Origin of the sequence: Microbispora sp. NPDC049633 (genome assembly GCF_040675265.1) — a bacterium.
Lineage (GTDB): Bacteria > Actinomycetota > Actinomycetes > Streptosporangiales > Streptosporangiaceae > Microbispora > Microbispora maris.
This window is the reverse complement of record NZ_JBFAOO010000045.1, coordinates 1-47,771: the sequence shown is the minus strand read 5'-3', so window position 1 is coordinate 47,771 and position 47,771 is coordinate 1. Positions and strand designations below refer to the sequence as shown.

Annotated in this window: 56 protein-coding genes and 1 tRNA gene; 23 read left to right on the top strand and 34 right to left on the bottom strand. The window is 71.2% G+C overall.

Features of this window, described 5'->3' with window-relative positions; translation table 11 throughout:
• Positions 1–1,431: DUF4118 domain-containing protein (locus AB0J39_RS14760; protein WP_363464364.1), on the top strand; the 1,431-nt coding region annotated here is incomplete at its 5' end.
• Positions 1,428–2,096 (top strand): response regulator, encoded by a 669-nt coding sequence (locus AB0J39_RS14755; RefSeq protein ID WP_363464362.1) that lies wholly within the window; start codon positions 1,428–1,430, stop codon positions 2,094–2,096. The genes AB0J39_RS14760 and AB0J39_RS14755, both read left to right, overlap by 4 nt.
• A gap of 15 nt (positions 2,097–2,111) precedes the next feature.
• On the opposite strand, the gene AB0J39_RS14750 is transcribed toward AB0J39_RS14755, so the two are convergent.
• The gene (locus tag AB0J39_RS14750; RefSeq protein WP_363464360.1) at positions 2,112–2,726 is read right to left on the bottom strand and encodes a DUF6461 domain-containing protein; all 615 of its coding nucleotides are present in this window, start codon (positions 2,724–2,726) and stop codon (positions 2,112–2,114) included.
• A 117-nt stretch (positions 2,727–2,843) separates the two neighbouring features.
• Between AB0J39_RS14750 and AB0J39_RS14745 the strand changes: the two genes are divergently transcribed.
• The 4 genes from AB0J39_RS14745 (at position 2,844) to AB0J39_RS14730 (ending at position 5,814) form a co-directional block, all read left to right on the top strand.
• Entirely contained in the window at positions 2,844–3,059 is a 216-nt protein-coding gene (locus tag AB0J39_RS14745; protein ID WP_363464358.1) for a hypothetical protein, read from the top strand.
• Complete coding sequence (locus AB0J39_RS14740) at positions 3,056–3,577, top strand: AAA family ATPase (RefSeq protein ID WP_363464356.1); 522 nt, start codon at positions 3,056–3,058, stop codon at positions 3,575–3,577. The genes AB0J39_RS14745 and AB0J39_RS14740 overlap by 4 nt, the downstream gene beginning before the upstream one ends.
• Before the next feature lie 117 nt (positions 3,578–3,694).
• Positions 3,695–4,900: an FAD-dependent oxidoreductase gene (locus AB0J39_RS14735; RefSeq protein WP_363464354.1), complete on the top strand. Its 1,206-nt coding sequence runs from the start codon at positions 3,695–3,697 to the stop codon at positions 4,898–4,900.
• Positions 4,897–5,814 carry an RNA polymerase sigma-70 factor gene (locus tag AB0J39_RS14730; protein ID WP_363464352.1) on the top strand — a complete coding sequence of 306 codons (918 nt, stop codon included), beginning with the start codon at positions 4,897–4,899 and terminating at the stop codon, positions 5,812–5,814. The genes AB0J39_RS14735 and AB0J39_RS14730 overlap by 4 nt, the downstream gene beginning before the upstream one ends.
• A gap of 8 nt (positions 5,815–5,822) precedes the next feature.
• Here AB0J39_RS14730 and AB0J39_RS14725 read toward each other — a convergent pair whose 3' ends face one another.
• Genes AB0J39_RS14725 through AB0J39_RS14700 form a run of 6 tightly spaced genes read right to left on the bottom strand, consistent with a single transcriptional unit; the run spans position 5,823 to position 12,343 of the window.
• The gene (locus AB0J39_RS14725; protein WP_363464351.1) at positions 5,823–6,530 is read right to left on the bottom strand and encodes a (2Fe-2S)-binding protein; all 708 of its coding nucleotides are present in this window, start codon (positions 6,528–6,530) and stop codon (positions 5,823–5,825) included.
• Between the two features lie 14 nt (positions 6,531–6,544).
• A complete protein-coding gene (locus AB0J39_RS14720; protein ID WP_363464349.1) occupies positions 6,545–7,171 on the bottom strand; it encodes a GNAT family N-acetyltransferase in 627 nt (208 codons plus the stop codon).
• Complete coding sequence (locus tag AB0J39_RS14715; RefSeq protein ID WP_363464347.1) at positions 7,161–9,365, bottom strand: penicillin acylase family protein; 2,205 nt, start codon at positions 9,363–9,365, stop codon at positions 7,161–7,163. Before AB0J39_RS14715 ends, AB0J39_RS14720 begins: the two co-directional genes overlap by 11 nt.
• Before the next feature lie 43 nt (positions 9,366–9,408).
• Entirely contained in the window at positions 9,409–10,233 is an 825-nt protein-coding gene (locus AB0J39_RS14710; protein ID WP_363464367.1) for an ABC transporter ATP-binding protein, read from the bottom strand.
• A gap of 35 nt (positions 10,234–10,268) precedes the next feature.
• A complete protein-coding gene (locus AB0J39_RS14705; protein ID WP_363464345.1) occupies positions 10,269–11,291 on the bottom strand; it encodes an iron chelate uptake ABC transporter family permease subunit in 1,023 nt (340 codons plus the stop codon).
• 11 nt (positions 11,292–11,302) lie between these two features.
• A complete protein-coding gene (locus AB0J39_RS14700) occupies positions 11,303–12,343 on the bottom strand; it encodes an iron chelate uptake ABC transporter family permease subunit (protein ID WP_363464343.1) in 1,041 nt (346 codons plus the stop codon).
• Positions 12,344–12,480: 137 nt separating this feature from the next.
• On the opposite strand from AB0J39_RS14700, the gene AB0J39_RS14695 reads away from it, so the two are divergent.
• The 5 genes from AB0J39_RS14695 (at position 12,481) to AB0J39_RS14675 (ending at position 18,850) form a co-directional block, all read left to right on the top strand.
• Positions 12,481–13,524: an ABC transporter substrate-binding protein gene (locus AB0J39_RS14695; protein ID WP_363464341.1), complete on the top strand. Its 1,044-nt coding sequence runs from the start codon at positions 12,481–12,483 to the stop codon at positions 13,522–13,524.
• A gap of 87 nt (positions 13,525–13,611) precedes the next feature.
• Positions 13,612–15,108, top strand: coding sequence for an aspartate aminotransferase family protein (locus AB0J39_RS14690; RefSeq protein ID WP_363464339.1), 1,497 nt, complete (start codon positions 13,612–13,614; stop codon positions 15,106–15,108).
• The gene (locus AB0J39_RS14685) at positions 15,095–16,390 is read left to right on the top strand and encodes a SidA/IucD/PvdA family monooxygenase (RefSeq protein WP_363464337.1); all 1,296 of its coding nucleotides are present in this window, start codon (positions 15,095–15,097) and stop codon (positions 16,388–16,390) included. The genes AB0J39_RS14690 and AB0J39_RS14685 overlap by 14 nt, the downstream gene beginning before the upstream one ends.
• Before the next feature lie 76 nt (positions 16,391–16,466).
• Complete coding sequence (locus AB0J39_RS14680) at positions 16,467–17,039, top strand: GNAT family N-acetyltransferase (RefSeq protein WP_363464335.1); 573 nt, start codon at positions 16,467–16,469, stop codon at positions 17,037–17,039.
• Entirely contained in the window at positions 17,036–18,850 is a 1,815-nt protein-coding gene (locus AB0J39_RS14675) for an IucA/IucC family siderophore biosynthesis protein (protein ID WP_363464334.1), read from the top strand. The genes AB0J39_RS14680 and AB0J39_RS14675 overlap by 4 nt, the downstream gene beginning before the upstream one ends.
• Here AB0J39_RS14675 and AB0J39_RS14670 read toward each other — a convergent pair.
• Positions 18,831–19,115, bottom strand: coding sequence for a DUF1540 domain-containing protein (locus tag AB0J39_RS14670; protein WP_363464333.1), 285 nt, complete (start codon positions 19,113–19,115; stop codon positions 18,831–18,833). The two genes, AB0J39_RS14675 and AB0J39_RS14670, sit on opposite strands and share 20 nt — an antisense overlap.
• A 159-nt stretch (positions 19,116–19,274) precedes the next feature.
• Between AB0J39_RS14670 and crcB (AB0J39_RS14665) the strand changes: the two genes are divergently transcribed.
• The 3 genes from crcB (AB0J39_RS14665) to crcB (AB0J39_RS14655) are packed head-to-tail and all read left to right on the top strand — an operon-like array spanning position 19,275 to position 20,526.
• Positions 19,275–19,820, top strand: coding sequence for a fluoride efflux transporter CrcB (gene crcB / locus AB0J39_RS14665; RefSeq protein WP_363464331.1), 546 nt, complete (start codon positions 19,275–19,277; stop codon positions 19,818–19,820).
• The gene (locus tag AB0J39_RS14660) at positions 19,817–20,158 is read left to right on the top strand and encodes a DUF190 domain-containing protein (RefSeq protein ID WP_363464330.1); all 342 of its coding nucleotides are present in this window, start codon (positions 19,817–19,819) and stop codon (positions 20,156–20,158) included. Before crcB (AB0J39_RS14665) ends, AB0J39_RS14660 begins: the two co-directional genes overlap by 4 nt.
• Positions 20,155–20,526: a fluoride efflux transporter CrcB gene (gene crcB, locus AB0J39_RS14655; RefSeq protein WP_363464329.1), complete on the top strand. Its 372-nt coding sequence runs from the start codon at positions 20,155–20,157 to the stop codon at positions 20,524–20,526. The genes AB0J39_RS14660 and crcB (AB0J39_RS14655) overlap by 4 nt, the downstream gene beginning before the upstream one ends.
• Before the next feature lie 12 nt (positions 20,527–20,538).
• Here crcB (AB0J39_RS14655) and AB0J39_RS14650 read toward each other — a convergent pair whose 3' ends face one another.
• From AB0J39_RS14650 to AB0J39_RS14635, 4 genes are all read right to left on the bottom strand, one after another.
• On the bottom strand, positions 20,539–21,972 hold the full coding sequence (locus AB0J39_RS14650) for an alkaline phosphatase PhoX (RefSeq protein ID WP_363464328.1): 1,434 nt from the start codon (positions 21,970–21,972) through the stop codon (positions 20,539–20,541).
• Positions 21,973–22,102: 130 nt separating this feature from the next.
• Positions 22,103–22,936: an alpha/beta hydrolase gene (locus tag AB0J39_RS14645; RefSeq protein WP_363464327.1), complete on the bottom strand. Its 834-nt coding sequence runs from the start codon at positions 22,934–22,936 to the stop codon at positions 22,103–22,105.
• A gap of 128 nt (positions 22,937–23,064) precedes the next feature.
• Positions 23,065–23,538, bottom strand: a complete 474-nt coding sequence (locus tag AB0J39_RS14640; RefSeq protein ID WP_363464325.1) for a MarR family winged helix-turn-helix transcriptional regulator — start codon at positions 23,536–23,538, stop codon at positions 23,065–23,067.
• Positions 23,539–23,645: 107 nt separating this feature from the next.
• Positions 23,646–23,912 carry a hypothetical protein gene (locus AB0J39_RS14635; RefSeq protein ID WP_363464323.1) on the bottom strand — a complete coding sequence of 89 codons (267 nt, stop codon included), beginning with the start codon at positions 23,910–23,912 and terminating at the stop codon, positions 23,646–23,648.
• Positions 23,913–24,069: 157 nt separating this feature from the next.
• On the opposite strand from AB0J39_RS14635, the gene AB0J39_RS14630 reads away from it, so the two are divergent.
• Positions 24,070–24,393, top strand: coding sequence for a hypothetical protein (locus AB0J39_RS14630; RefSeq protein WP_363464321.1), 324 nt, complete (start codon positions 24,070–24,072; stop codon positions 24,391–24,393).
• Between the two features lie 109 nt (positions 24,394–24,502).
• On the opposite strand, the gene AB0J39_RS14625 is transcribed toward AB0J39_RS14630, so the two are convergent.
• From AB0J39_RS14625 to AB0J39_RS14600, 6 genes are all read right to left on the bottom strand, one after another.
• On the bottom strand, positions 24,503–26,740 hold the full coding sequence (locus AB0J39_RS14625; protein ID WP_363464319.1) for a heavy metal translocating P-type ATPase: 2,238 nt from the start codon (positions 26,738–26,740) through the stop codon (positions 24,503–24,505).
• A 26-nt stretch (positions 26,741–26,766) separates the two neighbouring features.
• Positions 26,767–27,708, bottom strand: coding sequence for a hypothetical protein (locus tag AB0J39_RS14620; protein WP_363464318.1), 942 nt, complete (start codon positions 27,706–27,708; stop codon positions 26,767–26,769).
• On the bottom strand, positions 27,705–27,920 hold the full coding sequence (locus tag AB0J39_RS14615) for a heavy-metal-associated domain-containing protein (RefSeq protein ID WP_363464317.1): 216 nt from the start codon (positions 27,918–27,920) through the stop codon (positions 27,705–27,707). The genes AB0J39_RS14620 and AB0J39_RS14615 overlap by 4 nt, the downstream gene beginning before the upstream one ends.
• Positions 27,921–28,015: 95 nt before the next feature.
• Positions 28,016–29,302, bottom strand: a complete 1,287-nt coding sequence (locus AB0J39_RS14610; protein WP_363464315.1) for an ArsB/NhaD family transporter — start codon at positions 29,300–29,302, stop codon at positions 28,016–28,018.
• Positions 29,299–29,736, bottom strand: coding sequence for a CBS domain-containing protein (locus AB0J39_RS14605; RefSeq protein WP_363464313.1), 438 nt, complete (start codon positions 29,734–29,736; stop codon positions 29,299–29,301). Before AB0J39_RS14605 ends, AB0J39_RS14610 begins: the two co-directional genes overlap by 4 nt.
• 118 nt (positions 29,737–29,854) lie before the next feature.
• Positions 29,855–31,150, bottom strand: coding sequence for an NUDIX domain-containing protein (locus AB0J39_RS14600; protein ID WP_363464312.1), 1,296 nt, complete (start codon positions 31,148–31,150; stop codon positions 29,855–29,857).
• Positions 31,151–31,257: 107 nt separating this feature from the next.
• On the opposite strand from AB0J39_RS14600, the gene AB0J39_RS14595 reads away from it, so the two are divergent.
• Positions 31,258–32,193, top strand: coding sequence for an aldo/keto reductase (locus tag AB0J39_RS14595; RefSeq protein WP_363464310.1), 936 nt, complete (start codon positions 31,258–31,260; stop codon positions 32,191–32,193).
• A gap of 90 nt (positions 32,194–32,283) precedes the next feature.
• On the opposite strand, the gene AB0J39_RS14590 is transcribed toward AB0J39_RS14595, so the two are convergent.
• The 3 genes from AB0J39_RS14590 to AB0J39_RS14580 form a co-directional block, all read right to left on the bottom strand.
• On the bottom strand, positions 32,284–32,613 hold the full coding sequence (locus AB0J39_RS14590; protein ID WP_363464308.1) for an STAS domain-containing protein: 330 nt from the start codon (positions 32,611–32,613) through the stop codon (positions 32,284–32,286).
• Positions 32,614–32,792: 179 nt separating this feature from the next.
• A complete protein-coding gene (locus tag AB0J39_RS14585) occupies positions 32,793–33,614 on the bottom strand; it encodes an SAM-dependent methyltransferase (RefSeq protein ID WP_363464307.1) in 822 nt (273 codons plus the stop codon).
• Between the two features lie 106 nt (positions 33,615–33,720).
• Positions 33,721–34,302 carry an ATP-binding protein gene (locus AB0J39_RS14580; protein ID WP_363464305.1) on the bottom strand — a complete coding sequence of 194 codons (582 nt, stop codon included), beginning with the start codon at positions 34,300–34,302 and terminating at the stop codon, positions 33,721–33,723.
• Positions 34,303–34,418: 116 nt separating this feature from the next.
• Between AB0J39_RS14580 and AB0J39_RS14575 the strand changes: the two genes are divergently transcribed.
• The 6 genes from AB0J39_RS14575 (at position 34,419) to AB0J39_RS14550 (ending at position 37,589) form a co-directional block, all read left to right on the top strand.
• Entirely contained in the window at positions 34,419–34,655 is a 237-nt protein-coding gene (locus tag AB0J39_RS14575; RefSeq protein ID WP_363464303.1) for a DUF397 domain-containing protein, read from the top strand.
• Positions 34,656–34,744: 89 nt separating this feature from the next.
• A complete protein-coding gene (locus AB0J39_RS14570; RefSeq protein ID WP_363464301.1) occupies positions 34,745–35,650 on the top strand; it encodes a helix-turn-helix transcriptional regulator in 906 nt (301 codons plus the stop codon).
• Positions 35,651–35,792: 142 nt separating this feature from the next.
• Positions 35,793–36,188 carry an ATP-binding protein gene (locus tag AB0J39_RS14565; protein ID WP_363464299.1) on the top strand — a complete coding sequence of 132 codons (396 nt, stop codon included), beginning with the start codon at positions 35,793–35,795 and terminating at the stop codon, positions 36,186–36,188.
• 304 nt (positions 36,189–36,492) lie between these two features.
• Entirely contained in the window at positions 36,493–36,612 is a 120-nt protein-coding gene (locus tag AB0J39_RS14560) for a DLW-39 family protein (protein WP_208802288.1), read from the top strand.
• 39 nt (positions 36,613–36,651) lie between these two features.
• On the top strand, positions 36,652–37,371 hold the full coding sequence (locus AB0J39_RS14555) for an HAD family hydrolase (RefSeq protein WP_363464298.1): 720 nt from the start codon (positions 36,652–36,654) through the stop codon (positions 37,369–37,371).
• A 142-nt stretch (positions 37,372–37,513) separates the two neighbouring features.
• Positions 37,514–37,589: transfer RNA gene (locus AB0J39_RS14550), tRNA-Ala, on the top strand.
• 56 nt (positions 37,590–37,645) lie between these two features.
• On the opposite strand, the gene AB0J39_RS14545 is transcribed toward AB0J39_RS14550, so the two are convergent.
• The 8 genes from AB0J39_RS14545 to AB0J39_RS14510 form a co-directional block, all read right to left on the bottom strand.
• Positions 37,646–38,617 carry a tyrosine-type recombinase/integrase gene (locus tag AB0J39_RS14545; protein WP_363464297.1) on the bottom strand — a complete coding sequence of 324 codons (972 nt, stop codon included), beginning with the start codon at positions 38,615–38,617 and terminating at the stop codon, positions 37,646–37,648.
• A 164-nt stretch (positions 38,618–38,781) separates the two neighbouring features.
• Positions 38,782–39,027 (bottom strand): helix-turn-helix domain-containing protein, encoded by a 246-nt coding sequence (locus AB0J39_RS14540; RefSeq protein ID WP_363464295.1) that lies wholly within the window; start codon positions 39,025–39,027, stop codon positions 38,782–38,784.
• Positions 39,024–40,598 (bottom strand): replication initiator, encoded by a 1,575-nt coding sequence (locus AB0J39_RS14535; protein WP_363464365.1) that lies wholly within the window; start codon positions 40,596–40,598, stop codon positions 39,024–39,026. Before AB0J39_RS14535 ends, AB0J39_RS14540 begins: the two co-directional genes overlap by 4 nt.
• 89 nt (positions 40,599–40,687) lie before the next feature.
• Positions 40,688–40,843: a hypothetical protein gene (locus AB0J39_RS14530; protein ID WP_185949807.1), complete on the bottom strand. Its 156-nt coding sequence runs from the start codon at positions 40,841–40,843 to the stop codon at positions 40,688–40,690.
• Positions 40,840–42,267, bottom strand: a complete 1,428-nt coding sequence (locus AB0J39_RS14525; RefSeq protein WP_363464294.1) for an FtsK/SpoIIIE domain-containing protein — start codon at positions 42,265–42,267, stop codon at positions 40,840–40,842. The genes AB0J39_RS14530 and AB0J39_RS14525 overlap by 4 nt, the downstream gene beginning before the upstream one ends.
• An 86-nt stretch (positions 42,268–42,353) precedes the next feature.
• Complete coding sequence (locus AB0J39_RS14520; protein WP_363464292.1) at positions 42,354–42,656, bottom strand: hypothetical protein; 303 nt, start codon at positions 42,654–42,656, stop codon at positions 42,354–42,356.
• Complete coding sequence (locus AB0J39_RS14515) at positions 42,656–42,925, bottom strand: hypothetical protein (RefSeq protein WP_363464291.1); 270 nt, start codon at positions 42,923–42,925, stop codon at positions 42,656–42,658. Before AB0J39_RS14515 ends, AB0J39_RS14520 begins: the two co-directional genes overlap by 1 nt.
• Positions 42,925–43,335 (bottom strand): plasmid replication, integration and excision activator, encoded by a 411-nt coding sequence (locus tag AB0J39_RS14510; protein ID WP_363464290.1) that lies wholly within the window; start codon positions 43,333–43,335, stop codon positions 42,925–42,927. Before AB0J39_RS14510 ends, AB0J39_RS14515 begins: the two co-directional genes overlap by 1 nt.
• A 230-nt stretch (positions 43,336–43,565) precedes the next feature.
• On the opposite strand from AB0J39_RS14510, the gene AB0J39_RS14505 reads away from it, so the two are divergent.
• Positions 43,566–44,150, top strand: coding sequence for a hypothetical protein (locus AB0J39_RS14505; protein WP_363464288.1), 585 nt, complete (start codon positions 43,566–43,568; stop codon positions 44,148–44,150).
• Here the strand turns inward: AB0J39_RS14505 and AB0J39_RS14500 are convergent, their stop codons facing one another.
• The 5 genes from AB0J39_RS14500 to AB0J39_RS14480 form a co-directional block, all read right to left on the bottom strand.
• Positions 44,151–44,969, bottom strand: coding sequence for an integrase (locus AB0J39_RS14500; RefSeq protein WP_363464287.1), 819 nt, complete (start codon positions 44,967–44,969; stop codon positions 44,151–44,153).
• On the bottom strand, positions 44,969–45,811 hold the full coding sequence (locus tag AB0J39_RS14495; RefSeq protein WP_363464285.1) for a sigma factor-like helix-turn-helix DNA-binding protein: 843 nt from the start codon (positions 45,809–45,811) through the stop codon (positions 44,969–44,971). Before AB0J39_RS14495 ends, AB0J39_RS14500 begins: the two co-directional genes overlap by 1 nt.
• Positions 45,812–45,957: 146 nt before the next feature.
• Complete coding sequence (locus AB0J39_RS14490; protein ID WP_363464284.1) at positions 45,958–46,233, bottom strand: hypothetical protein; 276 nt, start codon at positions 46,231–46,233, stop codon at positions 45,958–45,960.
• Positions 46,230–46,649: an ATP-binding protein gene (locus AB0J39_RS14485; protein WP_363464283.1), complete on the bottom strand. Its 420-nt coding sequence runs from the start codon at positions 46,647–46,649 to the stop codon at positions 46,230–46,232. Before AB0J39_RS14485 ends, AB0J39_RS14490 begins: the two co-directional genes overlap by 4 nt.
• Before the next feature lie 96 nt (positions 46,650–46,745).
• The gene (locus AB0J39_RS14480) at positions 46,746–47,588 is read right to left on the bottom strand and encodes a Scr1 family TA system antitoxin-like transcriptional regulator (protein ID WP_363464282.1); all 843 of its coding nucleotides are present in this window, start codon (positions 47,586–47,588) and stop codon (positions 46,746–46,748) included.
• Positions 47,589–47,771 lie beyond the last annotated feature (183 nt).

The following is a 47,771-nucleotide window of genomic DNA, read 5'->3' as shown; positions in this document are numbered from 1 at the left end:
GCCGCCGGCGGCCTGCCGCTGCTCACCGCCGCGCTGCTCCCCTTCCGGGGCACGCTGGCCCTGCCGAGCGTCATCCTGCTGTTCCTGACCACCGTCGTGGGCGTGGCGTTGATCGGCGGGATGTGGCCGGCGATCACGGCGGCGGTCGCCGGCTCCCTGCTGCTGAACTTCTTCTTCACCCCGCCGCTGCACACCCTGACGATCGCGAATCCCGAGAACCTCTTCGCCCTGGTCGTCTTCGTGTTCGTCGCGGCGGCGGTCAGCATGATCGTGGACGTGGCGGCCCGCCGTACGCGGGAGGCCGCCCGCGCGGGGGCGGACGCCGAGATCCTGTCCGCGCTGGCCGGGCACGTGCTGCGCGGCGAGGCCGCCGTGCCCTCCCTGCTCGCGCGTACGCGGGAGACGTTCGGCCTGGCCGCGGTCACGCTGCTGGAACGGCGCCCCGAGGTGGGGCAGGGACCGGACGACCGGTCGGACCCGGGCTCCTGGCGGATCGTGGCCACCGCGGGGGGAGAGCCGTGCGCCTGCCCCGGCGCCGCCGACGCCGACGTGGACATCGACGACGACCTCGTGCTCGCCGCGCGCGGCCGGCTGCTCGACGCCTCGGAACGCCGCGTGATCGAGGCGTTCGCCGCGCAGGTCGCCGTGGCTCTGCGGCAGGAACGGCTGCAGGAGGAGGCCGAGCAGGCCAGGCCGCTCGCGGAGGCCGACAGGATGCGCACCGCGCTGCTCGCGGCGGTGAGCCACGACCTGCGCACCCCGCTCGCCGCAGCCAAGGCCGCCGTGGAGAGCCTGCGCGCCACCGACGTCGAGTGGTCCGCGCAGGACCGTGCCGAACTGCTGGAGACCGCGGACGAGTCGCTGGCCAGACTCGACCGTCTGGTGGCGAACCTGCTCGACATGAGCCGCCTGCAGGCCGGGGTGCTCGGCGTGGCCGCCCAGCCGGTCGCCGTCGAGGAGGTCGTGCCCCGGGCGGTCGACGACCTCGGGCCGCTCGCCGCCGAGGTGAGGCTCGACATCCCGCCCGACCTGCCCGAGGTCGTCGCCGACCCGGCGCTGCTGGAGCGGGTGCTCGCCAACGTCGTCGCCAACGCCGTCCGCTACACCCCCGCCGGGGAGAGCGTGCTCGTCACCGCCAGCAGGTACGGCGAGCGGGCCGAGATCCGGATAATCGACCGTGGGCCCGGTGTGCCGCGCGACGCCTACGACCGGATCTTCCTGCCCTTCCAGCGGCTGGGGGACCGGGACAACCACACCGGGGTCGGGCTGGGCCTGGCCCTGGCGCGCGGACTGGCCGAGGCGATGGGAGGAAAGTTGACACCCGACGAGACTCCCGGGGGAGGGCTCACCATGGTCCTCACCCTGCCCGTGGCCGTACACGCCGGCGACGTGCCCGGGCTTCCGCTGGAGCTCGGCGGCGGAGCGCCGTGAGCCGCATCCTCGTCGTCGACGACGAGCCGCAGATCCTGCGCGCGCTGCGGATCAACCTGGTCGCGCGCGGATACGAGGTCGCCGTCGCGGCGGACGGCGGCTCGGCGCTGCGCGAGGCCGCCGACCGGCGTCCCGACCTGATCGTGCTGGACCTCGGGTTGCCCGACATGGACGGAGTCGAGGTGATCCACGGCGTACGCGGCTGGAGCAGCGTGCCGATCATCGTGCTGTCGGGGCGCAGCGGCAACCAGGACAAGATCGACGCGCTGGACGCCGGGGCGGACGACTACGTCACCAAGCCCTTCGGGGTGGACGAGCTGCTGGCCCGCGTGCGGGCGGTCACCCGGCGCACCGGCCCCCGGGAGAGCGAGCCGGCCCGCGTACGGATCGGCGACCACGAGGTCGACCTGGCCGGCAAGACCGTCTCCGGCGACGTGCGGCTGACCCCGACCGAGTGGCGCATCCTCGAACTCCTCGTCCGCAACCCCGGCAAGCTGATCGGCCAGCGGCAGCTGCTGAGCGAGGTGTGGGGCGTGCGGTACGTGAAGGAGACGCACTACCTGCGCCAGTACATGGCCCAGCTCAGGCGCAAGCTGGAGCGGGATCCCGCCCATCCCGTCCACCTGATCACCGAGCCCGGCATGGGCTACCGCTTCGTCCCCTGACGCCCCCGCCCGGGCTCAGTCGTCGGGGTTCGTCGTGCCGGCGAGGAACGTCATCTCCAGCAGGGCGGGGGACAGGTCCACCCCGGTGACGACGCCCGCCAGGGCGAACGCGGCGGCGATCGGATCCCGCGGCATGGGGTCGTCGAAGCCGTCGCGGCCGAGCCCCACGTCGCGCATCTCGCCGAGCCACCGGTCGGGGTCGTCGCCGGACCGCAGGTGCGGCGCCAGGGGTTCGAACTGCGTGATCACCCGGCCGTCGATCGCGTGGGCGAAGTCGTCGGAGGCGTAGTCGTGCCTGCTGACCGCCACGACCTCGGTCCCCCGCGACACGCGCTCGAGCACGCCGGTCTCGGCGGCGACCCGCCAGCCGCCGGGCTCGACGAGGACGGTCCAGTCGCCCAGCCGCACGGCGCCGGCCCAGGCGGCGTCCATGCCGTCCGAGCTCTCCAGGCACTCCTCCGCGTTCTCGTCCAGCTCCTCGAACGTCATCTCGTCGATGGTGCTCTCGTCCACGCCCAGGCGGACGAGCACCTCCCGGGGCGCGAGCCCGCGGACGAAGGACACCCCGAAGATGGAGCCCAGCGGCCCGTCGCCGGATAACCAGCCGAATTTCACGTCGATGTCCGACATGGCGACCTCTCTCATCTGCTGCCGGACATCATGGCAGCGATCACCGTTCGGCGCCCGGCCTCCCGGCCGTCGCAGGGGGCGGGAATGTCGGTCGCGTGCGGAAGAATCGCTCTCATCATGACCACCACCACCGCGCCGATCGAGGTGCCCACCCGTTCCCTGCCGGTCGAGCTGGTCGACGGTCCAGGGGGCAGGCTCTACCTGCTCCCCTTCGCGCCGCTCACCGCGGACGACTGCGAGGCCCTGTCCGTGCTCCTCGCCGCCCGGGCCGCCGCCGTACGGCGCGGTGAAGCCGTGGCGCCGGAGCAGACCCGGCCGGAGTTCGACGCGTGATCATCTGGCTGAACGGGACGTTCGGCGTGGGCAAGACCACCACGGCGGCGGAACTCGTGCGATCGATCCCGCGGGCGCACTTCTTCGACCCCGAACAGGTCGGCGTCATGCTCACGCACGCCACGGGCCTGCCGAAGGTCGGGGACTTCCAGGACTGGACGCTGTGGCGGACGCTCGTCGTGGAGACCGTCACACGGCTGGCCGGCCAGGTCGGCGGCGTCCTCGTCCTGCCCCAGACCGTCCTGGTCGAGGACTACTGGCGGGAGATCCGCGCGGGCCTGGAGGCGGCCGGTGTCCCGCTGCGCCACTTCGTGCTCCACGCCGACCGGGCCACGCTCCTGCGGAGGATCGAGGGCGACACGCCCTCGAACTCGCGGTGGAGGCTCGACCATCTGACCGCCTACCAGGACGCCCTCCCCTGGCTCCGCCGCGAAGGCCGGCTCGTCGACACGACCGGCCTCCCGCCCGCCGGCGTCGCGGCACACATCGCCGCCACCGTCGCGCCCGACCAGCTCTGAACCGCCAGAGGCCATTCCGCAGGGCGATGTGGCGAGCGTCACATCGGGTGCGTGTCACGTACGGCCGGGCCGTTTCCATCTGCTGGTCGTCAACGGTGAGACGAGGAGGCGGAGACGATGAGCGCACGGCACGAAGACGGCGTGGCGACCACACACCGGGTGGTGATCCTGGGCGCGGGGTACGCGGGCCTGTCCGCGGCGATCCAGCTCGCGTCGCGGGTCAAGCGGAGCGGCAATGTGCGGGTGACTCTGGTGAACGCGCAGGAGCGGTTCACCGAGCGGCTGCGGCTGCACATGTCGGCGACCGGGCAGCGGCTCGCCGAGCTGAGCATCCCCGAACTGCTTGCGGGCACGGGCGCCCGCTTCGAGCGCGGATGGGTGACGGCGGTGGACGCGGACGCGAAGACCGTGCGGATCGACGACGAGCGCGTCCTGCCCTACGACACCCTGGTGTACGCGCTGGGCGGCGTGGCCGACACCGCGGCGGTGCCGGGCGCCGAGGACCACGCGTACACCCTGGACAGCGCCCAGGACGCCGGGACGCTGGCCGACCGGCTGTCGCGGCTCGGCGGCGGCACGGTGGCGGTCGTCGGCAGCGGGCTGACCGGCGTCGAGTCGGCCGCGGAGATCGCCGAGCGGCACCCGGAGCTGCGCGTCGTGCTGCTGGGCCGCAGTGAGCCCGGCGCGGACATGACCCCGAAGGCCGGCGCGTACGTGCGGTCCGCGCTCGAGCGCCTGGGCGTCGACGTACGAAGCGGGGTCGAGGTGGTGAAGGTGCTGCCCGGCACGGTCGAGCTGGCCGGCGGGCAGAGCGTGGCGGCGGACGCCGTCCTGTGGACGAGCGGCACGCGGGTGTCGCCGCTGCCGGCAGCCGCCGGGCTGACCGTCGACGCGCACGGCCGCATCGTGACCGACGCCGCCCTGCGCTCGGTCTCCCACCCCGACGTGTACGCCGTGGGCGACGCGGCGGCGATCCGCCAGGGTTACGGCGTCATGCACGGCACCTGCCAGGGCGGCATGCCGACCGGTGTCCACGCCGCGGTGTCGATCGTCCAGACGATCAAGGGCAGGCGGCCCAAGCCGTTCCGCTTCGGCTACTACCACACGCCGGTCAGCCTGGGCCGGCACGACGCGGTCGTGCAGTTCACCCACCCCGACGACAGCCCGCGGCGGCTGTACCTGACCGGCCGCGCGGCGGTCCGCTATAAGGAGACGGTGACCGCTTCACCCTGGCCCACATGGGGACGCATGAAGAAGATGCCGGCCTCGGGCGCGTTCTGGCCGCGCGGCGGCCGCTTCACCCGGTTCGGGGAGGCGCGGTGACCGAGACCGCCGACCTCGGTCAGCAGGTGTTCGTCCGGCATCGGAACCTGCTGTTCTCGGTGGCCTACCGCATCCTCGGCACCGCGGCCGACGCCGAGGACGCGGTCCAGGACGCCTGGATCAACTGGTCGGCGGCCGACCGCTCGCAGGTGGCCGACCCGAAGGCGTACCTGACGCGCATCGTGTCGAACGTGGCGCTGGAACGGCTGCGCTCCACCCAGCGCAAGCGTGAGGCCTACGTGGGGCCGTGGCTGCCGGAGCCCGTCCTCACGAGCGGCGACACCGCCGAGGCCGTCGCGGACGCCGAGTCGGTGTCGATGGCGATGCTCGTGGTGCTGGAGACGCTGAGCCCGCTCGAGCGCGCGGTGTTCGTGCTGAAGGAGGTCTTCGACTTCAGCCACGCCGAGATCGCGGAGGCGGTCGAGCGATCCGAGGCCGCGGTGCGGCAGGCCGCCCACCGCGCTCGCGAGCACGTGCGGGCCCGGCGGCCGCGCTTCGCCGCCGACCGGTCGCGGCAGCGCGCGGTCACCGAGCGGTTCTTCGCCGCCGCGACCGGCGGTGACGTGAACGCCCTGATGGAGCTGCTGTCCCCGGACGTCACCCTGTGGACCGACGGCGGCGGCAAGGTCCGCCAGGCCCTGCGCCCGGTCGTGGGCGCGGCGACGGTGGCCGCCTGGTTCGCGGCCATCGGCACCGTCGCCTATCAGGGCATCGAGCCCGCCGACATGACCACCGAGCTCACCGAGATCAACGGCGGACCGGGTGTCGTCTTCCGCGGACAGGGTCGCGTGATCGCCACCGTCACCTTCGACTTCGACTCCGAGGGCCGGATCACCGCCATTCACAACGTCGCCAACCCGGACAAACTCCAGGCGATCGCCGATGGCACCGCCCGCAGCCTCGGGACCCGGTGAGCCCCGCGTCAGCGTACGCAGCAGGTGGAGCAGGGGTCGGCGTCCGGCAGCGTCACCCACAGGCAGCACGTGCGGCGGCGGTATCCGTCGCCGTCGGGCACGAGCAGTCCGGCCACGGGCGGCCCGATCTCGTCGAGCAGCCGGGCCGCCTCGTCGTACGACCCGAGCGCGAGCAGCGGGTGGGCGACCGCCTCGGCGGTGGACCCCCACAGGGTGCGCTCGCCCACCTTGGTCGCGGCGCTGAGGGCTCTGACGAACGGATACTGGCTCTCCAGGAGCGCCTCCCTGATGGCCGTCGCGAGGTCGGGGACGACGACGGTGCCGTCGGCCCCGGCCAGCGGGTCGCCGGGGAGCACGGCCACGGTCACCCGGGACGCCGCCACCGTCACACCCGCCGCGGACGGCCTGAGCAGCGTGTCCTCCAGCCGCATCAGCGGCACCCGGCGACCGAGAGCCCAGCCCAGGGCCATCGGCATCGTGTGCCAGTATCCGTAGGTCTTCCACAGCAGCGCCGCCGCCACGTGACGCGGCGCGCTCCACTGGGCCGCCGTCGCGTCCACCAGCGCGAGCAGCCCCTCGTACGGCTCCCGCACGAGGGAGGCGGCGGGGATCCAGCCGGGGGAGTCGTCGGCGATCAGCCTGGGCAGGACCCCCAGCACGCCGTCCCGCTCCGCCGCGAGGCCTTCCAGATGGTCGGAAAGGGCGTCGAGCAGCACTCGCACTCCTTGTGTCAGCGGTCGTCTCTGGTCAGGAAGCACAGCCGTGCCCGCTTGTCCGGCAGGTCGGCCTCGGGCCCGAGGGTGAAGCCGGTACGCAGCATCCGGGCGATCACCTTGTCGTTGCGGGCGTCCGGCTCGGCCACGATCCGGGTGTGGCGCGGGTCGGAGAACGCGTACGCGACGAGCACGGACAGCAGGGCGCCGGTGAAGCCGCGCTCGCCCTCCCCCGCCGCCGGCCCGAGGAGCAGATGGACCCCGAAGTCGCCCGGCTGGACGTCGTAGCACTCCCCGACCGGGTCGGCCCCGGGCTCGTACGTCTGGAAGAGCGCCACCGGCAGGTCGTCGCGGTGGACGAGATAGGCGTGGTGGGTGGTGAGTCCGTCCAGGTGGTCGTAGATCTCCAGCACCCGGTCGCGGCTCGCGTCCAGCATGCCCCAGAACCGGGCCCGTTCCTCGGTGACCCAGGAGTGGATCAGATCGGCGTCGGCCGGCGGATCCACCGGGACGACGCGGACGGTGCCGAATCCCTCGACCGTCTGCTCCCACACGGCTTCGCGCCGTGCGGAGGCCGTGGTGTGCGCCCCAGTGGTCAGCGGCTCGGTGGTCAGCGGCTCGGTGGTCAGCGGCTCAGTGGTCATGCTGCTCCTCGGTGAGTAGGTCCCAGTCCGTGACCACCGGCGCGAGTTCACCGCGCAGCCACAGCGGGTGCTGGTCACGCCGATGGGGGTCGTCCGGCACGCCGCTCGCGCCGAACGGGACGATCCACAGGCTCCCGTCGCGCCGGGACAGGTCCCACACGTAGCGTGCGGCGGGCCCCCGGGCGAAGTGGTGGGTGACGCCGGGCACGCTCGACGTGGACAGCACGCAGTCGTGGTCGCCGGAAAGGCCCGCCTCCGCAGGCGCCGCGTCCGGGGCCGCGTCCGGGGTCGCGGGGAACGGCACCGCCCGCCAGGAGTCGAGCCGGTGCAGGTCGCCCCACCGTACGCCGGTCGCCTCGCCGCGTGCGGTCACGTCCTCCAGCGCCGACCGGGCCAGGTCCGCGAGGGCGGCCTGGTCCAGCCCGGGCAGCCGGTCGGTCGTCAGCAGGTTCTCCAGCGCGTACGCGACGCGGGTAGTGAGCGCGAGCCACGGCCGGAAGACCTCGGGCACCTCCGCGTCCACCCCGGCGAGAGCGGCCAGGGCGGGATGTGCCGCCAGGCGCCGCACCACCTCCGCCCGGACGGCGGCGTACTCCGCCGCGCCGGTGCTGCCGGCGTCCATGCGCCGGTCCCAGCCGAGCAGCCGGTCCCGCAGGCGTACGGCCTCGGGGCCGAGCCGGTCCAGCCCGGCGAGCAGGTCAAGGAGAGGGCCCGCGCCCGGCACCAGCGTGTCGGTGTGGACGGCCGCCATCTCCCCCGCCGACCAGCGCGGCGAGCCGTCGAGCAGGCCGCTGATCCGGGCGGCGCGGTACGGCGCGGCGAACTCGACGCCGAGCGGCGTGGCGAGCCCACGCTCGTTGGCCATGACCGTGATGCCGGAGACCGCGCGGCGCGGCATCGGCGCATACCGGCCGCTCCACTCGTGCCCAGGTTCCCAGGCGGGCACGATCCGCAGCGCGTTGTCCGGGTGGCGCAGGGGCACCACACCGGCGACCCGGTGCAGCAGCCCGCCGTCGACGTCCGCGGCGAGCACGACGTTGACGGGCTCGGCCCAGCGGTCGAGCGCCTGGTCGACGTCGGCCACGGTCTTCGCGCGCAGCAGCGCCGGCAGCGCCGCGAACCCCAGGTCGCGGCGCACCCGGGGCGGATACCGCAGGCTCACCGCCTCCCACACGGTCTCCCGCTCGGAGCCGCCGGGCATGACGACCGGGCCGCGCCCGGTCTCGACGACCTCGACCTCGACCGGGCTCTCCCCCGCCACCTCGACGACCTCGACGTGCGCGGCGCACGGACGCCAGCCGTCCGGCCCGAGCGCCTCGACGCGGCCGTCGCGGCGCCGGAGCCGCTCCCGGTAGAGGTCCTGGTAGTCGGCCATGGCGTTGGTGATCGCCCAGGCGACCGAGCCGGCGTGCCCGAAGTGGGCGATGCCCGGCACACCCGGCACGGCCAGTCCCGCCACGTCGAACTCGGGACAGGCCAGGCGGATCTGCTGGTAGAAGCCGGGGTCCTCGATGAACCGGTGGGGGTCGCCCGCGATCAGGGCCGCGCCGGTGACGGTGCGCTCGCCGGGGACAAGCCAGCCGTTGCTGCCCGAGGTGCCCGGCCCGTCGGCCGCGAACAGCGCGACCGCCTCGGACCCCAGCCGTTCGGCCACCGCCTCGCGCCACAGCTTCGCCGGGAAGTGCGCGAAGAGGATGTGGTGGGACAGCCAGACCGCCATCGGTGTCCATGGCTCCCACCGGCCCGGCGCGAGCCCGGTCGCGTCGGGCCCGGTCGCGTCGGGCCCGGTCGCGTGGGGTTCTGTCGCGTGGGGTTCTGTCGCGTCGGGCCCTGCCGTCTCTCGCGGTGCCGTCTCCCTCGCGGTGGCGAACTCCGGTGCCCGGCGCGCCCCCTCGGGAAGCCCGGCGTTGACGCCGTCAACGTAGGCCCGCACCCACGCCGCCGTGTCGCCGTCGAGCGCGTGCAGGCAGCGCTCGGCGGTGTCCGCCAGCCGGGCCTGCCGGGCGAAGCGGTCCCAGGGCACGGAGTCCGGCCCGAGGACCGCCGCCGACGTGCCGGTCGCCCGGCGCCGCTCCACCTCGAGCTGCCAGGCCCGGTCCAGGGCCGTGACGCGTCCCTGGGCGAAGGCCAGTTCGTACGGATCGTCCGCGCGCAGGTGGGGGATGCCGAAGGCGTCCCGGTACAGCCGGCTCATGACGCCGCCTCCGGCAGCGGGATGCTCACGACCACGGGGATGCTCACGACGCCGCCCTCGCCGCCGATTCGGCGCGGCGGCGGGCGGCGGGGACGACCAGCGGAGTGCCGGTCTCGGGGTCGTCGATCACCCGGCAGGGCAGCCGGAAGACCTCCTCCACCAGGCCTGCGGTCATGACCTCTCCGGGCGCGCCGGCGGCCACGACCCGGCCCTCGCGCATCGCGATGAGATGGCTGGCGTAGCGGGCGGCGTGGTTGAGGTCGTGGAGCACCGCCACGAGTGTGCGGCCGCGCTCCTCGTGCAGCCGCGCGCACAGGTCGAGGACCTCGATCTGGTGGGCGATGTCCAGGTAGGTCGTCGGCTCGTCCAGGAGCAGCAGCGGCGTCTCCTGGGCCAGCGCCATCGCGATCCACACGCGCTGGCGCTGCCCTCCGGACAGCTCGTCGACCAGGCGCCCGGCCAGGTCGGCGACCCCGGTGGCCTCCATCGACTCGCGCACCACCCGCTCGTCGTCGGCCGACCACTGGCGCAGCAGCCGCTGGTGGGGATAGCGCCCGCGGCCGACCAGCTCGGCGACCGTGATGCCGTCGGGCGCGACGGACGTCTGGGGCAGCAGGCCGAGGGTCCTGGCGACCTTCTTCGCGGGCAGGGAGGTGATGTCACGCCCGTCGAGCAGCACGGTCCCGGCGGCGGGCCGGAGCGTGCGCGCCAGCGCCCGCAGCAGCGTGGACTTGCCGCAGGCGTTCGGCCCGATGATCACCGTGAAGGACCGGTCGGGGATGGTGACGTCGAGGCCCTCGGCGACGACCCTCTTGTCGTAGGAGAGGGTCAGCGCGCTGCCGCTCAGGCGCGGCCCGTCCTCGTGCATGCCCGCCACTGCCTTCCTGTCCACGATGGTCTCGGTCATATCCGTCCCGCCTTCCGCTGGGCGGCGAGCAGCCAGACGAGGTAGCCGCCGCCGAGCACCCCCGTCACCACCCCGACCGGCAACTGGTGGCCGGCGAAAAGCCGCTGCGCGGCCAGGTCGGCGCCGGTCAGCAGCGCCGCGCCCGTGCACGTCGCGGCGAGCAGGTTCGGCCCGGGCGCCCCGGTCATCCGCCTGGCCAGGTGCGGGGCGGTGAGCGCGACGAACGACACGGGCCCGGCCGCCGCCGCCGCCAGGGACGTGAGCAGCACGGCCGCCCCCAGCAGGACCAGGCGCATGCCCTGCACCCGTACACCGAGGCCGCGCGCCAGATCGTCGCCCATCTCGGTGATCGCCAGGGGGCGCGCGCAGCCGATCAGCACCACCGGCGCCAGCACCGCCATGGCGGCGAGCAGCGGGAGGACGTCCTCCCAGCCGCGCCCATCCAGGCTGCCGGTGAGCCACAGCATGGCCCGCGCCGCCTCCATCAGGCGCCCCTGGGTGAGCAGGTACCCGTTGACGCCGGTGAGGATCGCGGTGGCGCCGATGCCCACCAGAACGAGGCGGTGACCGTGCAGGCCGCCGCGCCACGCCAGGGCGTAGATGGCGACTCCGGTGACGACGCCGCCGAGCACCGCGCCGCCCGCGAGCGCCGCGCTGCCGCCCCCTGAGACGACCACGAGGAGCGCTCCGGCCGCCGAGCCCTGGGTGAAGCCGAGCAGGTCGGGGCTGCCCAGCGGGTTGCGCACGAGCGACTGGAAGACCGCGCCGGCCAGCGCGAGGGCCGCGCCCACGAGCAGCGCGGTGACGACGCGGGGCAGCCGGAGCCCGTGCACGATGAAGTCCTCGGCCGGGCTGCCGCCGCCCAGCACGGTGCGTACGACGTCGGAGGGGCTCATCGGGTAGTCGCCGCCGCCGATCGCGAGCACGCCGAACACGAGCGCGAGCAGCAGGCAGCCGGCTCCCACGGCCATGGCCCTGGGCCGCAGGGGCATACCGCCGGCGATCCTTCGCACGGGCATGGGTCCGACACTCATGCCCGGACCTTCCTTCGCACGAAGTACAGGAACAGCGGGCCGCCCAGCACCGCCGTGACGATGCCCGCCTGCAGCTCGCCGGGCCGGGCCACCAGCCGCCCGAGCACGTCGGCGCCGAGCAGCAGCACGGGCGCGAGCAGCGCGCAGCAGGGGAGCATCCAGCGCTGGTCGGGGCCGGTCAGCGCCCGGACGAGGTGCGGCACCATGAGCCCGACGAAGACGATCGGCCCGCAGGCCGCCGTCGCCGCCCCGCACAGCAGTGTCACCGCCACGATGGCGCCCGCGCGGACCCGGGCGGGGTGCGCGCCGAGCGAACGCGCCGAGTCGTCGCCGAGCGCGAGCGCGTTGAGCGGCCGGGCCAGGGCCATGGCCAGCAGCAGCCCCGCCGCGATAAACGGCGCCATCATCGCCGCGGTCCCGCCCTGCGCGCTCGCGAGGGAACCGACGGTCCAAAAGCGCATGGTCTCCAGCGAGGCGGCGTCGAGCAGCATCGTCCCGTTCACGTACGAGTAGAGCGCGGCGTTGATGGCGGCTCCCGCGAGCGCCAGCCGCGCCGGGGTGGCCGCGCGCCCGCCGCCCACCGCGTACACCAGCACCGACACGGCCGCCGCGCCGGCCAGGGCGAACCAGACGCGGCCCTGGAACGACGCCACGCCGAGCAGTCCCGCGGCGGTGGCCACCGCGGCCGAGGCGCCCGCGTTGATCCCCAGCAGTCCGGGGTCGGCCAGCGGGTTGCGGGTGAGCGCCTGCATGACGCCGCCCGCGACCCCCAGCGCGGCGCCGGCGAGCAGCCCGAGGAGGGTGCGCGGCAGCCGCATCTGGTGGACGACCGTGTAGGCGGCCGAGTCGGCGTCCACGAGTCCGTGCCAGACCTCCACCGGCGAGAGCTGCCGGGCGCCGAGCCCGAGGCTGAGCACGAGGACGGCGGCCAGCGCGATCGCCGAGCCCAGCAGCGCCGCCGCGCGCCGGCCGATTTCCGCGCGTTTTGCGGGCGCCCTCGCAGGCCTGCTGATCTGCGAAGACTCTGTGACGACCACGACCTGCTCCGGTGGGGGGCCGGGGACGAATTTCTTCGCCCCTCTGGACAAGAACTTAGGTAAGGGTAACCTAACTAGCGATCAACCCCAAGGGTCGCGTCGGCAGAAGCCCGTGCCCGACGAGAGAAAGACGAACCGTGCGAAACCTGAACACCACGATGTCCCGCCGCGGTCTCCTCGCCGCGGGCGGAGCCGCAGTCCTCGCGTTGGCGCTCGCCGCCTGCGGGTCGAGCGACCCGGCGCCCTCCGCGGCGGGCCAGAACGCGACGTCGGGTCCGAGCGCGACGTCGTGGTCCTTCACCGACGACAGGAAGGAGGCGGTCACGGCCGCGGCCGTACCGTCGCGGGTCGTGGCGTTCACGGGCGCGGCGGCGGCGCTCGCCGACTACGGGGTGCAGGACAAGGTCGTCGGCGTTTTCGGCGAGACGAAGCGCGCCGACGGCTCGCCCGACCCTCAGGCCGGCGACCTCGACGTGAACAAGGTGACGATCCTCGGCAACGTCTGGGGCGAGTTCAACATCGAGAAGTACGCGGGGCTGCGCCCCGAGCTTCTCGTCACGCACATGTACGACCCCGGCGCCCTGTGGTACGTCCCGGACGAGAGCAAGGACAAGATCGTCCAGCTCGCCCCGACCGTCGCCGTCAGCGCGGCCCGCGTCCCGATGACCCAGCCGATCGAGCGCTACGCCGCCCTCGCCGAGTCGCTCGGCGCGGACCTGAAGGCACCGAAGGTCGCCGAGGCCAAGGCCCGGTTCGAGGCCGCCGCCGAGAGCGTCCGCAAGGCGGTCGCCGACAACCCCGGGATCAAGGTCCTGGCCGCTTCGGGCAGCCCCGACGTGCTGTACGTGTCCAACCCGGAGGTCAACACCGACCTCATGTACTTCGCCCAGCTCGGGGTCGAGATCGTCCAGCCGGACAAGCCCGGCGAGGGCGGCTACTACGAGAACCTCAGCTGGGAGAACGCCGACAAGTACGACGCCGACCTGATCCTGCTCGACAACCGGAGCACCGCGCTGCAGCCCAAGGACCTGACGTCCAAGCCGGCCTGGGCCAAGCTGCCCGCCGTGGCGGCCGACCAGGTCGTCGGCTGGGACCCCGTGCCGCGCTTCTCGTACGCCGGAGCCGCCCCGATCCTGGAGAACCTGGCGACGGCGATCCGCGACGCCAAGAAGCTCGGCTGACCACACGCCGGAGAAATCACCCGGGGACACGTGTCGACTCCCAAAAGTTAGGTTCGCCTAACCTAACCTCTCACGGTAAGGATGACAATGACCTATCCCCATGCCGGGGCCGCGCGGGCGTACCTGTTCAACGACCGCACGGTGGAGGGATACCGGCGGGCGCTGGCCGCCGGCACCGAGCGGGTGGCGGAGCGGATCCGGCGCGCCGACCGGCCGTTCAGCGGCGTGTCCCCCGAACGGCTCGCGCCGCGGATCGCCGCGATCGACCTCGAACGGCCGCTGCACGACCAGGCCGCCGTCCTCGACGAGCTCGAACGGGTCTACCTGCGCGACGCCGTCTTCTTCCACCACCCCCGCTACCTGGCGCACCTCAACTGCCCGGTGGTGATCCCCGCGCTGCTGGGCGAGGCGGTCCTGTCGGCGGTGAACTCCTCGCTCGACACGTGGGACCAGAGCGCGGGCGGCACGCTCATCGAGCGCCGCCTCATCGAGTGGACGGCCGGCCGGATCGGCTTCGGCCCCGCCTCCGACGGTGTCTTCACCAGCGGTGGCACCCAGTCGAACCTCCACGCCCTGCTGCTCGCCCGCGAGGAGGCCCGCATCGGCGCCTCGACGGCGCGGCTGCGCGTGATCACCTCGGAGGCCGGGCACTTCAGCGTCCGCAAGGCGGCGAACCTGCTCGGCCTCGGCCCGGACGCGGTCGTGACCGTGGAGACCGACGCGCAGCGGCGGATGCGGCCGGCCGCGCTCGCCCGCGAGCTCGACCGCTGCCGCCGCGCCGGGCTGGTGGTCATGGCCGTGGTGGCCACCGCCGGCACCACCGACTTCGGCTCGATCGACCCATTGCCGGAGATCGCCGACCTGTGCGAATCAGCCGGGGCGTGGCTGCACGTGGACGCTGCCTACGGCTGCGGGCTGCTGGTCTCCCGCAGACGGCGGCACCTGCTCGACGGGATCGAGCGGGCCGACTCGGTCACCGTCGACTTCCACAAGTCCTTCTTCCAGCCGGTCAGCTCCAGCGCCGTGCTGGTGCGCGACGGCGCGGTCCTGCGCCACGCGGCCCACCACGCCGACTACCTCAACCCGCTGCGGATGGCCGAGCAGGGCATCCCCAACCAGGTGGACAAGAGCCTGCAGACCACCCGCCGCTTCGACGCGCTCAAACTCTGGCTGACGCTGCGGATGATGGGCCCGGACGCGGTCGGGGAGCTGTTCGACGAGGTCGTCGACCGCGCGGCCGAGGCGCACGCCCTGATCACGGAGGACCCGCGTTTCGAGGTCGTCACGCGGTCGCAGCTGAGCACGCTGGTCTTCCGCTACCTGCCGCCGGTAGGTCCCGGCCGCGAGCTGGCCGACGACGCCAACCTGTACGCCCGCGAGGCGCTCGCCGCCTCCGGCGCGGCGGTCGTCGCCGGGACCACGGTCGACGGCCGCCACTACCTGAAGTTCACCCTGCTGAACCCCGAGACCACGCTGGACGACATCGCGTACGTCCTCGACCTCCTCGCGGGGCACGCCCGGCGCTACGTGGACGAGCTCGCCCCGCACGCCGACCATCCGGGAGTTACGCATGTCCACGCATGACTTCGTCGCGATCGGGCTGGGGCCGTTCAACCTGGGCCTCGCCTGCCTGACCGAGCCCATCGCCGAGCTCGACGGCGTGTTCCTGGAGGCGAGGCCCGGCTTCGCCTGGCACCCCGGGATGATGCTCGACTCCGTGACGCTGCAGACGCCGTTCATCGCCGACCTCGTCACGCTGGCCGACCCGACCTCGCCGTACTCCTTCCTGAACTACCTGAAGGAGACCGGCAGGCTCTACCCCTTCTACATCCGTGAGAGCTTCTACCAGCTCCGGGCCGAGTACGACGCGTACTGCCGCTGGGCCGCCGGGCGCCTGGGCAGCGTCCGCTTCGGCCACCGGGTGACCTCCGTGACGTACGACGAGTTCGACGGGCACTACGTCGTGCGCGCGGTGACGGACGACGGCGAGGAGACCGAGCACAGGGCCAGGCACCTCGTGCTCGGCACCGGCACCCCGCCGCACGTGCCGGAGGCCTGCCGGGGCCTCGGCGGCGACCTCGTCCACAACACCGGCTACCTGGACGCCAAGGCCGCGCTGCAGGCGAAGGAGAGCATCACGGTCGTCGGCAGCGGGCAGAGCGCCGCCGAGATCTACCGCGACCTGCTGGCCGACATCGACACGCGCGGCTACCGGCTGAACTGGGTGACCAGGTCCCCGCGGTTCTTCCCGCTGGAATACACCAAGCTGACCCTGGAGATGACGTCCCCGGAATACGTGGACTACTTCCACGCACTGCCCGAGGACACCCGCTACCGCCTCGAAGCCGAGCAGAAGTGCCTCTACAAGGGCATCGACGCGGCGCTGATCAACGACATCTTCGACCTGCTCTACGCCAAGACCGTCGGCGGCCCGATCCCCACCCGGCTGCTGACCTGCACCGAGTTGCGCGAGGCGGCCTACGACGCCGGCCGGGGCGAGTACACGCTCGGGCTCCGCCACGTGGAGCAGGAGCGCGACCACACGCTCGTCACCCAGGGCCTCGTGCTGGCCACCGGCTACCGCTACGAGCCCCCCGCCTTCCTCGAGCCCGTACGCGACCGGATCCGGTGGGACCGGCACGGCCGGTTCGACGTGGCGAGGAACTACAGCATCGACGTCACCGGCCGGGGGATCTTCCTGCAGAACGGCGCCGCCCACGCCCACAGCGTCACCTCCCCCGACCTCGGCATGGGCCCGTACCGCAACTCGTGGATCATCAGCCAGATTCTGGGCCGCGAGTACTACCCCATCGAGAAGGCCATCGCCTTCCAGGAGTTCGGCGCGCCCGAGGGCGTGGTCGCATGAGTGAGCGAAGCGAACGAATCAATAAGCACAGTGTGACTCGCTCATGCGACCCCGAGCCGCAAGGCGAGGGGCCGGCATGAGCGAGGTCCTGTTCCGCCGTGCGGACGACCGGGTCGGCGAGCTCGCCGTACGCCGCCTCGACCCGGAGGCCGACGCGCCGACGGTGCACGCCTGGGTGACCCATCCCAAGGCGGTGTTCTGGATGATGCGCGACGCCGGCGTCGCCGACGTGGCGAAGGAGTATCGCGAGATCGTCGATCACCCGCACCGCGACGCGTTCCTCGGGCTGGTGAACGGGCGCCCGGCGTTCCTGGCCGAGAGCTACGACCCCGCCCGGGTCGAGCTGGCGGGGCTCTACGAGGCCCGGGACGGCGACGTCGGCATGCACTTCCTGTGCGCGCCGACCGGCGCCCCGGTGCACGGCTTCACCCGGGCCGTGATCACGACGGTCATGGAGTTCCTGTTCGCCGATCCCGCGACCCGGCGGGTCGTGGTCGAGCCCGACGTGCGCAACACGGCGGTCCACGCGCTCAACGCGGCCGTCGGCTTCGAGGTGGCCGGCACGGTCGCCAAGCCGGAGAAGGACGCCCTGCTGAGTTTCTGCACCCGCGAGCGGTTCCTGGCGACGACCCGGGAGGCGACGGCGTGAACCCCATCCAGGCGGTCTCCCACCTCACACCGGAGCTGTGGGAGAAGGCCAACCGGCGGCTGGTGCGCAAGGCGCTCGCCGAGTTCGCCCACGAGCGGCTGCTCACTCCGCGCCCCATCGGCGACGGCAGGTGGGCGGTGCGCGCCGATTCCGGCATGGTGGAGTACCGCTTCACCGCGACGGTGATGTCCCTCGACCACTGGCACATCGGCGAGGTCACCCGTCACCGGGCCTCGGGCGAGGTCCTGCCGCTCGACGCGCTGGAGTTCGTCACCGAGATGCGCGGCGCGCTCGGGCTGAGCGACGAGATCCTGCCGGTCTACCTGGAGGAGATCACCTCGACGCTGGCGAGCCTCGCGTACAAGCTGAGCCGCCGGCCGGCCGGCGCGGTCGAGCTGGCCAAGGCCGGTTTCCAGGAGATCGAGGCCGCCATGACCGAGGGGCACCCGTGTTTCGTGGCCAACAGCGGCCGGATCGGCTACGGGATCGACGACCACCACCGGTACGCCCCGGAGGCCGCCGCGCCCGTACGGCTGATCTGGCTGGCCGCCCATCGCGACCACACGACGTTCACCTGCTCGCGCGACATCGACTACGAACGGCTGATGCGCGGGGAACTCGGCGAGGAGGTCCTGGCCCGCTTCGCGGGCACGCTCGCCGGTCTCGGGCTCGACATGGCCGACTACCTGCTCGTGCCGGTGCACCCCTGGCAGTGGTGGAACAGGATCTCGGTGACGTTCGCGGCGGAGGTCGCCGAACGGCGCCTGGTCTGCCTGGGCCATGGCGACGACGAGCACCTCGCCCAGCAGTCGGTCCGCACGTTCTTCAACGCCAGCGCGCCGTCCAGGCACTACGTCAAAACGGCCCTGTCGGTGCTGAACATGGGCTTCATGCGGGGTCTGTCCGCGGCGTACATGGAGGCGACCCCGGCGATCAACGACTGGCTCGCCGGCCTGATCGCAGGCGACGAGGTCCTCCGCGCGACCCGGCTGACGATCATCCGTGAACGGGCCGCCGTCGGGTACCGCAACCCGCGGTACGAGGCCGCCACCGACCGCCACTCGCCGTACCGGAAGATGCTGGCGGCGCTGTGGCGGGAGAGCCCGGTCGCGGGGCTGGAGCCGGGCCGGCGCCTGGCCACCATGGCCTCCCTGCTCCACACCGACGAAGAGGGACGGTCGTTCGCGGCGGCCCTGATCGAGCGGTCGGGCCTCGCTCCAGAGGTGTGGCTGCGACGCTACCTCGACGCCTACCTCGTCCCGCTGCTGCACGCCTTCTACGCCTACGACCTGGCGTTCATGCCGCACGGCGAGAACGTCATCCTGGTCCTGGACGGCGGCGCGGTGGAACGGGTGATCTTCAAGGACATCGCCGAGGAGATCGTGGTGATGGACCCGGACGCGGACCTGCCGCCCGAGGTCGGGCGGATCCGCGCCGAGGTGCCCGAGGAGCAGCGACTTCTGTCGATCTTCACCGACGTGTTCGACTGCTTCCTGCGCTTCCTCAACGCCGTGCTGGCCACGGGCGGCGTGCTGGACGAGGACGCCTTCTGGCGGACCGTCGCCGACTGCGCGACGGCCTACCAGCGGTCGGTCCCGCACCTCGCGGAGCGGTTCCGGCGCTACGACCTGTTCGCCGAGACGCATCCCCTGTCGTGCCTCAACCGCCTGCAACTGCGGAACAACCGGCAGATGGTGGACCTGACCGACCCGTCGGCCGCGCTGCAGATGGCCGGCGACCTGGTCAACCCCATCGCCCGCTTCGCCCCGGTTCGTCGTGAGGGCGGAGGCGCTACGCCGGCGCGTACGTGAGGCAGTCGGCCTCGTCCAGGGAGTAGCCGATGTCGATGCCGGGCGCCTGGCATTCCAGCTGCACGTTGTGCCGGCAGTCGGACATCTTGCAGGCGCCCACCCGGCCCGTCGTGGAGGGGTCGCCTCCCGGCGCGGGCGCGCTGAAGAACGTGTCGCAGTGCGCGTGGGACGCGTCCCCGACCGTGATGGCGGTGGCGTGGCACATGCGGTCGCGGTTGTACGCGCACGAGGTGGCCTCGCATCGGTTGACGACGGGCATATCCATGAGCGGCTGTTCCCCTTTTGACGATCGCGGCTTTCGTCCTGACTCATACCGCCGGTGACCAGGTCGTTAAGCCCTAGGACGGATCTAGGGTCGGCAAGGAGGCGTCCGCGCGGAACCTAAACTGGGTGCTCCGACGGCAGGGGCGGGAAGGAGGAGCCCATGAGCGGCCGTCCTTCCCACGACCGGACCGCGGGGACGGGTTCCGTCGATCCGGACGCCGGCCTGGGCGACGAGCGCGCCCACTTCGAGCCCGGCGTGATCCGCCCGCGGGCGGCCCCCGCCCGTCACCGGACCTGGGACGTCCTCGCGGTTATCGCCCTCGGCGGCGGGGGCGGCAGCGTGGCCAGGTATCTGGTCGGCCTGGCGTTCCCGGCGTCGCCCACCGGATTCCCCTGGGGGACGTTCGTCGCCAACGTCACCGGCTGCCTCGCGCTCGGGGCCCTCATGGTCTTCGTCCTCGACGTCTGGCCGCCGCGCCGCTACGTCCGTCCGTTCCTCGGGGTCGGCTTCCTCGGGGGATACACGACGTTCTCCACCTTCGCCGCGGAGATCGTGGACAGGTCGGCGCGGGGCGCGTGGCCCACGGCCGCGGTGTACGCCGCGAGCAGCCTGAGCGCCGGGCTGGCCGCCGTCTGGTGCGGCATCGTCCTCGCCCGTGCCCTGGCGGGCCTGCCCGTACGGCGGCGCGGCACGGGGGACGCATGAGATCGCACGGCCCGGCGCAACGACTGACGATCCTGGTCGGGGAGGGCGACCAGTATCGGCACCGGCCTCTGTACACCGAGATCGTGCATCGGGCGCACGCGATGGGCCTGGCCGGAGCGAGCGTCTTCCGGGGCGTCGAGGGCTTCGGCGCCTCCTCGCGCATCCACACGAGCCGCCTGCTGTCGCTCGGAGAGGACCTGCCCGTCGCCGTCGTCATCGTGGACGTCCCGGAGAGGATCAGCGCGTTCCTGGCGGAGCTGGACGAACTGGTGACCGAGGGCCTGGTGATGGTCGATCCCGTGGAGGTCTACCGCTCCGTGGGACGTGCGGAGCGGTGATCCTCCTGCTGGTGTTCCTCGGCGGCGTGGTCGGCGCGCCCGCCCGTTACCTGGCCGACCGGCTGGTCCAGCGGTTGCACGACAGCGTGTTCCCCTGGGGCACGCTGTCGGTCAACCTGGCCGGGTCGCTCGTGCTCGGCGTGCTGCTCGGCGCGCGGGACGGCGTCGGGCTGCCCGCCGACGTGGTCACCCTGCTCGGCACCGGTTTCTGCGGCGCGCTCACCACGTTCAGCACGTTCGGTTTCGAGACCGTACGGCTGCTGGAGGAGGGCTCGGTCCTGGAGGCCTGTCTCAACGCGCTCGGCAGCCTGGTTCTCGGCGTCCTCGCCGCCGCCGCCGGATTCGCGCTGGCCGCCCTCCTCCTGTAGACACCCGTCGGATCAGTGGTGGCCGTGCCCGTGGCCGTGATCGTCGTGCTTCTGGGTCCAGGGGCCGGTGATCGCGAAGACGTAGCCGGGGCTCTGGATGTTGGCGAACAGGATGCGGCCGTCCTCGCTGAACGTCGGGCCGGTGAACTCGCTGTCGTTGAGCTCGTTGCGGGCCATCGGGTAGGGGGCGCCCTTGTCGGTGACGCCGACCAGGTGTGACAGGCCCTCGCCGTCCTCGGCCAGGATGACGCCGCCGTACGGCGAGACCGTGATGTTGTCCGGCCCGTCGTAGTTCGTGTCCTGCTCCGGGTCGGGGTTGACGCCGAAGATGGTCTTGAGCGTGACGGTCTCCGACTCGGGGTCGTAGAACCAGACCTGGCCGTCGTGCTCGTTGACGCTGCCGTCGTCGTGCCGGGCGAAGCTGGCGACGAAGTACGCGCCGCCGTCGCCCCACCAGGCGCCCTCCAGCTTGCGGCTGCGGGTGACCTGGCCGTCGGTGAACTGCTTGCGCACCGAGGTGGTCTTGGCATCCCGGTCCGGGACGTCGACCCACTCGACCTTGTAGCGGGTGCCCGGCTGGGTCGCCTCGGACAGGTCGGCGATGTGCCTGTTGCCCTTGCGGCACCGCATGGCCTGCAGCTTCCCGGCCGTGTCGCCGCCGGGGCCGAGGGCCAGCGCGCGCAGCGCCCCCTTGCGGCCGCGGAAGCCGTGGGGCGGGGTCCAGCGGAAGTACAGGCCGTTCGGGCCGCCCGCGTCCTCGGTCAGGTAGATCTCCGAGTTGCGCGGGTTGACCGCGACGGCCTCGTGGGAGTAGCGGCCGAGGAACTTCAGCGGCACCGGGTCCTTGTTGGCCTCGCGGTCGAACGGGTCGACCTCGAAGACGTAGCCGTGGTCCTTCTGGTACGCGCCGCCGGCCCGCTGCTCGGTCTCCTCGCAGGTCAGCCAGGTGTTCCACGGCGTGATGCCGCCCGCGCAGTTGTTGTGCGTGCCGGCCACGCTCACGTACTCGCGGACCCGGTTGCCGTTCCTGTCGACCTCGATGGTCGTCGTGCCACCCCTCGCGCCGGGGTCGTAGGTCAGGCCGGGCAGGGGCGGCACTCCGTAGGGCTCGTCACCGCCGATCTCGTGGTTGTTCACCAGCACCCAGCCGTCGCGGCCGCGGAAGCAGCCGGTGCCGTCGGCGTCGCTGGGGGTCGGCTCACCCGACTCCAGCACCGTCTTGCCGGCCTGGGCGACGATCTTGTAGGAGAAGCCCTTCGGCAGGGCGAGCAGACCGGCGGGGTCGGCGACGACCGGGCCGTACCCGGTCGTTTTGCCGATCCCCGCCTGGGCGGCCTGGGCGGCGGCGGGACCGGCGATCGCTTCGATGCTGCCGGCGATGGCGATGCCGAGACCACCGGCGGCGGCCGAGCGGATGAGATCGCGGCGGGAGAGGGAGGAACTCACAGACGTACCTTTCGGTGCATTCGGCAGGCCATGTGATCCCATTCCCCCGGACTGAACCCCTCCTTCCGCGAAACGGACGCGGGGGTGAACACGTCGCGACTATCTCAGGAAGGCAGATCTCGCCCGGGCGTCACTTGGCCAGGAAGGCGATGAGCGCGTCGGTGACCTCCTGGGCGTGGGTCCACAGCAGGCCGTGCGGAGCGCCCTCGATTTCAACGTACTCGGCCTGGGGAAGCGCCCGGTGGAAGGGGCGGCCGGTGGAGTCGATGGGCAGGATGCGGTCGGCGGTGCCGTGCACGATCAGCGTGGGGACGTCGATCTTGGGGATGTCGGCCCGGAAGTCCGTGAGCCAGGTGGGGACGACGGCGGACGAGGCGTACCACGAGGCGCCGGCCGCGGTGTTCCAGTTGGCCCGGACGACCTCCTCGCTGAGGCGGGTGCCGAGGTTCTCGTCGGTGTTGTAGAAGGCGTTGTAGAAGTCGGTGAAATAGGCGTAGCGGTCCTTGGTGACGGCGGCGGAGATGCCCTCGAACACGCTGCCGTCGACGCCCTCCGGGTTGTCCTCCGTCTTGAGCAGGAACGGTTCGAGGGAGGCCAGGAACGCGGCCTTGGCCACCCGCGCCGAGCCGTACGTGCCGAGATAGCGGCCCACCTCGCCGGTGCCCATCGAGAAGCCGACGAGGATCACATCGCGCAGGTCGAGGGTCTCCAGCAGGGTGTTCAGGTCGGCGGCGAAGGTGTCGTAGTCGTAGCCGACGGTCGGCTGGCTCGACCGGCCGAAGCCGCGGCGGTCGTAGGTGATGACGCGGTAGCCGGCGCCGAGCAGGGCGGGGATCTGCTTCTCCCACGAGTGACCGTCGAGCGGGTAGCCGTGGATGAGCACGACCGGCTGCCCGCTGCCGTGGTCCTCGTAGTACAGGTCGATGTCGGTGCTGTTCTCCTGGCCGACCGTTATGTACGCCATGGCGCGCTCCTTCTGCTCTCCGCTGCGTTCCGCAACCGGTTTCTTAGTACGCGCCAGACACTAGTCCACAATTAAGTTGTGCGCAAGGTAAACGAGTGTGCGGCGGACCGGGCAATGGAAGGAGAGGGTCAGCCCTTCCGGTTCGCGAACGCGGTGACGTTGTCCGTCAGGCGGCGCAGCGTGGCGAGAGTGCGGGTGAACTCCTCGGGTTCGAGCGCCATCGCGTCGCCGACCGCGGCGAAGACGCCGTCGCTGCGCTCCCGGAGGTTCGAGCCCTGCTCGGTCAGCGTGATCTGCACCGTGCGCTCGTCGTCGGCGCGACGCTCCCGGCGCAGCAGGCCGTTCGCCTCCAGGCGCTTGAGCAGAGGGGTCATCGTGCCGTAGTCGAGGTGCAGCGCGGCCCCGAGCTCCTTGACCGTGACGCCCTCCGCGGGGCCGTCCCACAGGACCAGCAGGACCAGGAACTGGGGGTAGGTGAGGCCCATCTCGTCGAGCAGGGGCCGGTAGAGGCCGGTGACGGCGCGGGAGGCCGCGTAGAGCGCGAAGCACATCTTGTCGTCGAGGACGCGGGGAAGCCGCTGCTCACTCTGGGTGCTCGTCATCCTCCCACTGTAGGAGCCTGGCCCGCCATCTGCACGTGCGCCGTCCAATCGGGCACGAGGTGCCGAGGATGGCGTGACCCGGCGCGGGCCGGGTCACGCCCGTCCTGTCAGCGGCACGCGCGCACCACTCGATGGGCGCCGCAGCCCGGCGTCCCCGCGCCTGCGCCCACCCGTGCGTCCAGGTCGAGGTCGACGGCCAGGTCCACGACGAGGCCGAGGCCGATGCCGAGGTTGGCGTCGACATCAAGGGCGGCCGTGGGCTCGGCGGCGGCCTTCGGCGCGTCACAGCCGCACGCGGCGTACGCGGGAGCGGTGGCGAGCAGGCCCGCGCAGGTCAGGGCGGCCACGGACAGAAGGCGGATAGGGCGACGCATGAAGATTCCTCATCTCAGATGTCACTAATCGTGTTCGATCACCACTCTTCGTATCCGATCATTGGTTGTGACAAACCCAGGGCGCTCCCGGCGGAGCACCAAGAGCCGGAGTGAAGAGGCCATTGCCCGCGGGAGCGCCCGGACGTACCTTCGACTCGTGGCCGTCATCCACAGGGAACGTGTCGCGTGGGAGAGCGCGAGAGTGTTCGTCGCGGCCGCGACGGACGACGCCTACTGGTGGCTCGGCGAGACGCTCGGCCGCCATCTCGGGCAGACGTACGAGCTCGATCTGAAGCGCACCCGCCTGCGCCTGCGACGGGACGACGACGTTCCGCGGGCCGGCCGGGCGCACGAGGACGCGCTGTCCGCCGAGGTCGCCGCCTGGCGAGCCCGGATCGAGGACGTCCTGACGGAGCGCCCGGAGATCGCGCCGGTCCTGCGGCAGGTGACCGAGGAGACCCGCGACCGCCTGCGTCACTGACGACCGTGTCACGACGACCGTGTCACGACGACCGTGTCACGACGACCGTGTCACGACGACCGCGGCCGGGTCGTCCACAGGCTGTGGACGACCCGGCCGTGAAACCCTCTCAGCGGAAGCGCCGCAGGCGCAGGCTGTTGCTGACGACGAAGACGCTGGAGAACGCCATCGCCGCCCCGGCGATCATCGGATTCAGCATCCCGGCGGCGGCCAGCGGCAGGGCCGCGACGTTATAGGCGAAGGCCCAGAACAGGTTGCCCTTGATCGTGGCCAGAGTGCGCCGCGACAGCCGGATCGCGTCCGCCGCCACCCGCAGGTCGCCCCTGACCAGGGTCAGGTCGGCGGCCTCGATGGCCACGTCGGTGCCCGTGCCCATGGCGAGGCCGAGGTCGGCCTGGGCGAGCGCGGCGGCGTCGTTGACCCCGTCGCCCACCATGGCGACGGTCCTGCCTTCGGCCTGCAGCCGCTTCACCACGTCGACCTTGTCGGCGGGCAGCACCTCGGCGATCACCTCGTCGATGCCCACCTCCGCCGCGACCGTCCGCGCGACCCGCTCGTTGTCGCCGGTCAGCAGCACCGGGGTCAGCCCGAGCGCGCGCAGGTCGCGGATCGCCTCGGCACTGGTGGCCTTGACGGTGTCGGCCACCACCAGGACCGCGCGGGCCCTGCCGTCCCAGCCGACCGCCACCGCCGTACGGCCGGCGGCCTGCGCCTCGTCCAGCGCCCGCGCGAGGTCGGCGGGCAGGTGCTGGGACCACTCGGCCAGCAGCGCGGGCCGCCCCACCAGGACGGCGTGGCCGTCCACGATGCCCTGGACGCCGAGGCCCTCGACGTTGGCGAAGTCCTCCGGCGCCGGCAGGGTGCCCACCCGTTCGGCGGCCCGCCGTGCGATCGCCTGCGCGATCGGGTGCTCGGAGGCGTGCTCCAGAGCCCCGGCCAGCCGCAGCACCTCCTCGGGGTCCTGCCCCTCGGTGGCCACGACGTCGACCAGCGTCATCTTCCCTTCGGTGACGGTGCCGGTCTTGTCGAGCACGACCGTGTCGATCGCGCGGGTCGACTCCAGCACCTCGGGGCCCTTGATCAGGATGCCGAGCTGGGCGCCGCGGCCGGTGCCGACCAGCAGCGCGGTCGGCGTGGCCAGGCCCAGCGCGCAGGGGCAGGCGATGATCAGCACCGCCACCGCGGCGGTGAAGGCCGCCTGGGCGCCCTCGCCCGTGCCGAGCCAGTAGCCGAGTGTGGCGACCGACAGCGCGATGACGATCGGCACGAAGATCCCGGAGATGCGGTCGGCCAGGCGCTGCACCTCGGCCTTGCCCGTCTGGGCCTCCTCGACCAGCCGCGCCATCTGCGCGAGCTGGGTGTCGGACCCGACCCGGGTGGCCCGCACGACCAGCCGGCCGCCCGCGTTCACCGTCGCGCCGGTCACCGCGTCACCGGTTCGCACCTCCACCGGCACCGACTCGCCGGTGAGCATCGAGGCGTCGACCGCCGAGGTCCCCTCCTCGATCACGCCGTCGGTCGCGATCTTCTCCCCCGGCCGTACGACGAAGCGGTCGCCCACAGCCAGCTCGCCGACCGGGACGCGCACCTCCCTGCCGTCGCGCAGGACGGCGACGTCCTTGGCGCCGAGTTCGAGCAGCGCCCGCAGGGCCGCGCCCGCCCGCCGCTTGGAGCGGGCCTCGAAATAGCGCCCGGCCAGGATGAACGCCGTGACCCCGGCCGCGGCCTCCAGGTAGATGTCACCGGAGCCGTCGCTGCGCTCGATCGTGAACGCGAACGGGTGGGTCATGCCGGGGGCGCCCGCGTCGCCCAGGAACAGCGCCCACAGCGACCAGCCGAGCGCCGCGATCGTGCCCAGCGACACGAGCGTGTCCATCGTGGCCGTGCCGTGGCGCAGGTTCGTCCAGGCCGCCCGGTGGAACGGCAGGCCGCCGTACACGACGACCGGAGCCGCGAGAGTGAGCGACAGCCACTGCCAGTACGTGAACTGCAGGGCGGGGATCATCGCCAGCGCGATCACCGGGACGGCGAGCACGACGGAGACGAGCAGCCGGGTGCGCAGGGGGGCGAACTCGTCCTGTGGTTCCCCGGGCGCCTGCTCCGGTTTCGGCGGCTCGGGCAGCCTGGCCGTGTATCCGGCCTTCTCCACCTCCGCCACCAGGGCCTGCGGGTCCAGGTCCACGGGGAAGGTCACCTTGGCCTTCTCCGTGGCGTAGTTGACCGTCGCGGTCACACCGTCCAGCTTGTTGAGCTTGCGCTCGATCCTGTTGGCGCACGACGCGCAGGTCATGCCGCCTATCGAAAGCTCGACCGCGCCCGTCGGCCGGTCACCGGTTGTCGCCGGCATCACCACTCCTTTCTCGCGTCGTGCCGTCAACGGCTGTGCCCGGCCGTTTCCGCGTGAACCGTGAAGGCGGCCGTGCGGACGGTTCCCCCGTGCTTGAAGTCGAGGAACAGGCGGTAGTCGCCGCCGCTCGGCGCCGACGCGGCGAAGGTCACCCCGGCCGCCGCGGCCGCGCCCTCCTCGGGGTGCACGTGCAGGTAGGCCAGGTCGCCCGTGCGGATCGCGACGAGGTGTCCGTAGGCGCCCAGGTAGGGTTCGAGGTCGCCGACCGGCGTGCCGTCCTTGCTCACCGTGAACACGAGCTTACTCACCCGGCCGGGCGTGAGGTCGCCCGCCAGCGTGACCGTGTATCCGTCCACCCGCGCCGTACGATCCGGCGCCGGCAGCGGCCGGGGCTCGTAGGCGCCCGGGACGTTCAGGTCGGCGCCGAGCGTCAGGTCCGGCCCGCCCTCCGGGGCGAAGTCGGCGTACGCGCGGTAGGTCCCGGCGGCCGGCAAAGTGAGCCGGACCGTCCAGACCCCGTCGCCGGCCTCCTCCGGATGCAGGTGCCAGAAGCCGCCGAGATCCCGGGAGACCACGATGAAGTGCAGCTTCTTGTCGTGCTTCACCTGGTAACGCGTCACCGGCGCGCCGTCGGGCCCGGTGACGGTGAAGCGGAAGTCGGCGGCCTTGCCCGGCAGGAGCGTCGTGGTCCGCGGGACCAGCGTGTAGCCGTCCTGGGAGATCTGCAGACCCGCCGGCACCGTGGTGGCGGCGTCCTCGGCGTCGGTTTGCGCGTGACCGGCGTCCGTGTGCGCGTGACCGGCATCCGTGTGCGCGGGAGCGGCCGCGGGCTCCGGGTGACCGTGGACGGGCCGCGGCTCCGCGCGCGGGGGCTCGCCGGCGCCGAGCGCGGTCCCCGCGCCCAGGGCCGCCAGGAAGATCACGCCGAGGCCCGCGGCGTACGCGCCGAGCCGGGCCGGGGTGTTCACGAGACACCCGCCACGTCGTATCCGGCCTCACGGACGGCCGCCACGATGGCCGCGTCGTCGGCCCTGCCGTCGGTCTCGACCGTCAGCAGCCCGGAGGCGAGGTCCACCGTGACGTCGGTGACGCCGGCGACCGCGCCGACCTCCTCGCTGACCGAGCTGACGCAGTGGCCGCAGGTCATGCCGGTGACGGTGTAGGTGCTGGTCATGGTCATCACTCCGGTAACTCGTTCCTCACGGACGTGAACACCATACCCCCCTATGGTATTTCCGCGTCAAGTCGGGGGCCCCGATCGAGGGGCCCACAGGTCTAGAGGAGGTAGCGCAGCCAGAGGTACGGCACGCAGAGGGCCACCGTGACGAGGGTGACCACCAGGCCGTATTTGGTGAACTGCCAGAAGCTGATCCGCGCGCCGTTGCGCTCGGCGATGCCGAGGATGACGACGTTGGCGGAGGCGCCCACGGCGGTGGCGTTGCCGCCGAGGTCCGCGCCGAGCGCGAGCGCCCACCACAGGACGTTGTGATCGCCGGGCACGTGCTGCGCGAGATCGGCCACGATCGGGCTCATGGTGGCGACGTAGGGGATGTTGTCGACGATCGCCGACAACCCGGCCGACGCCCAGAGCAGGACCATCGTGGTCACGCCGAGCCGCCCGGCCGTCGCCTCCGCCGCGGCCTGCGACACCTGCGTGATGACCCCGGTCTCCACGAGCGCGCCGACCATCACGAACAGCCCGGCGAAGAACACCAGCGTCGGCCACTCCACCTCGCGCAGGGCGTCGTCTGTGGTGATCTTTGTGACCAGCACGAGCAGTCCCGCCCCGAGCAGCGCCACGACCGACGGCTCGTAGTGCAGCACCGGATGCAGCACGAACGCCGCGATGACCACGCCGAGCACGGACAGGCTCTGCACCAGCATGACCTTGTCCTGGATGGCCGCCCGCTCGTCCAGCTGCATGATCTCGGCAGCCCGCTCGGGGTCGTACCGGAACGCCTTGCGGAACAGCAGCCGGCACATTCCGATGAAGACCGCCGTCAGCACGATCACCAGCGGCGCGAGGTGGACGAGGAAGTCGTTGAAGGTCAGCCCGGCGCGGGAGGCGATGATGATGTTCGGCGGGTCGCCGACGAGGGTCGCCGTGCCGCCGATGTTGGACGCCATCGCCTCGGCGATCAGGAACGGCGCGACCGGCAGCGCGAGGCGCTCGCAGACGAGGAACGTGACGGGCGCGATCAGCAGCACGGTCGTGACGTTGTCCAGCAGCGCCGACGCCAGGGCCGTGATCACCAGGAGCAGCACCATGAGCCGGAACGGCCGGCCCCTGGCGCGCTTGGCGGCCCAGATGGCGAGGTATTCGAACACGCCGGTCTGCCGCAGCACGCCGACGATGATCATCATGCCCAGCAGCAGGAAGACGACGTTCCAGTCCACGCCGGACTCCTGCGAGAAGAACGCGGAGCCGGCCGCGGTCGCGTGGACCAGCAGCATGATCGCGGCGCCGCCCAGGGCGGCCTTGACCCGGTGGACCTTCTCGCTGGCGATGAGGACGTACGTGGCGGCGAAGACGGCCGCCGCCACCCAAGCGGTCAGCGTCATGTGAGCCGCTTGAGCAGCGCGGAGAGCGTGACCGCGCCCAGCAGGCGGCCGCCGTCCAGCACGGCGACCAGGGGGCTGCGAGTGCGCGCCATCAGCGCGCCGATCTCCAGGAGCGTGGCGTCCGGGTCGGTCACCGGAAGCTCGCGCGGGCGTTCCGGCAGCGCCTGGCGGACCGTGCGGCCGCCCAGCGCGCGGACGAACGCGTCGGCGTGCGCCTCGTCGATCACCCGGGCCAGTGCGGGGTCGTCCTGGCAGTACGCGGGCACGGCCAGGCGCAGCACCTGCGTGCCCGGCAGGATCGACACCGGCGCGCCGCGCTCGTCCAGCACGATCAGCCCGGGCAGTTCGCGTTCGGCCATGAGGCGCGCGGCCTCGGCCACGGGGGAGTCGAGTCCCACGGTGGGGAACGGCACTACGAGATCCCGGGCACGCATGACCTCACCTGCCCGCCGCGTGTGGGTGTGCTCACGTCAGCCTTCCGGTCGCCGGTACGGCCCCCCGGGTATGGGGGACCCTTCGCCGACCAGACTTCCCGGCACACCCCGGAACAGGCTATCTGCCCGGCAAGCCGTGCAAAAGCCCCGGCGACGCGCGGCGGACGTATACCCCCTCGGCGTACGGCAGGCGGCCTAGCGACCCGGACGGCAGCGGGACCATGCCCTCGGGCGCCTCCGTCAGCCGGACGGAGAAGGCGAGACGGCGGCCGGCGCGTCCCCGGGCCGAGACGTAGTCGTCCGCGCCGGCGAAGGTCACTTCACCCACCGAGCCGAGCCGCGCCAGTGCCGCCTCCACCGGCTCGCCCGGCCGGACGACGGTGGCGGGCAGGCGGTCGGTCTCGTCGTCGGACCGCACGAGGACCGCGCCGTCGACCCGGGCGACCAGGCAGACCGTGACCTCCTCGAACCCGGCGCGCACGGCCTCGGCCGCCAGATCGGCGCCGCCGGGGACCTCCCAGCCGTGCAGGGAGAAGACCGGCGACCCGGCATCGAGCGGCGCGGCGAGCGCCCGCCGCACGGCCTCGACGCCCGCCCGCGCGTACGGGTTGGTCCGCTCGGGCAGCCGGTCCAGCGGAAACCAGCCCAGTTCGGCGCACTTGTGCGGCTCGGCGTTGACCGGCGTGCCGGTGATCGAGCGCGCCACGAGGAACATGCCGATGCGGGCCGTCCCGCCCGCGTTGCGATGGTGCATGACGTGCACCACCTCGCAGCCGTCCACGTCGACGCCGAGCTCCTCGCGGGCCTCCCGGACGGCGGTGTCCACCACCGACTCCCCCTCCTCCAGGTGTCCGGACGGCATGATCTGCCACTCCCCGTCGGCGTAGCCGGTGCCCTCACGGCGGCCGAGCAGCACCTTCCCGCCGTCCGTGAGCACCAGATGCACGTCGACGACCGGCCGGTAGCGGCCCGGGGCGTACGTCGCGGCGTCGAGCAGCGCGGGCAGGGCCGCGGCGTTCGCGGAGATGAACTCCCCAAGTTCGGGCGGCACCATGTTCAGGGCACGCGCCGTTTCCGGGCGCACGCGCCGCACCTCGTGCAGGCCGATGTCCGGCTCCAGGAACTCGGGGCCGCTGCGGCGCGACAGGTCGAGCGACACGAGCCGGCAGGCGAAGACCGTGCTCAGACGGCCGGGCTCCGCGAGGGTGAACACGTGCAGCGCAGGCCCCGCCGTAGCCCCGAGCTCCTCGTCGAGCTCGCGGCGCAGCGCTGCCTCCGGTGAGGCGTCGGACGGCTCCACCCCGCCGCCCGGCGTGACCCAGTACGGCTCGCGCTTCGGTCGTACCCGGCGGAACAGGACGATGTCGTCACCGTCGAACAGGATGGCCCGGACGCCGTGCCGTACGGAGGTCATGCCCGGAATCCTCTCGCGGACGGTCCGGCGTCCGCTGCCGGAAGGGGCCGAAATACGGTGAGGAGAGCTCTCCCGCGGAGGGCTTCGTGAAGAAGGGATGTTGCGCGATGACGGAAATGACCTACCGGCGGCTGGGGGACTCGGGACTCGTCGTCTCGGCTCTGGGCCTCGGCGGCAACAACTTCGGCCGCAGGCTCGACCTCGACGCGACCCGCGCCGTGGTCGACGCGGCGCTCGACGCCGGCGTCACGTTGATCGACACGGCCGACATCTACGGAGAGTCGGAGACGCTGCTGGGCGAGGTCCTGAAGGGGCGGCGTGACCAGGTCGTCCTCGCCACCAAGTTCGGCGGGGACGTGCACGGCGCCAACGGGCCCGACTGGGGCGCGCGGGCCTCGCGGCGGTACGTCCGCCTGGCGGTCGAGCGGTCGCTGCGCCGCCTCAAGACCGACTGGATCGACCTCTACCAGCTGCACTTCCCCGACCCCTCCACGCCGGTCGAGGAGACCCTGTCGGTCCTGACCGACCTGGTGCGGGAGGGCAAGGTCCGCTACGTGGGCTCGTCCAACTTCGCGTCCTGGCAGGTCACCGATGCGGACTGGCTCGCCCGCACCGGGGGCTTCGAGCGCTTCGTGAGCGCGCAGAACGAGTACAGCCTGCTCGACCGGGGCGTGGAACGGGAGCTGGTCCCGGCGCTGCTGCACCACGGCATCGGCCTGCTGCCGTACTTCCCGCTGGCCAACGGCCTGCTCACCGGCAAGTACCGGCGCGGGGAGGAGCCGCCGGCCGGCACCCGCCTCGTGGACCGGCCGCAGTACCTGACCGACGCGCGGTTCGCGGTGGTGGAGCGGCTGCGGGAGTTCGCCGACCGGCAGGGGGTCACCCTGCTCGACGTCGCTATCGGCGGCCTGCTCGCGCAGCCCGCGGTCTCCTCGGTGATCGCGGGGGCGACCAAGCCCGAGCAGATCAAGGCCAACGTCGCGGCGGCGGCGTGGCGGCCCGACGAGGCGGCGCTGAAGGAGCTGAACGACATCGCGCGCTGACCGGGGCGTGGCGGCCGGAGACACCGGCGCGGCCGCTGCTCGCCCGGGCCCCCCAGACCCCGAGGTTCAGACGGGGCCCGGGCGGGGCCGTCAGTCGTCGAGCATCTGCATGAGGCGGCGCAGGTAGGGCGGCACGTTGCGCAGCCGTACGGCGCTGCCCGCCACGGGGGACGCGGGAGCCAGCAGGGCCCGCAGCCCGGCCAGGTCGACGAACCGCAGGGCGCCCGCGTCGATGGTGATCTCGCCGCGCTCGCTCCTCGCCTCGGCGAGCGCGGTCGCCAGGGCTGCGCTGTTCGAGACGTCGACCTCGCCCTCCACGATCACCGACGAGTCCGCGGGGGACCACCTGACGCTGAGGTAGGTGTCCGTGTAGAGAACGCCGCGGTGACCGCCGGGTGGATTCACGAGACGCACCGGCATGGCGCACCGGTGCGTGAAGCGATGTGCGCCCGTCCCGGGCGCGGTATTGCGGAGCAGGACACGGTGATTGTCATCACGGTCCCACCTCCTCGCTGAAGGCGGAAATACTCACTGAGCGTTGCCGTCCGACAGCGCATCTGTCAATGGTTGGCCAGTTAATATTCAACGAAAGTCGACGATCATCGCTTGCGGCCCACGCCGCCGACCGCCCAGACCGTGTCCTTCGGCGGCCGCAGCTCGTCCGGCTCCGGCCGCCATTCGGGCACCTGGACCAAGCCGGGCTCCACCATCTCCAGATCGCCGAACAACGGCAGGATCTCGTCCTGGGTGGGCAGCCGCAGGCGGCCGTCGTCCTTGACTGCCCATTCGCTTGCGAACAGCAGGGCCAGCTTGCCGGTCACCTCCGGGCGCAGGTCGGAGATCGCGTGGCTGATGACCATGTAGCTGCCGGGTGCGATCGCCTCACGCAGGCGGGCGGTGATGGCCCTCGTCAGGTCGTCGTCGTTGATCGCCGCCAGGACCGAGACGAGCAGCACGCCCACGGGCTCGTCGAGGTTCACCAGCGCCCGCAGCCGCGGATGCGTGAGGATCGAGTCGGGGTCGCGTACGTCGCCGCGGATCACCACTACGCGCTCGTCCTCCTCCACCAGCGCCTGCCCGTGGTTGACCACGACCGGATCTTTGTCGACGTAGACCACGCGGGCGTCGGGGGCGCACCCGCGTGCGATCTCGTGCACGTTGCCCTGAGTCGGCAGGCCGCAGCCGATGTCGACGAACTGGCGGATTCCGGCGCCGGCCAGGAACCGTACGGTCCTGCGGAGGAACTTGCGTCCTTCGCGGCACATCAGGGGCAACTCGGGCGCGATCAGCAGCGCCGCCTCGGCGGCCTCGCGGTCCGCGGCGAAATTGTCCTTCCCGCCGAGCCAGTAGTCGTAGACCCGGGCCTCGTTCGGGACGGACGGGTCGAAACCCACAGGCTCGACCGGGGAGATACCCGGCATGATCCTCCGTTCAGCCCTGATGACCGATAGTACCGGTGCAAGATGGGCCTAAGTGAGGATCAGTACGTGTTATCCGATCCGAGTCCGGGGTGCGCCTGCGGCTTGATCAGCGATAGCCGGCGACTTCGGCGGTGAAACCGGCCCACACGGCCTTGCCCACAGGGCGTAGCCGCGCCCAGCCCCACATGCGGCTGACCCCGGCGACGACCTGCAGGCCGCGCCCGCTCTCGGCCACGTAGTCGGGCTCACGCAGCACCGGCGCGTCGTTGCTGGGGTCGGTGACCATGCACAGCAGCGCACGCGACGATCGGAACATCAGCAGGCGCACCGGCAAGGGGTGGATGGCCTGATGCCGCAGGCCGTGCCGTAGCGCGTTGGTGACCAGTTCGCAGACCGCGAGCGCGGCGTCGTCGGCGACGTCCTCCATGGCCCAGGTCTGCAACACGCTGGTCGTGAAGTGCCGCGCGGTGCGCGCCGCGAGGCTCTCCCGGTGGAACTCGTGCACCGCGACCTGGGGGACGCCGCACGGCTCCTCGCCACCGGTCCAGGGCCAGCGCTTGTCATCGGGAAAGACCTGCTCAAGCGTGCCAAGCCAGGGATCCCGGGCAACGCTATCGGCTTCTGCAAGGGAAGCACGGTCTGTCCGATAACCAGTCATTGAGAGCCTTATGAGGTTGATGTCGACCATGTGGCGGGATGACTCAGTAAGTCATACTGCTCCCATTGATGCGCGTGTGCAAGTACAGATGCACGTGCAAACGCACGAAAGTTGTGGTTCGGTCGGATTGCGAAACGAGGCGCCCCATGCCCGTGATCTACAACGGAATGCCCTCATCTCACCTGGGGCAGCAGGCCTGGCGCAAGAGCCGGCACAGCAATCCGAGTGGCAACTGCGTCGAGATCGCCGCGCTGCCCGACGGCCGGGTGGCCCTGCGCAACTCCCGGCACCCGTCCGGTCCGGCGCTTATCGTGCCCCCGCAGGACATGGCGGCATTCATCCGCTCCGTCAAGGAGGGCGAATTCGACGACCTCCTTGGCTGAGTGGAGAAATGATCTCGCCACTTGCGCGGACCGATGTGACGAGTATCGTGAACGTGGCGTAAACACCGGTGCACCTCAAAGGACCCCATATGACTGCGGCCCCTGCGGAGGGTGTGCCTCACCCGCTCGACCTGGCGTCACGATCACGCCGCAGCCCGACCGTCCTGCGCATCCTGCTCGGCACGCAACTGCGACGGCTCCGCGAGAGCAGGCACATCCGCCTGGAAGAGGCCGGCAACGCCATCCGCGCCTCCCACTCGAAGATCAGCCGGATGGAACTCGGGCGGGTCGGGTTCCGCCGCCGCGACGTCGCCGACCTCCTCACCCTGTACGGCGTCACCGACGAGAGCGAGCGGGAGGCGCTGCTCTCGCTGGTCGCCCAGGCCAACGCCCCCGGCTGGTGGCACAAGTACGACGACGTGCTGCCCTCCTGGTTCGAGGCGTACGTCGGCCTGGAGCAGGCCGCGAGCACGATCCGCTGCTACGAGGTGCAGTTCGTGCCGGGTCTGCTGCAGTCCCCGGGATACGCGGAGGCCGTGGTGCGGCTCGGCCACCCGGACGCCTCTGACGAGGAGGTCGAGCGCCGCGTCCGGCTGCGGATGGACCGGCAGGAGGTGCTGGTCCGGCCGGATCCGCCCCTGCTGTGGGCGGTGATCGACGAGGCCGTGCTGCGCCGTCCCGTGGGAGGAGCGGAGGTGATGCGGGGCCAGATCGAGCATCTGCTCGAGATGATCTCGCTGCCGCGTGTAACGCTCCAAGTCATCCCGTTCAGCGCGGGCGGGCACGCGGCCGCGGGAGGACCGTTCAGCATTCTGCGCTTCGCGGGGGTCGGCCTGCCCGACGTCGTCTACCTCGAACAGCTCACCAGTGCCATCTACCTGGAGAAACGAGAGGACATCGACCGCTACCTCGCGGTCATGGAACGCCTGTGCATCCAGGCCAGGCCGGCCTCGGAGACCGCGCGGATGCTGCGACAGCTCATGACGGAGTTGTGACCATGCGCTAGCGTCCCGTGGGTGACCTCCGCTGTCGCACGCCCGCAGGAGGCGGCGGCGCAAGCCGTACCCGAAAATACGTGTCAGGTGCGCGTGGGCGGTAAATGGAGTACTACCACACTGTGGGGCAAGCAGGAGGGCGGTGAGAACCTTGGCGGGCAGCCTGCTCAGCCTGGAGTTCGACCGAAGTTCGGTCACCAGGGTGCGGCACCTCGTCATGGTTTCGGCCCAGGAGGCCGGGCTCGAAGGCGTGACCCTGGAGGACTACGTGCTCGCGGTGCACGAGGCGGTCACCAACGCCGTCCGGTACGGCTCGCCCCCCAGGGGGATCGCCATGTGGCGTGAGACGGGGATGCTGGTGTGCGAGATCACCGACAAGGGCCCCGGCATCCCCGACGAGGTGCTGGAGCGGGAGGAGCCGGCGACGCGGTTCGACTTCGGGGGACGCGGGCTGTGGCTCATGAACCGCCTGGCCGATCGCGTCGTGCGTACGGGGGCGGATGGTACGACGATCCGTCTCAGCGTGGCGCTTCCCTGACCGACGTTCGGCTTCCGCTGAGAGCGGAGCACGGACCGCCTGACCGAAACCAGGCTCCCCCTCTTCTCCCCGTGCCCTCCTTTCTCAGGGTTAACGCCGCTGCGAGCTGGGCACTTCTGATCACATCACTCTGTCGTCAGGGTCGGACGCCAGATCGGACGGGCGAGCCGTAATTACGAATTTGGTTCACCGAAATTTCGGGCAATCCGGGTCGGACGCCGAGACCTTGCTAGGCTGCAGGGAACCGTAGAACCGGGCGTTGTCTCACCCGGCAGGTGAGACCGTCGAGAAGTGGGGTCACACCGTGAAGAAGCTGCTTGTTCTCGCTCTGGTCGCCGTCGGCGGGCTCCTGGTCTGGCGCAAGGTGCAGGCCGACCGTGCGGAGCTCGATCTGTGGACTGAGGCCACCGGCAGCGAGAACTGACCACCAGGGATGGTGCTTGATCGTGGCAGAGGTGCGGGAATGACCCCCGTGAAGCTGGCCTGTCTTGACTTGGCCGGGACCACGATCGGTGACATCGACATGGTGGAACGGGCGTTCGCCGAGGCGATCGCCACGCAGGGCATCGTCCCCGGGACCAGCGCCTATGCCCGTGCCATGGTGCATGTGCACAGGTCCCGGGGATGTCCCAAGATCGAAGTCTTCCGGGGCATCTTCCCCGGCAACGAAGCCCAGGCGCAGGCCGCGAACCTGACCTTCGAGCGTTCCTACGAAGGAGCCATCGAGAGGACCGGTCTCGTGCCGCTGCCGGGGGCGGTCGAGGCCGTCGCGAAGCTGCGTGACGCCGGCCTGAAGGTCGCCCTGATCACCGGATTCAGCCGCGCGACCCTGGGGCGGGTGCTGAGCACCCTCGCCTGGGTCGACATGCTGGACCTCGCGCTGTGCCCCGAGGACGCCGCTGGACGGGGCCGTCCGTACCCGGACATGGTGCTCACCGCCGTCCTGCGCTCCGGCGTCGACGACGTACGGCAGGTGGCCGTGGCGGGCGACTCCGAGAGCGACATGCTGTGCGGCCGGCGTGCGGGCGCCTCGGTCGTCGCCGGAGTGCTCACCGGCGTGCACAGCAAGGAGCGTCTCCTCGGCGGCGGCGCCACCCACATCATCGACTCCATCGCCGACTTCCCCGGGCTCGTCCTCGGCAGCGAGGTCGGCGCGTCGCCGGTGGCCACCTCGGCCCCCTGATCGCCGGCTCGCTCCAGAAGGATTTTCTCCGGCGCCGAGATGGCACGGGGTGGTATCAAGTGGCGCTCGGGTGCGGGCTATTGCTACGGTGTACGCACCGGCGGCCTGTGGATCTGCGCGTTTACGCGGTTCGCACCGCCACGGGGCCTTAGCTCAGCTGGCAGAGCGCCTGCTTTGCAAGCAGGAAGTCAGGGGTTCGAATCCCCTAGGCTCCACCAGCCAAAACGCCGCTTCTCCGATCATGGGAAGCGGCGTTCGTGCCATTAACGTGCCATTAGCTCTTGCCGGCATCGCGCTCCGCCTCGACTCGCGCGCTCAGCGCGTCGGCGATCTTCCGGTCGGCGTCACGCGTGGCGTGCTGGTAGATGAGCGCGGCCCGGTCGCTGTCGTGGCCCATCCGCGCCTTGAGGTCGGCGAGGCTCGCGCCCGACTGCGCGGCGAGCGTGTTGCCGGTGTGCCGCAGGTCGTGGAAGTGCAGCCCCTTGACGCCCATCTCCTTGAGCGCTTCCGCCCACTTGGCCTCACGCCGGAAGTTGCCACCGCGGAGGAACGCACCGCGTTTGCCGAGAAAGACGAATGCGTCGTCGCCCGTACCGGTGAACTGGTCGAGGTGGTCGACGAGGGCCGGGACGATCACCGAGGGGATGCTGACCGTCCGCTTGCCGGCCCGTGACTTGGGCGGCGCGAGCACCATGTCTCCTCCATCCAGCTCGATGAGCTGTTCCCGCACGCGGACCGTGCGCGCTTCGATGTCGATGTCCGAGCGACGCAGCGCGATCACCTCGCCCCATCGCAGACTCGCGAAGGTGGTCAGCAGGATTAGCGCCCGGAATCGCCGGTCCGCCATCCGGTCTGCCAGCTCGAAGACCTGGGCGACGGTGAGAATGGGCCGCTCCGGCGTCTGCTCGTTGTCGGCGCCCTTGATCCGGCACGGGTTCTGGCTGATCAGCTTGTCCTCTTCGACGGCCGTCATGAGAACGGCCCGCAGCAGCCGGTACGCCTTGGCGGCCGTGGACACCGAGACGCCTTTATCTATGAGGGAGGCTCGCCAGGAGCGGACAAGCGCTGTGGTGAGTTTGCCGACCGGCACTTCGCCGAGGCCGGGAGCGATGTGCCGGTCAAGGAGCCAGGTGTAGAGCTCGACCGTCTTGGGCCGCAGGCCCGGCCGCTCTTTGATCCAGGTCCGCGCGTAGTCGCCGAGCAGGACTTTGCCGCGATCGGGGTCCGTCCACTCTCCAGAGATCATCTGCGCTTCGAGCAGCGTGAGCGCACGGTCCGCGTCCGTCTTCGTGGCGTAGGTCGTCGAGCCTGTGTGGATGAGCCCATCGGGGCCGGGATAGCGAATCTGAAAGCGGCCCGAGGGAAGCTTGCGGATATTGCCGAAACGCCGGTGACCATCTCGGTTCGCCATCAGGCCGCCCGCCCTTTCGGCGCCTTGACCGGCTCGACGAGCCCGGCCGCGATGAACGCTTCGAGTGCGGCTTCGGGAATGCGAACGCCCCGGCCGACGCGGACGAAGAAGATACGGCGTTCGGCGATCAGCCTACGAGGAAAGCGAACGGAGGTATTCAGCCGTTCGGCCGCCTCTTCGACACGGAGGAGTCGGCCTTGCGCCTCTGGCGGGAGTGGCGTGGTCGGCGAAATCGGTTTCGTCATGCCGCCCTCCCTTCAGTTGCCGAAAGATCTTGGCCATCTGCCTCGGCCTGGAGCCGATCGAGATGGTTGCGCCAGCGCTGGCGTTCATGGACCGAACGGAGGAGCCGGACGCCGATAGGGGCCAGTTCGGGGTCACCGGGCTTGACCGGTCGCCAGATGTAGCGGTGGGGGTCGACCGGCTCGTCTTCGACGCCGAGGGCTTCCAGGACCCAGGTGCGGCGGTCCTGCTTGTGCTCGGTCAGGGTCTTGTTCGACCACTTCCGCGAGACGAGCACGCGCCGCCCCGCGTAGCCGAGGTGATCGGGCTTGTGCGCCTTACCCCTGCACCGGCCCGGAGCCATACCGGGCTTGGCGCCCTTGGGCTGCACCCCGTACCGCAGCCAGTTCGGGCACGTCGGCGAGCACGGCTCAAAGCGAAGCGCACCGAGGAGCCGTTCGGCGTGTGCCTTGCGGCGTGGGTCATCGGTCCCAAGCGCGTCGCCGAGGGACTTGGTCAGATACTTCGACAGGTACTGAATGAGCTGGTCGGCGTCCGGCGTTCCTGCGAGCACGCTCTGTATGTCGAGCTGGTCGCCGAAGCGGAGCACGTGCAGGGGTTCGGCCTCCTCGTCCTGGTCGAGCCGGTCGAGGGCCTGTTCCCAGGTCGGCAGGACTTCCCCGGTGGTCGGGTCGAGGTAGCCGGCCCCGTCCTCCCAGACCGGCAGGTGGTCCCCCTCGAACCGGACTTCATCGGTCGAGGGCCACCACACCTGGTGATACGTGGCCGCGATGATCTGCCGCAGCTCCGCACGAGGCAGGGTGCCGCGGATCGCCATGTGCAGGTGCGGAGCGAGCCGCTTTTGAGGTTCGACGGTGGCGAAGTACTGCACGTCGTATCCGGCGACCCGGCGAAGGTTCTGCACGAAGCGATCGACGAGCTTGGAGAAGTGCAGCGCATCGCGGGCCGCCCGCGCGTAGTCGTACCGGTCCGGGTCGAGCGGCGCGCCCTCCAGCACCCGCCCGTAGGAGGGGAGGGTGAGGGTGACGAACATGGAGGGCCGGTAGGTCTTGCCGTCCGAGCCGGTGAAGGTCCGCCCGAGCGTGGTCTTGGTCATCTGCCGCTTGGGCAGGTCCGGGGCGTCCTGCCGCCGCTTTGTCGAGCGGGACCGCTTGCCGGAGGTGCGGCCGAGGACGTTGCCGCGCATTCCGGCCCGGTTGATCTCCTCGTCCAGCTCGACGATGGCGGCGTCCAGGTCGGTGGTGTCGCCGTCGGCCTTTTCCACCTCATCCCGCCACGTCTGGGCGTCGGCCCGCAGCTCTACGAGGTGGCGCTGATACTCGTCGGCGTTGTCGGGCAGGTTCACGGGTTCGTGGTCGAGGTGCCAGCCCTCCCGGCACTGCGCCCGCCGGAGTTGCCGGTTGCGCTTGGCGCACGGCGGGCACTTGCTTTCCAACGTGGCCCCACACGGCACGTCGATGACCTCAACCTGTCCGGTGAGGATGTCCTGCCGCCGCAGCGGGACCGGCCGGATGCACACGCCGTACTGCTTGGCGATCTCTTCCACGACATCCCGCGCCAGCGGTTGAGCCATGCGGACGGCGCGGGGAGTGGAGCGGTCGTTGGGCCGAGCGGGGGAGGTCGGCTGGTCTCCCCCGGTCTGGTGGGCGTCGGTGAGGTCGATCAACTGTCCTCCTCTGTGGTCTCGGGGATGGTGAGGGCGGTCTGGCCGCATTCGTGGCACTCGACCAGGCCGCGGATGGGGTCGAGCCATAGGACGTTGAGTGCGCCGCAGATGGAGCAGCGCAGCCCGTCTAGGAAGTGCGCCAGGCCGTTCATGCGGCCTCGCTTCGCGCGCCGTACTCGGCGACCATCTGCCGAATGTCGGCGTCGGAGACGTAGGCCGCCCGGACCCGCACCGGATCAGGCGAGGTCTCCAGGCGCACGTAGCCGATGCCCGCGCCCAGCTCCGGGACCGGTGAGATGTGATCGGCGAGTGCGCCCCGGTCGCGTGCGCCATCACCGAGGACCATGTCCACCTGCTCGGACTCGTCCAGACGGAGGGCGATCTTGTCGGGGAACAGGTTGCGGATGTTCATGACCTCCTTGCGCGGGTCCTGAAGCGCGGCCATGACCCCGACACCGACCGCCCGACCCTGCGTCGTCAGGGTCGCCAGAGCCGCTGTGATCCGTTGGCGAAGGCCCTTGTCGGACTGGTAGGCGGTCAGGAACGCCACCTCATCCACGAGCACCAGGACGAACGGGTCATCGACGGTTGGCGTGTGGGAGCGGCGGAGGCCGGCGAACCGGTCGGCCCGCTCCTGCATCACGCTCACGGCCTCGTCGAGGAGGTCGGCGCACTCCTTCGGGTCGGCGGCATACCTTGCGCCGAACAGCTCCCGCCCGAAGGACAGTTCCATCCGCTTGGGATCGAGCGCCCACACCTGTACCAACCCGGCCCGCATGGCGGGGAGCAGGCCGCGGATGGTTGACCACAGCCACGAGCCTTTGCCGGCCCCGGTCGCCCCGGCGATGAGGACGTGGGTGCCGTGGACGTTGAGCCGGTAGGGCGTGCCGTCCTCGCACCGGCCGATCTCCACTGGCCCGACCGTCGCCGAATTGGGGACTGGGACGGCGGGCAGGGGTTCGGCGAGCGGGTCGCGGCGGGGGAAGGTGAGCACGAGCCGCCCGGCCCGCACGACCGCGACCCGGCAGGAGGGTGAGCCGAAGCCGTGGGCGAGGTGGTCGGTGCGGTCGGCCCAGTCCTTGACGGCCTGCCCGGACAGCATGCGCACGGTGACGCGGTCGGCCCAGCCGTCGCACTCGACCCGGACCAGGCGGGGCAGGTAGTCGCGGCCCTGGAGGTGTCGGCCGAGCCCGGACACGATCATCACCGGTTGCCAGTGACGGCGGTAGATCCAGAACCGGCGCCAGAAGGCCAGCAGCCGCCACCCGATCCAGCGGGCGAACGAGGCCCGGTCGGCCAGCACCCACCCGAACAACAGCGAGCCGGAAACGGTGATCGCGGCCACTGCGGCGGGCCAGCCGTACCGGACCCAGATCACCCCGGGAACGGCGAGCACCGCAACCGCGATGGGGTGGACGACGAGGGTCCGGACGAGACCGGCGACCAGGCGGCCGAGGAAGACCAGGACGGTGAGGATCGCCGGGGTCTGGACTACGGCCGGTTTGAACACGACCGCCGTGTCTGGAGTGGTGGACACGAGGTTACGCACCTCGCCACCGGGAAGGCGCTTGAGCATAAGCTGAACTCCTCTTCTCTTGATTCGCAGTCAGGGAGAGACCGAGGGGCCGCCGGAAGTTGCCGCTTCCAGCGGCCCCGCTTGCGTTAGGCCGCCGAGTCGGTGGCCTGGGCGCGTTCGGCGTGGATGCGTTCGCAGTCGGCCAGGTACCGCGCGGCGGCATTGAAGATCCCCCGCGCGATGTCCAGGTCGTCGGCGGTGACCGGGCCGGCCCCGGTGGTCGAGATCGTCACGTCCGCCTCGTCGGATTCCAGGACCAGGTACGGCCGACCGGACTCCAGCACCCGAGCCCGCGCCTGGGTGATCGAGGCGTAGAACGCGATGCCGATGCGGGGACGATGGCCGGGGTCGATCGACATCGACACGTGGGTGTAGGGACCGTGTGCCATCAGGCCACCCCGCGACCGTTGGCCAGGCCGTGAAATCGCCGCTCGACCGACCGGGCGAACGAGGCCGCCTCACGGGCGAGCTGTCGGGCGAACTCGACATCGGCCGGACTGACCTGGTCGCTGTCCGAGGTGGTCAGCAGCACCGAGGTCGTACCGAAGTCCAGCGCCAGCACCGGCGTGCGGGCCGGGTACGGCAGGGTCTTGGCCGAGGCCCCGCACCCGGTGTTGAGGCTGATCACGGCCGAGGGCCGCACCGTGCGCCGCCCCATCACGCCGCGTCCTTCGCAGCGTTACCGGCCTTGCCGGCCCCCGTACGGGGAGCTCGCATCACCCGAGCCGAGATCGAGTAGGCCAGCCGCCCCGTCGCCTGGTGCACGTACGGCTTGACCTCCAACCCCTCGAACTCGGCCGGGGCCAGCGGCACACCCGGCAGTGCGGGCGGGACGACCGGCTGAACCTCCGCCAGGATCTTCACGGTCACCGTCTTCTGCGCGGCCTTGAGCGAGGGGTCGGCGTCCATCACCGGGACCTGCCAGACCGGAAGCCCGGTCACCTTGTCCTTGGCCTGGGTGTCCCGCTTGGCGTCGAAGTCCTTCGCGGCGGTCACCTCGCCCACGACGTAGCAGCCGTGCGGGAACAGCAGCTCGAAACTGATCGGAATGGGTCCTTGCAGTGCCATCGTTCACCACCTCCTTGTCCACCCCCCTAGACAGTGGCGGGCGGTCCGCGACGAGGACTGTCTAGGGGGCTATGCGGACGACAGTAGCAAGCCGCACGAGGGACTGTCTAGGGGGGTTGACGAGTGAATGTGTCGCAGCGTGTCGCCTGTCTATGAAGAATGTGTGCAAAGCCGGTGAAAGTACCTGCAGTAACCTGGTCGGCGCTCCTTCGTACGGCGAGACTGCGCGGGTGACTACGAGAAAGAGCCCTCGATGGCATCCAGCGCTGCTGACCTTGGCGTTGCTGGGTTGGCTTCTGCTTGTAGTCGCTTGCTACCTACGACTCCCACTGGGCCGAGCGCTCTCGCTGTGGTACTGGCTGCTGATCATGGCGTTGTTGGCCTGGGCCGCGTGGTGGACGTTCCTTGCTGTGATGGCCTACCTGTCGCGTAAGGCGTATCTCCGGGCGACGGTGCCCCTGCTCGTCGGTGTAATCGTTGCTACCGCGCTCGCCATCCCGAACTGGGAGAACGCCTTTATCGACAGCCTTTTCCTGCTACAGCGGGACCGGTTCGACGCTATCGGTACCGCCTACCGACAGGGGGAGCCTCTGCCGGTGCCGTGGTGGATGGGTCTTCTCTCGATTGACGGAAGCGTTCAGGTGCAGGAAGACGGGGTGTATCTCCCGGTGTACGAGGACTGGAGGGCGGAGACGGGCGCGGGGATCGCCTACGTGCCGTCTTCGCCCGATCCCGAGACGGTGTTCATGACGGCGGCGGGAGACGTTGGTAGGCCGGTCCGATCGTTCGGCCACGGCTGGTGGTGGGTCGAGTAGTCAGACGAGGCAGAAGACGGCGCTCGCGTCATCGTGGGGCTTGCTTCGCGGCCAGCGTTCGCCGTGGGGGTCGGTTCGCTCGGCCTCGCGGACTCGGCGGATCAGGTCGGCCGGGCCGTCTTGAGCCAGGGTGTCGAGGAGCTGTCGCCAGGTCATTAGGCCATAGCGGCTGACGGCGTCGGCAGTCCCGTCGGTTAGCAGGGCCGCGGCGCGTACCTGGTCGGTGTGGATGGTGCCGGTGAGGGCTTGGTCGGCGGCGAGGGGGTCGGTGGAGGCGACCCAGAAGCCGCCGTCGCGGTTGCGGTAGGTGCCGAGGGTTTCGACGTACTCGCGGCGGGCTTCGGCGTGTTCGCCGGTGCCGCCGAGCAGGCTGTCGAGCCGGGTGCGGTGGGGTGCGGCGACCTGTTCTAGCCGGTCGTCGCAGATCACCATCGGGTCGGGTGTGCCGGTGTTGAGGATGAGGGTGGAGTCGCCGAGGACGAGCCAGTCGAGGTGGTCGGCGGCCTGGCGGAGCATGATGACGGTGGCGGAGGGGGAGCCGCCGTGGGTCAGGTCGCAGGTGAAGTCGTGCAGTGAGGTGACGTGCTTGATGCCCTGGGCGAGGAGTTCGGGCAGGGGGCCGGCGCTTTGGGCCATCTCGGAGAGCAGGGTGGAGCCGAGGGTGTGGGAGTACCAGCGCACGCTGTGGGAGCAGGCCGAGGTGACACCTGGGGGGATGCTGGCGCCGTCGAGGAGGACGACGGCGTCGGCGGTTGCGCCGATGAAGTCTTCGTTGGGCCGGTCGGGGTAGGCGGGTTCGCTGGCGAAGGCAACGCGCATCAGGTGTCCTCGTGCCGGTAGAGCGGGCTTACCAGTTCCGCCCGCACTGGTTCCCCGGTTTGAGGGTCGTATTCGACGCCGACCACGCAGGAGAAGCGACGGTCGCCGACCTGCCCCCACAACGTGGCGATCTCGCTGGCCAGTAGGTGGATGACGCCGAGGGAGCCGTTGGGATGGATACCGGCGATGGCCAGGAACGACCCATTGCCGTCCGGGCGGGGCAGGCGGCCGAGGAAGGCCGAGTCGGTCGGCTGGGCGGGGTCGAGCTGGGAGCCGGAGCGGTACTCCCGACCAGTGCGGGTGTCGACCAGCTTCCAGCCGGTGTTGTCGCGATCCCAGCGGATGACCGGGTCGGCGTCGTACGCGGTGCGCATGGCATCCGACATGCGGGGGCCGCAGATGACGAGCAGGCCGGGCCGGTTGAGGTCGATCTGCCCGTCCACGGTGACGTTGTCGGTGGCGACGGTCAGGCCGAAGGTCCGGGCGAGGTCTTCCAGGCGCTTGCCAGCGCGCATGTCGTCCAGGGTGACCATGGAACGGCCGGTCGCGGAGTCGTGCCGCAGCGGGGTCACCACGGTGACCGACCCGACGCCGAGGAACGCACCCTCCGGGGCGGGGCCGGTGTGGCGGATCTGGTGGATACGCCCGCGGGACAGGCCGGCCTTCTCGGCGATCTGCGCATACGACATGCCCTGGGCGTGGAGTTCTTGGATGACGCGGCGGCGCAGGCGGGCCAGTTCGGTGACTTCTTGCTGGGCGGCGTTGAGTCGTTCGGTGGCGACCCGGAGCAGCAGGTAGGGATCGTCGATGGCGGCGATTTTGTCCAGGTCGCTCGGTGGCACGCTTCCTCCTTGATGGTGCGCACCCGAGTCTAGGGCCCTAGACGAAATGCCGTCTATCCCTCTTGACAGTACGATTTTGACGGGTTTGCCGCTCTTTGAGTCCACGGCCCGGATCGCTGAGCGCCGGTTGGGGACACCACGCGGGCTCACCGCACCATTCCCGTCAGCAGGGCCGCCCAGACCTCACGTGCCTGGGCGAGGGGCCAGCGGTGGGTCTCGCGGATCTCGGGTGCGTCCTCTTTCTGGAGGGTACGCCGGATGAACCCCTGGCCGCCCGCCTGGCACAGCTCATAAACCATGGCCAGGCACTCGCAGGTCCAGGCGAGCACCCGTACCCGCGCTCCGTCCGAGGGCTCGAACCATTCCAGCTTCGTGCCCCCGGGCTGCCGGCGATCGGGGACGTGCGGGCTCACGCAGCTCATGACCGGCACGTCGCCTGTACGGCGGCGGCGATGGGGTCGACCTTGAGTAGCGCCCAGACGGTACGGCCGGCCTGGTCGCCGTACACGCCCCAGTTGTCGGCCAGGGAGGCGACCAGCAGCAGGCCGCGGCCGCCTTCGTCGTCAGCGGGCCGGACGAGCCGGGGGACTTCGGGGCCGCCTTCGTCGGTGACGCCGAGCCAGACCTGATCGGGTTCGGCCTGGAGGCTGACGATGAACTTGCCGCCGAACCGGGCCGAGGCGGTGTGCCGGACGGCGTTGGTCGCCAGTTCGCTCACGATGAGTTCGGCCGGCTCGACCACGGGCCAGGCGCCGAGGGAGGCGGTGATGAAGCGCCGGGCTTCGGTGACCGAGGCGGGACGGCCGAGGAAGTGCCGGGACAGGCGCCATGGGGGCATGGGACACGCTCCGTCGTATAGGGGGCTAGACATGCCATCGACGTGAGCGTATGACCAACGCTAGAAGGATCTCAAGGAATACGACGCATAAATGCGTCACTCATCGAGCTGCTTCGCCAGGTCCCGGAAGTCCGCCGCGATCTCACCCAGCAGCGCCCGCAGGTCGTCTTCGTACACGGCCGCGCTCGCGAACGCCTCGAACGCCTCTTCATGAGCGCCGATCTCGGCCGCCTCGGTCAGCGTGAGGTCACCGGTCAGACTCTCCACCACGCTCACAGAGCCGTCGTAGATGGTGAACCCATGCAGGGGGAAGGCCGGAGCCTCTGTCTTCCAGGGAACGACGCCGAGCCGGACATGCGGCATCGTCGACACCTGGGCTAACCGGTCGAGCTGAGCCAGCATCAAGGACGGCGACCCCGGCCAGGTACGCACCGCACCCTCAGTCAGCACGAAGGCGAACCGCCGGCCCTCCTCAAACAGCACAGCTTGAGCATCGACCCGTACAGCCGCAGCCTTGGCCGCATCGTCCTCATCCACATCCCGGCCGATCGACACCGCCAGCCGCGCATACTCCGCCGTCTGCAACAGCGCAGGAATCATCGCCGAGGAGAAGACGGCCATCCACTTGGACGACCGTACCCGTGCAGCGTTCGCCGCCTCCCGACCAGCCAACCCACCCTTCAACCGGGACACCTCATCACGCAGCCGCACGAGCAGAGTGTCCAACTCTCGCCGCGCATCATCATCGAGCTGGAGAGCACCCGACACCCGCTCAACCGTCTCCGGCGTCGGCAACAGCCGCCCCGTCTCCATCCGCGAGATCGTCGGCTGTGCCAACCCGGCCTGTTGCGCCAGCTCCTTACCCGTCAGCCCCGCATCCTTGCGCAGCCGCCGCAGCAGCTCACCCAACTCCCGCAACCGATCCCGCCGCTCCTCCATGCTGGCGTTCTACCACCGGAGCTTGACCAAGTGGCCCACGGTCACTCGGAACTCTGCTGAATTGTGCTCATAGGGATCAAGCGGCGGCGCGGCGCGCCGCCGTACTCCGGCCCTCTGCCGCCCGCCGGCCGGGCGTGCGGCCTGGGGGCCGGTCCCGGCCGCAGAGCGGCGGGGAGGGGAAGA

Bases quoted from the DNA above. Each gene is read 5' to 3' on its own strand.
- AB0J39_RS14545 (WP_363464297.1), bottom strand. From the start codon at position 38,617: ATGATCTCTGGAGAGTGGACGGACCCCGATCGCGGCAAAGTCCTGCTC.
- AB0J39_RS14530 (WP_185949807.1), bottom strand. From the start codon at position 40,843: ATGAACGGCCTGGCGCACTTCCTAGACGGGCTGCGCTGCTCCATCTGC.
- AB0J39_RS14625 (WP_363464319.1), bottom strand. From the start codon at position 26,740: ATGCCGGCGACAACCGGTGACCGGCCGACGGGCGCGGTCGAGCTTTCG.
- AB0J39_RS14745 (WP_363464358.1), top strand. From the start codon at position 2,844: ATGACCACCACCACCGCGCCGATCGAGGTGCCCACCCGTTCCCTGCCG.
- AB0J39_RS14645 (WP_363464327.1), bottom strand. From the start codon at position 22,936: ATGGCGTACATAACGGTCGGCCAGGAGAACAGCACCGACATCGACCTG.
- AB0J39_RS14685 (WP_363464337.1), top strand. From the start codon at position 15,095: ATGTCCACGCATGACTTCGTCGCGATCGGGCTGGGGCCGTTCAACCTG.
- AB0J39_RS14615 (WP_363464317.1), bottom strand. From the start codon at position 27,920: ATGACCATGACCAGCACCTACACCGTCACCGGCATGACCTGCGGCCAC.
- AB0J39_RS14605 (WP_363464313.1), bottom strand. From the start codon at position 29,736: ATGCGTGCCCGGGATCTCGTAGTGCCGTTCCCCACCGTGGGACTCGAC.
- AB0J39_RS14640 (WP_363464325.1), bottom strand. From the start codon at position 23,538: ATGACGAGCACCCAGAGTGAGCAGCGGCTTCCCCGCGTCCTCGACGAC.
- crcB (WP_363464331.1), top strand. From the start codon at position 19,275: ATGAGCGGCCGTCCTTCCCACGACCGGACCGCGGGGACGGGTTCCGTC.
- AB0J39_RS14710 (WP_363464367.1), bottom strand. From the start codon at position 10,233: ATGCACGAGGACGGGCCGCGCCTGAGCGGCAGCGCGCTGACCCTCTCC.
- AB0J39_RS14680 (WP_363464335.1), top strand. From the start codon at position 16,467: ATGAGCGAGGTCCTGTTCCGCCGTGCGGACGACCGGGTCGGCGAGCTC.
- AB0J39_RS14670 (WP_363464333.1), bottom strand. From the start codon at position 19,115: ATGGATATGCCCGTCGTCAACCGATGCGAGGCCACCTCGTGCGCGTAC.
- AB0J39_RS14750 (WP_363464360.1), bottom strand. From the start codon at position 2,726: ATGTCGGACATCGACGTGAAATTCGGCTGGTTATCCGGCGACGGGCCG.
- AB0J39_RS14525 (WP_363464294.1), bottom strand. From the start codon at position 42,267: ATGCTCAAGCGCCTTCCCGGTGGCGAGGTGCGTAACCTCGTGTCCACC.
- AB0J39_RS14610 (WP_363464315.1), bottom strand. From the start codon at position 29,302: ATGACGCTGACCGCTTGGGTGGCGGCGGCCGTCTTCGCCGCCACGTAC.
- AB0J39_RS14540 (WP_363464295.1), bottom strand. From the start codon at position 39,027: ATGACGAAACCGATTTCGCCGACCACGCCACTCCCGCCAGAGGCGCAA.
- AB0J39_RS14570 (WP_363464301.1), top strand. From the start codon at position 34,745: ATGACTGCGGCCCCTGCGGAGGGTGTGCCTCACCCGCTCGACCTGGCG.
- AB0J39_RS14555 (WP_363464298.1), top strand. From the start codon at position 36,652: ATGACCCCCGTGAAGCTGGCCTGTCTTGACTTGGCCGGGACCACGATC.
- AB0J39_RS14485 (WP_363464283.1), bottom strand. From the start codon at position 46,649: ATGCCCCCATGGCGCCTGTCCCGGCACTTCCTCGGCCGTCCCGCCTCG.
- AB0J39_RS14585 (WP_363464307.1), bottom strand. From the start codon at position 33,614: ATGCCGGGTATCTCCCCGGTCGAGCCTGTGGGTTTCGACCCGTCCGTC.
- AB0J39_RS14595 (WP_363464310.1), top strand. From the start codon at position 31,258: ATGACGGAAATGACCTACCGGCGGCTGGGGGACTCGGGACTCGTCGTC.
- AB0J39_RS14705 (WP_363464345.1), bottom strand. From the start codon at position 11,291: ATGCCCGTGCGAAGGATCGCCGGCGGTATGCCCCTGCGGCCCAGGGCC.
- AB0J39_RS14690 (WP_363464339.1), top strand. From the start codon at position 13,612: ATGACCTATCCCCATGCCGGGGCCGCGCGGGCGTACCTGTTCAACGAC.
- AB0J39_RS14580 (WP_363464305.1), bottom strand. From the start codon at position 34,302: ATGGTCGACATCAACCTCATAAGGCTCTCAATGACTGGTTATCGGACA.
- AB0J39_RS14500 (WP_363464287.1), bottom strand. From the start codon at position 44,969: ATGCGCGTTGCCTTCGCCAGCGAACCCGCCTACCCCGACCGGCCCAAC.
- AB0J39_RS14590 (WP_363464308.1), bottom strand. From the start codon at position 32,613: ATGCCGGTGCGTCTCGTGAATCCACCCGGCGGTCACCGCGGCGTTCTC.
- AB0J39_RS14490 (WP_363464284.1), bottom strand. From the start codon at position 46,233: ATGAGCTGCGTGAGCCCGCACGTCCCCGATCGCCGGCAGCCCGGGGGC.
- AB0J39_RS14480 (WP_363464282.1), bottom strand. From the start codon at position 47,588: ATGGAGGAGCGGCGGGATCGGTTGCGGGAGTTGGGTGAGCTGCTGCGG.
- AB0J39_RS14600 (WP_363464312.1), bottom strand. From the start codon at position 31,150: ATGACCTCCGTACGGCACGGCGTCCGGGCCATCCTGTTCGACGGTGAC.
- AB0J39_RS14535 (WP_363464365.1), bottom strand. From the start codon at position 40,598: ATGGCTCAACCGCTGGCGCGGGATGTCGTGGAAGAGATCGCCAAGCAG.
- AB0J39_RS14520 (WP_363464292.1), bottom strand. From the start codon at position 42,656: ATGGCACACGGTCCCTACACCCACGTGTCGATGTCGATCGACCCCGGC.
- AB0J39_RS14735 (WP_363464354.1), top strand. From the start codon at position 3,695: ATGAGCGCACGGCACGAAGACGGCGTGGCGACCACACACCGGGTGGTG.
- AB0J39_RS14575 (WP_363464303.1), top strand. From the start codon at position 34,419: ATGCCCGTGATCTACAACGGAATGCCCTCATCTCACCTGGGGCAGCAG.
- AB0J39_RS14720 (WP_363464349.1), bottom strand. From the start codon at position 7,171: ATGACCACTGAGCCGCTGACCACCGAGCCGCTGACCACCGAGCCGCTG.
- AB0J39_RS14635 (WP_363464323.1), bottom strand. From the start codon at position 23,912: ATGCGTCGCCCTATCCGCCTTCTGTCCGTGGCCGCCCTGACCTGCGCG.
- AB0J39_RS14515 (WP_363464291.1), bottom strand. From the start codon at position 42,925: ATGGGGCGGCGCACGGTGCGGCCCTCGGCCGTGATCAGCCTCAACACC.
- AB0J39_RS14510 (WP_363464290.1), bottom strand. From the start codon at position 43,335: ATGGCACTGCAAGGACCCATTCCGATCAGTTTCGAGCTGCTGTTCCCG.
- AB0J39_RS14715 (WP_363464347.1), bottom strand. From the start codon at position 9,365: ATGAGCCGGCTGTACCGGGACGCCTTCGGCATCCCCCACCTGCGCGCG.
- AB0J39_RS14660 (WP_363464330.1), top strand. From the start codon at position 19,817: ATGAGATCGCACGGCCCGGCGCAACGACTGACGATCCTGGTCGGGGAG.